Origin of the sequence: Enterobacter hormaechei subsp. hoffmannii (assembly GCF_001729745.1) — a bacterium.
Classification (GTDB): Bacteria; Pseudomonadota; Gammaproteobacteria; order Enterobacterales; family Enterobacteriaceae; genus Enterobacter; species Enterobacter intestinihominis.
In genome coordinates, this window is sequence record NZ_CP017186.1 from 2,867,976 (window position 1) to 2,925,646 (window position 57,671).

46 protein-coding genes and 1 riboswitch (2 of these 47 cut by a window edge) are annotated in these 57,671 nt (G+C 55.5%); of the genes, 20 read left to right on the plus strand and 26 right to left on the minus strand.

Annotation, left to right across the window (positions count from 1 at the left end; translation table 11 throughout):
• The 17 genes from wzxC to BFV65_RS13575 form a co-directional block, all read right to left on the minus strand.
• A protein-coding gene (gene wzxC / locus BFV65_RS13495; protein WP_069596761.1) for a colanic acid undecaprenyl disphosphate flippase WzxC crosses the window boundary here: on the minus strand, positions 1-85 show its beginning. Its footprint begins 1,394 nt before the window's first position; only the first 85 of its 1,479 coding nucleotides appear in the window; it begins with the start codon at positions 83-85; its stop codon lies off the left edge, out of view.
• Between the two features lies 1 nt (position 86).
• Positions 87-1,481: an undecaprenyl-phosphate glucose phosphotransferase gene (gene wcaJ / locus BFV65_RS13500; protein WP_023300544.1), complete on the minus strand. Its 1,395-nt coding sequence runs from the start codon at positions 1,479-1,481 to the stop codon at positions 87-89.
• 95 nt (positions 1,482-1,576) lie between these two features.
• A complete protein-coding gene (gene cpsG, locus BFV65_RS13505; RefSeq protein ID WP_022648631.1) occupies positions 1,577-2,947 on the minus strand; it encodes a colanic acid biosynthesis phosphomannomutase CpsG in 1,371 nt (456 codons plus the stop codon).
• A gap of 108 nt (positions 2,948-3,055) precedes the next feature.
• A complete protein-coding gene (cpsB, locus tag BFV65_RS13510) occupies positions 3,056-4,492 on the minus strand; it encodes a mannose-1-phosphate guanyltransferase (protein ID WP_063137677.1) in 1,437 nt (478 codons plus the stop codon).
• A gap of 3 nt (positions 4,493-4,495) precedes the next feature.
• Entirely contained in the window at positions 4,496-5,719 is a 1,224-nt protein-coding gene (wcaI, locus tag BFV65_RS13515) for a colanic acid biosynthesis fucosyltransferase WcaI (protein ID WP_022648633.1), read from the minus strand.
• Entirely contained in the window at positions 5,716-6,195 is a 480-nt protein-coding gene (locus BFV65_RS13520; RefSeq protein WP_072201098.1) for a GDP-mannose mannosyl hydrolase, read from the minus strand. Before BFV65_RS13520 ends, wcaI begins: the two co-directional genes overlap by 4 nt.
• A gap of 2 nt (positions 6,196-6,197) precedes the next feature.
• Positions 6,198-7,163: a GDP-L-fucose synthase gene (gene fcl, locus BFV65_RS13525; RefSeq protein WP_015572377.1), complete on the minus strand. Its 966-nt coding sequence runs from the start codon at positions 7,161-7,163 to the stop codon at positions 6,198-6,200.
• Between the two features lie 2 nt (positions 7,164-7,165).
• Complete coding sequence (gene gmd, locus BFV65_RS13530; RefSeq protein ID WP_003863514.1) at positions 7,166-8,287, minus strand: GDP-mannose 4,6-dehydratase; 1,122 nt, start codon at positions 8,285-8,287, stop codon at positions 7,166-7,168.
• 24 nt (positions 8,288-8,311) lie between these two features.
• Positions 8,312-8,860: a colanic acid biosynthesis acetyltransferase WcaF gene (gene wcaF / locus BFV65_RS13535; RefSeq protein WP_003863512.1), complete on the minus strand. Its 549-nt coding sequence runs from the start codon at positions 8,858-8,860 to the stop codon at positions 8,312-8,314.
• Positions 8,861-8,876: 16 nt separating this feature from the next.
• Positions 8,877-9,623, minus strand: coding sequence for a colanic acid biosynthesis glycosyltransferase WcaE (gene wcaE / locus BFV65_RS13540; RefSeq protein WP_023300546.1), 747 nt, complete (start codon positions 9,621-9,623; stop codon positions 8,877-8,879).
• A 16-nt stretch (positions 9,624-9,639) separates the two neighbouring features.
• Complete coding sequence (gene wcaD / locus BFV65_RS13545; protein ID WP_022648637.1) at positions 9,640-10,860, minus strand: colanic acid polymerase WcaD; 1,221 nt, start codon at positions 10,858-10,860, stop codon at positions 9,640-9,642.
• The gene (gene wcaC / locus BFV65_RS13550) at positions 10,835-12,052 is read right to left on the minus strand and encodes a colanic acid biosynthesis glycosyltransferase WcaC (RefSeq protein WP_023300547.1); all 1,218 of its coding nucleotides are present in this window, start codon (positions 12,050-12,052) and stop codon (positions 10,835-10,837) included. Before wcaC ends, wcaD begins: the two co-directional genes overlap by 26 nt.
• Positions 12,049-12,540: a colanic acid biosynthesis acetyltransferase WcaB gene (gene wcaB, locus BFV65_RS13555; protein WP_023300548.1), complete on the minus strand. Its 492-nt coding sequence runs from the start codon at positions 12,538-12,540 to the stop codon at positions 12,049-12,051. Before wcaB ends, wcaC begins: the two co-directional genes overlap by 4 nt.
• A complete protein-coding gene (gene wcaA, locus BFV65_RS13560; protein ID WP_006811246.1) occupies positions 12,540-13,382 on the minus strand; it encodes a colanic acid biosynthesis glycosyltransferase WcaA in 843 nt (280 codons plus the stop codon). Before wcaA ends, wcaB begins: the two co-directional genes overlap by 1 nt.
• Before the next feature lie 122 nt (positions 13,383-13,504).
• Positions 13,505-15,667 carry a tyrosine-protein kinase Wzc gene (wzc, locus tag BFV65_RS13565; RefSeq protein ID WP_063147728.1) on the minus strand — a complete coding sequence of 721 codons (2,163 nt, stop codon included), beginning with the start codon at positions 15,665-15,667 and terminating at the stop codon, positions 13,505-13,507.
• Positions 15,668-15,669: 2 nt separating this feature from the next.
• Positions 15,670-16,113 (minus strand): low molecular weight protein-tyrosine-phosphatase Wzb, encoded by a 444-nt coding sequence (wzb, locus tag BFV65_RS13570; protein WP_003862078.1) that lies wholly within the window; start codon positions 16,111-16,113, stop codon positions 15,670-15,672.
• A 6-nt stretch (positions 16,114-16,119) separates the two neighbouring features.
• On the minus strand, positions 16,120-17,256 hold the full coding sequence (locus BFV65_RS13575) for a polysaccharide export protein (protein ID WP_022648641.1): 1,137 nt from the start codon (positions 17,254-17,256) through the stop codon (positions 16,120-16,122).
• Positions 17,257-17,949: 693 nt separating this feature from the next.
• Here BFV65_RS13575 and BFV65_RS13580 point away from each other — a divergent pair.
• Entirely contained in the window at positions 17,950-19,533 is a 1,584-nt protein-coding gene (locus BFV65_RS13580; RefSeq protein WP_015572372.1) for a TerC family protein, read from the plus strand.
• A 90-nt stretch (positions 19,534-19,623) separates the two neighbouring features.
• Here BFV65_RS13580 and asmA read toward each other — a convergent pair whose 3' ends face one another.
• The 3 genes from asmA to udk all read right to left on the minus strand — a co-directional run bounded on the left by asmA (position 19,624) and on the right by udk (position 22,812).
• Positions 19,624-21,474, minus strand: a complete 1,851-nt coding sequence (gene asmA, locus BFV65_RS13585) for an outer membrane assembly protein AsmA (RefSeq protein WP_038416378.1) — start codon at positions 21,472-21,474, stop codon at positions 19,624-19,626.
• Between the two features lie 23 nt (positions 21,475-21,497).
• Positions 21,498-22,079, minus strand: coding sequence for a dCTP deaminase (dcd, locus tag BFV65_RS13590; RefSeq protein WP_006811250.1), 582 nt, complete (start codon positions 22,077-22,079; stop codon positions 21,498-21,500).
• Positions 22,080-22,170: 91 nt separating this feature from the next.
• On the minus strand, positions 22,171-22,812 hold the full coding sequence (gene udk / locus BFV65_RS13595) for a uridine kinase (RefSeq protein WP_000130320.1): 642 nt from the start codon (positions 22,810-22,812) through the stop codon (positions 22,171-22,173).
• Between the two features lie 342 nt (positions 22,813-23,154).
• On the opposite strand from udk, the gene BFV65_RS13600 reads away from it, so the two are divergent.
• A complete protein-coding gene (locus tag BFV65_RS13600) occupies positions 23,155-26,484 on the plus strand; it encodes a diguanylate cyclase (protein WP_069596762.1) in 3,330 nt (1,109 codons plus the stop codon).
• Here BFV65_RS13600 and alkA read toward each other — a convergent pair.
• Entirely contained in the window at positions 26,449-27,321 is an 873-nt protein-coding gene (gene alkA / locus BFV65_RS13605; protein WP_069596763.1) for a DNA-3-methyladenine glycosylase 2, read from the minus strand. The genes BFV65_RS13600 and alkA overlap by 36 nt on opposite strands.
• A gap of 130 nt (positions 27,322-27,451) precedes the next feature.
• Here alkA and yegD point away from each other — a divergent pair, with 130 nt between their 5' ends.
• From yegD to yegS, 11 genes are all read left to right on the plus strand, one after another.
• The gene (gene yegD, locus BFV65_RS13610; RefSeq protein WP_023306578.1) at positions 27,452-28,804 is read left to right on the plus strand and encodes a molecular chaperone; all 1,353 of its coding nucleotides are present in this window, start codon (positions 27,452-27,454) and stop codon (positions 28,802-28,804) included.
• 211 nt (positions 28,805-29,015) lie between these two features.
• On the plus strand, positions 29,016-30,218 hold the full coding sequence (locus BFV65_RS13615; RefSeq protein WP_069596764.1) for an MdtA/MuxA family multidrug efflux RND transporter periplasmic adaptor subunit: 1,203 nt from the start codon (positions 29,016-29,018) through the stop codon (positions 30,216-30,218).
• Positions 30,218-33,340: an MdtB/MuxB family multidrug efflux RND transporter permease subunit gene (locus BFV65_RS13620; RefSeq protein ID WP_023300557.1), complete on the plus strand. Its 3,123-nt coding sequence runs from the start codon at positions 30,218-30,220 to the stop codon at positions 33,338-33,340. Before BFV65_RS13615 ends, BFV65_RS13620 begins: the two co-directional genes overlap by 1 nt.
• Positions 33,341-36,418 (plus strand): multidrug efflux RND transporter permease subunit MdtC, encoded by a 3,078-nt coding sequence (gene mdtC, locus BFV65_RS13625; protein ID WP_069596765.1) that lies wholly within the window; start codon positions 33,341-33,343, stop codon positions 36,416-36,418.
• Positions 36,419-37,834: an MFS transporter gene (gene mdtD, locus BFV65_RS13630; protein WP_069596766.1), complete on the plus strand. Its 1,416-nt coding sequence runs from the start codon at positions 36,419-36,421 to the stop codon at positions 37,832-37,834. It begins immediately after the preceding gene.
• On the plus strand, positions 37,831-39,234 hold the full coding sequence (gene baeS / locus BFV65_RS13635; protein WP_023306582.1) for an envelope stress sensor histidine kinase BaeS: 1,404 nt from the start codon (positions 37,831-37,833) through the stop codon (positions 39,232-39,234). Before mdtD ends, baeS begins: the two co-directional genes overlap by 4 nt.
• Entirely contained in the window at positions 39,231-39,953 is a 723-nt protein-coding gene (gene baeR, locus BFV65_RS13640) for an envelope stress response regulator BaeR (protein ID WP_015572364.1), read from the plus strand. The genes baeS and baeR overlap by 4 nt, the downstream gene beginning before the upstream one ends.
• A 176-nt stretch (positions 39,954-40,129) precedes the next feature.
• Positions 40,130-41,491: a prephenate-dependent tRNA uridine(34) hydroxylase TrhP gene (trhP, locus tag BFV65_RS13645; protein WP_038416385.1), complete on the plus strand. Its 1,362-nt coding sequence runs from the start codon at positions 40,130-40,132 to the stop codon at positions 41,489-41,491.
• 408 nt (positions 41,492-41,899) lie between these two features.
• The gene (locus BFV65_RS23275) at positions 41,900-42,865 is read left to right on the plus strand and encodes an Ssp4 family T6SS effector (RefSeq protein ID WP_023300559.1); all 966 of its coding nucleotides are present in this window, start codon (positions 41,900-41,902) and stop codon (positions 42,863-42,865) included.
• Between the two features lie 7 nt (positions 42,866-42,872).
• Entirely contained in the window at positions 42,873-43,478 is a 606-nt protein-coding gene (locus BFV65_RS13655; RefSeq protein WP_023306583.1) for a hypothetical protein, read from the plus strand.
• Between the two features lie 170 nt (positions 43,479-43,648).
• Positions 43,649-44,548, plus strand: coding sequence for a lipid kinase YegS (gene yegS, locus BFV65_RS13660; RefSeq protein WP_045622991.1), 900 nt, complete (start codon positions 43,649-43,651; stop codon positions 44,546-44,548).
• An 88-nt stretch (positions 44,549-44,636) separates the two neighbouring features.
• On the opposite strand, the gene fbaB is transcribed toward yegS, so the two are convergent.
• Entirely contained in the window at positions 44,637-45,689 is a 1,053-nt protein-coding gene (gene fbaB / locus BFV65_RS13665) for a class I fructose-bisphosphate aldolase (protein WP_022648654.1), read from the minus strand.
• 248 nt (positions 45,690-45,937) lie between these two features.
• On the opposite strand from fbaB, the gene BFV65_RS13670 reads away from it, so the two are divergent.
• From BFV65_RS13670 to BFV65_RS13680, 3 genes are read left to right on the plus strand one after another with little or no spacing between them, the layout of a single operon-like run.
• Positions 45,938-47,215, plus strand: coding sequence for a nucleoside permease (locus BFV65_RS13670; protein WP_022648655.1), 1,278 nt, complete (start codon positions 45,938-45,940; stop codon positions 47,213-47,215).
• Entirely contained in the window at positions 47,212-48,216 is a 1,005-nt protein-coding gene (locus tag BFV65_RS13675) for an ADP-ribosylglycohydrolase family protein (protein ID WP_023300562.1), read from the plus strand. The genes BFV65_RS13670 and BFV65_RS13675 overlap by 4 nt, the downstream gene beginning before the upstream one ends.
• The gene (locus BFV65_RS13680) at positions 48,213-49,166 is read left to right on the plus strand and encodes a PfkB family carbohydrate kinase (protein ID WP_023300563.1); all 954 of its coding nucleotides are present in this window, start codon (positions 48,213-48,215) and stop codon (positions 49,164-49,166) included. The genes BFV65_RS13675 and BFV65_RS13680 overlap by 4 nt, the downstream gene beginning before the upstream one ends.
• Here BFV65_RS13680 and BFV65_RS13685 read toward each other — a convergent pair.
• The 4 genes from BFV65_RS13685 to BFV65_RS23180 all read right to left on the minus strand — a co-directional run bounded on the left by BFV65_RS13685 (position 49,140) and on the right by BFV65_RS23180 (position 52,691).
• Positions 49,140-49,886 (minus strand): GntR family transcriptional regulator, encoded by a 747-nt coding sequence (locus BFV65_RS13685; RefSeq protein WP_022648658.1) that lies wholly within the window; start codon positions 49,884-49,886, stop codon positions 49,140-49,142. The genes BFV65_RS13680 and BFV65_RS13685 overlap by 27 nt on opposite strands.
• A gap of 41 nt (positions 49,887-49,927) precedes the next feature.
• Positions 49,928-50,728 (minus strand): bifunctional hydroxymethylpyrimidine kinase/phosphomethylpyrimidine kinase, encoded by an 801-nt coding sequence (gene thiD / locus BFV65_RS13690; protein WP_023300565.1) that lies wholly within the window; start codon positions 50,726-50,728, stop codon positions 49,928-49,930.
• Positions 50,725-51,495 carry a hydroxyethylthiazole kinase gene (gene thiM / locus BFV65_RS13695; RefSeq protein ID WP_069596767.1) on the minus strand — a complete coding sequence of 257 codons (771 nt, stop codon included), beginning with the start codon at positions 51,493-51,495 and terminating at the stop codon, positions 50,725-50,727. Before thiM ends, thiD begins: the two co-directional genes overlap by 4 nt.
• Before the next feature lie 35 nt (positions 51,496-51,530).
• Positions 51,531-51,627, minus strand: a riboswitch (TPP riboswitch).
• Between the two features lie 323 nt (positions 51,628-51,950).
• On the minus strand, positions 51,951-52,691 hold the full coding sequence (locus BFV65_RS23180) for a hypothetical protein (RefSeq protein WP_157886691.1): 741 nt from the start codon (positions 52,689-52,691) through the stop codon (positions 51,951-51,953).
• Between the two features lie 968 nt (positions 52,692-53,659).
• On the opposite strand from BFV65_RS23180, the gene BFV65_RS23425 reads away from it, so the two are divergent.
• The 4 genes from BFV65_RS23425 to BFV65_RS13715 all read left to right on the plus strand — a co-directional run.
• Positions 53,660-54,922, plus strand: a complete 1,263-nt coding sequence (locus tag BFV65_RS23425) for a YadA C-terminal domain-containing protein (protein WP_113788106.1) — start codon at positions 53,660-53,662, stop codon at positions 54,920-54,922.
• Between the two features lie 206 nt (positions 54,923-55,128).
• Positions 55,129-55,572, plus strand: a complete 444-nt coding sequence (locus tag BFV65_RS13705) for a hypothetical protein (protein ID WP_022648666.1) — start codon at positions 55,129-55,131, stop codon at positions 55,570-55,572.
• Positions 55,573-55,883: 311 nt separating this feature from the next.
• Complete coding sequence (locus BFV65_RS13710) at positions 55,884-57,260, plus strand: diaminobutyrate--2-oxoglutarate transaminase (RefSeq protein ID WP_032623920.1); 1,377 nt, start codon at positions 55,884-55,886, stop codon at positions 57,258-57,260.
• Positions 57,261-57,278: 18 nt separating this feature from the next.
• Positions 57,279-57,671 carry the start of a pyridoxal phosphate-dependent decarboxylase family protein gene (locus tag BFV65_RS13715; protein ID WP_038416407.1) on the plus strand. It continues 1,074 nt past the right edge of the window, so only the first 393 of its 1,467 coding nucleotides appear in the window; its start codon is at positions 57,279-57,281; its stop codon lies off the right edge, out of view.

Below are 57,671 nucleotides of genomic sequence, written 5' to 3' on the forward strand. Positions count from 1 at the left end.
TCTGCACCAGGCCGAGGCCAATGATGACGATGGTGGTCATGGCTGACCATTTTGCGCCGCTGATGGTTTTTTCTCGTAAGCTCATCTTAGTACGCCGCTTTGTTCACGAAGCCTTTGAAAATGGTCAGAAAAACAATCTTGATATCGAACCAGAGGCTCCACTCGCGGATGTACTCCAGGTCGAACTCGATGCGTTTTTCCATTTTTTCCAGCGTGTCGGTCTCGCCGCGCCAGCCGTTAATCTGCGCCCAGCCGGTGATGCCCGGCTTCACCTTATGGCGCAGCATGTAGCCTTCAATCAGGGTGCGATACTGCTCGTTGTGGGCAACAGCGTGAGGACGCGGCCCGACGATGGACATCCCGCCGGTGAACACGTTGATGAACTGCGGCAGCTCATCGAGCGAGGTACGGCGCAGGAAGTTACCCACGCGGGTGACGCGCGGATCGTTCTGCGTCGCCTGGGTCACCACCTTGTCGTTCTCCATCACCTTCATGGAGCGGAATTTCCACACCATGATCGGCTTACCGTCCATGCCGTAGCGGGTCTGACGGAAGATGATCGGCCCTGGAGAGCTGAGCTTCACCGCCAGCGCAATGCAGCACAGCACCGGGGAGATGAGCAGCAGGATCAGGGACGAAAGTACGATATCCTCCACGCGCTTCAGCACGCGGTTAATCCCCGACAGCGGCGTGTCGTACAACGGAACAACCGGTACCCCGTTCACCTCTTCAATACGGGAGTGGAGAATATTGAAGGTAAACACGTCAGGGATGAGGATCACCGAGCAGGTGGTATCGGCCAGCTCGCGCATCAGTGTCTTGATGCGGGATTCATCTTTCATCTGCATGGCGATGTAGACGTTGTGAATTTTGCCGGCTTTCGCGTCTTCTATCAGCTGTTCGTAGCTGCCCGCCCAGTCAGATGGTACGCCGCCGGGCTTCGCGTCGTGATAAACGCCGACCACTTCAAAACCTAACCACGGCTCTTTGCGGAAGCTGTCGAGCAACACCTGTCCCACCGGCAGGTCGCCCGCCACGGCAACAAAGCGACGGTTATACCCACGGTTGCGCAGCCAGCCCGCGCCAAAGCGGATCAGCGAGCGGCAGACCACCATGCCAACGCTGGTTAACAGATACCAGCAGAGATAGGTCACAAGCCGATTATCAAAATCATGGCTGAACGCCACCAGGCCTGCGCTGAAAATCAGGCTTAAGGTCCAGTTCTGGAGCAGCAGCATCAGTTCGGTGGTCATTTTGACGCCACGCCATGAACGATAGAAATCGGTCATGCCGCCGATCATCTGAAACACCACCAGCGCAATCAACGCCATCAGCAAGTGCATGTATAAGAACGGCTGCCCGCTGACCCAACACACCGCCCACAGTCCGCCGACCATGATGGTGATATCAGAAAAACGCTGCACCATAGAGATTAACGATGCATTCGTTCTCGCTCGCTCGCGCTTTTTTAGATTTGTCATCGTTGTTCCTTTAGTTCTAAACCTTTCCCCTCGCCCCTCACCCCGGCCCTCTCCCCAAAGGGGAGAGGGTTAGGGTGAGGGGTAAGGTTTTCTTTTTACTGATTCAACAGCGCCAGAATGTCCTTCGTTCGGGCTTCCATCAGCGCGGTATCGGCGCGGGACTCAACGTTCAGGCGCACCACCGGCTCAGTGTTGGAAGAGCGCAGGTTGAAGCGCCACTGCGGGAACGCCATGCTGATACCGTCGGTACGGTCAATCTCCAGCGCATGAATGGCAAAGTGCTGTTCGACGCGGGCGATGGCCTCGGCTGGCTGTGCCAGTTTGCTGTTGATCTCCCCGCTCGCCGGGAACGCCGCCATGCGGTCGCGCACCAGTTCGCCCAGGCTCTGTCCTTTCAGGCACAGCAGCTCAGTCACCAGCAGCCACGGGATCATCCCGCTGTCGCAGTAGGCAAAATCACGGAAATAGTGGTGGGCGCTCATCTCGCCGCCGTAGATGGCGTCTTCCTCGCGCATACGCTCTTTGATAAACGCGTGGCCGGTTTTGGACATCACCGGCTCGCCGCCCGCGGCCTTCACCACGTCGACGGTGTTCCAGGAGAGGCGCGGATCATGAATGATCTTCGCCCCCGGGTTTTTCTCAAGGAACGCTTCCGCCAGCAGACCGACAATGTAATAGCCTTCGATAAACTGCCCTTTCTCGTCGAACAGGAAGCAGCGGTCGAAATCGCCGTCAAAGGCAATACCCATATCGGCGCCGTGCTCAATCACCGCGTTGCGGGTGTCGTCGCGGCACTCCGGCAGCAGCGGGTTAGGAATACCGTTCGGGAAGTTGCCGTCTGGCGTGTTGTGCACTTTGACGAAGGTCACCGGCACGTTCAGCGCCTTAAAGCGGGCTTCAAGTGCATCGACAACCGGGCCTGCCGCGCCGTTGCCGGAGTTAATCACCAGCTTCAGCGGTTTGAGGTTCGCCACGTTGATGTAGCCCAGCAGGTGGTCGATGTACTCTTTTTGCAGGTTGATCTGCTTATAGCTGCCGCGCTTCGCTTCGTTCACCGGCGGGAAGTCGTTGGCCTCGGCCAGACGCTGCACATCGCGCAGACCGGTGTCGCCGCTGATAGGACGCGCGCCCTTGCGCACCAGCTTCATGCCGTTGTAGTCCATCGGGTTATGGCTGGCCGTCACTTCGATACCGCCGTCCACGCCCAGGTGGAAGGTGGCAAAATAGATCTCTTCGGTACCGGAAAGGCCAATGTCCAGCACGTCGACGCCCGCGTCCTGTAGCCCTTTCGCCAGCGCCAGCTTCAGGGATTCGCTGGTGAGACGCACGTCGCCACCCAGCACGATAGTTTGTGGTTTCAGGTATTCGCCGTACGCGCGGCCGATGCGCCACGCAATGTCTTCGTTCAGCTCTTCGCCCAGCTTGCCGCGAATATCGTAGGCTTTAAAACAGGTTAATTTTTCCATGATGACCCCTTTTTCAGGCAACAGTTGGCCCGCCCGTTAACAGGCTTAATTGTTTTTTATTCATTCGTAGGCCGGATAAGCGAAGCGCCTTCCGGCGTTAAGACGGCGCTACACCCGCCCGTAGCGGTCCTGGAAGCGCACGATATCGTCCTCTTCCAGATACGAACCGGAACGCACCTCAATTAAGTCGAGTGGAATTTTCCCCGGGTTTTCCAGGCAGTGCGTGGCACCCAGCGGAATATAAATGGACTCGTTTTCACCGAGCAGCTTCACTTCACCGTTGATGGTCACTTTGGCGGTTCCCGCCACCACTACCCAGTGTTCGGCGCGGTGATGGTGCATCTGCACCGACAGCCCTTCACCCGGCTTCACGGTGATGCGTTTCACCTGATAGCGCTCGCCAGCGTCGATGGAGTCATATTTGCCCCACGGGCGGTAGACTTCACGGTGAATATGGTGTTCGTGGCGGCCATCGGCCTTGATCTTCTCCACCACTTTTTTAACGTCCTGCACGGCATTACGGTCGGCAATCAGCACCGCGTCTTTGGTCTGCACGACCACCAGATCTTTCACCCCTACCGTGGTGACAAGGCCAGATTCGGCGTAGACGTAGCTGTTTTCCGTTTTGTGGCTGATCACATCACCGTGATGGACGTTACCCTCCGGGGTATGCGCGCTAATCTCCCACAGTGACGACCAGGAGCCAACGTCGCTCCAGCCCGCATCCATCGGCACCACTACCGCATCTGCCGTACGTTCCATCACCGCATAGTCAATGGACTCTTCCGGACAGGCGAGGAAGGCTTCTTCGTCCACGCGGATAAAATCGAGATCCGGATCCACCACCGCCATCGCTTTTTCGCAGGCATGTAAGATATCCGGGCGATATTTTTCCAGCTCTTCCAGATAGCGACCGGCGCGGAACAGGAACATACCGCTGTTCCAGTAGTATTCACCGCTGGCCACGTAGGCCTGGGCGGTTTCCAGATTCGGTTTTTCGACAAACTGCGCCACGTCAAAGGCCACGCTGTCGCCTTCACCAGGCGTAACGCTGCCGCGGCGAATGTAGCCATAGCCGGTTTCCGGGAGATCCGGCACGATGCCGAAGGTCACCAGCTTGCCGTTCTCAGCGTAAGGAATCGCCGCGCGAACCGCGTCGCGGAAGGCGTCTTCCTGCTGAATAACGTGGTCAGCCGCCAGCACCAGCATCAGCGGGTCGCAGTCCGGGCTGCTGCGTTTTGCCGCCAGCGCCGCAAGAGCAATAGCAGGCGCGGTGTTGCGTCCGGCAGGCTCCAGAATGATATTTTCGGTCAGTTTATTCAGCTGGCGCAGCTGCTCGGCAACGATAAAGCGGTGCTGCTCGTTACAGATCACCACCGGGCTTTCACACTCCACGCCGTGCAGACGGTTAACCGTCGTTTGCAGCATGGTGAGGTCCCCCTTCAGGCACAGAAATTGTTTTGGATAAAGCACGCGGGACAGTGGCCACAACCGGCTCCCGGATCCACCCGCCATTACGACCGGATACAAAGTGGTTTGACTCATGATTTATCCCCGTATATCTGCAATAAATTGGCTCAGCACGTTCTCTTTCTCGAGCGTGCGTTCGGCATATTCACGTGCCACCGTGTTCTCTTTTGGCATGGCGAGTGCCTGCTCAATTCCGGTCACCAGCGCAGGAACCGATTCTGGCTCTACGCAAACGGCAATGCCCGGGTAGCTGTTGCACAGCTGGCCTAATTCTGTTGCGGCTTCTGCCGTAATCACCGCATTTCCGCCCACTGCCAGAATGTTGGTCAGCTTAGACGGCAGCACCGCATCCGCCGCGCCGCGTTTTTGCACCACCAGATGGCAATCTGCCATTTTCAGCAGCGCGGGCAGCGCGTCATAAGACTGAAGCGGGAAGAAGCGGATGTTGGTCAGTCCGCGCTCGCTGGCCATTTTTTCCAGCCGCGCTTTACCCCCGCCCTGCCCGACTATCACGAACATCCACGGGTGTTCGCTCAGCTGAAGCGCGGCGTCAATCACGCTCTCCAGCCCCTGTTTTTCGCCGATGTTGCCTGAGTAAAGAATGATTTTTTGATCTTCAGGCAAACCGAGCTGCGCGCGTAACGCCTGCGCATCCTGGTCTGTCACATCGCGGAAACGCGCCACTTCGGACCAGTTCGGAAAGAAGATCACCTTCTCCGCCGGGACACCCTTCTCCTGCGCCTTGTTCATCATCGAGCGCGAGATGGTCGAGACGTAATCCACGTTGTGCAGGCCGCTGCGCTCAAAGGCGCTGGCGAGCTTCGCCACCTTGCCGCCCTTGCCTTTCCCGGCCATCCCCAGTCCGAGCATGGCGTCCACTTCATAATCCTGAATGTGCAGCAGGGTGCGCGCGCCGGAGAGTTTGCCCAACAGGCGCATGCCTGGCGTGCAGAACAGGGTCGGCACCACGCCGATGATGCGATCCGGCTTCCAGCGACGTTGCGCCATCAGCGGGAAGAAACTGCTCAGGGCAAAGCTGCCCAGATGAATTAAACGTTTCAGCGTCGAGGGCTGTTTCGGCACGTAGAGCGGGCAGCGCCAGACGGTCGCAGCCCCCTCTTCGCGGCGGTAGCGCCAGCTGGAATAGCGTTCGCCTACCTTCCACTCCGGGTAATACGGCGGGGCAGTAATCACCCGCACGTCATGTCCCTGGCTCGCCATCCACTCGACCATCTCGCCGGTGTATTTCCCGATACCGGTAAGCTCCGGCGAGTAGTTAATTCCGTAGACGAGGATTTTCATAGGCCTGGCACCTCGGCCTGACGTTCCGCAAGGAAGTACGCCCGACTGTTGTCATGGACGTTGTCGCTTGCCAGCAGCGCCTCTGGCGTTAACCAGCGGTAATCGTCATGCTGAGAATCAGGCAGACGCAGGTCTGCCTCACTCACCTTCAGGCGGAACCCCAGCACGACATAGTGCGTGGTGAACCCGGTGCCCGAAAAGTTATCGTCATAGAAGTGCTGCCAGACCCCGTAAAACTGGCCCGCTGCCATCGGCAGTTGCAGGCCCAGTTCCGCCAGAGTGAGACGCTCAAACGCATCGCTTAGCGTCTCATCCTTCTGCACGCGCCCGCCGGGCACGAACCAGAAGCCCTGTGCAGGACGATTGGTTCGTTTCCCCAGCAAGAACTCGCCGCGTTCGTTCTCCACGATCAAATCAATTGAGATGAGCGGAGTGGAACGCACCACCGTGGCAAAATCTTCCTGACTTAAAAACATCATTACCCCCGGAAGCGGTGCTGGTTTTCCAGGAACCACTGGTAGGTGCTGGCCAGCCCCTGCTCCAGTGAGACCTCGTGATACCAGCCCAGCTGATGCAGACGGGTCACGTCCAGCAGCTTGCGCGGCGTGCCGTCCGGTTTGGTGGCATCAAACACCACGCGTCCTTTGTAGCCCACCACCTGCGCGATGGTCTGCGCCAGCTCACGAATGGTGCAGTCCACGCCGGTCCCGACGTTAATGTGCGACAGCATCGGCTCGGTGTTTTCCTGCCACACCTCGCGATCCAGCTCCATGACGTGAATGCTGGCTGCCGCCATATCGTCCACGTGCAGGAACTCGCGCATTGGCGTGCCGCTGCCCCACACCACCACGTCCGGGGCGTTTTCGGCAGTCGCCTCGTGGAAACGACGCAGCAGCGCCGGGATCACGTGCGAATTGCTCGGGTGGAAGTTGTCGTGCGGTCCGTAGAGGTTGGTCGGCATTACCGAGCGATAGTCGCGGTTATACTGACGGTTGTACGATTCACACAGCTTGATCCCGGCAATTTTGGCAATCGCGTACGGCTCGTTGGTGGCTTCCAGCGTGCCCTGCAACAGTTCGCTCTCGGCGATCGGCTGTTTCGCCATTTTTGGGTAGATACAGGATGAACCGAGGAACAGCAGCTTGTTCACGTTGTGCAGATGCGCCGCGTGAATGATGTTGCTCTCAATCATCATGTTCTCGTAGATGAAATCCGCCGGGTAGGTGTTGTTAGCGACAATGCCGCCCACCTTCGCCGCCGCCAGATACACCTGGTCGATACGTTCGCTGGCGAAGAAGTCCTGCACCGCTTTGCTGTCAAGCAAGTTCAGCTCGTCGCGGGTGCGAACAATCACCTCAACGTCGCCCCGCTGTTCAAGCTGGCGGACAATCGCGGAACCCACCATTCCGCGATGACCGGCGACAAAAATACGTTGTTTTGTCATTCTCAGGACTCCAGCGCGATGGCAACCTCGTAGCCATGGGACTTGAGCAGGGAGTGTTTTTTCGCTGCTTCAAGATCTTTGGCCACCATCTCGGATACCATTTCTTGCAGGGTGGTTTCTGGTTTCCAGCCCAGCTTCTCGTGCGCTTTGGTTGGGTCGCCCAGCAGGGTTTCCACTTCAGCAGGACGGAAGTAACGCGGATCCACCTGAACAATCACGTCGCCTGGCTTCACGCCCGGTGCGTCGTGGCCGGTCACGGAAACAACGATACCCTTCTCTTCCACGCCGGTGCCTTCGAAGCGCAGCTTGATGCCCAGCTGTGCCGCAGCCATCTCAACGAACTGACGTACGGAGTACTGCACGCCGGTCGCGATCACGAAGTCTTCTGGCTGTTCCTGCTGCAGCATCATCCACTGCATTTTCACGTAGTCTTTCGCATGGCCCCAGTCACGCAGGGAGTCCATGTTGCCGAGGTGCAGGCAGGATTCCAGACCCTGAGCGATGTTGGCGATAGCGCGGGTGATTTTACGGGTCACGAAGGTTTCGCCACGACGTGGGGATTCGTGGTTGAACAGAATGCCGTTACAGGCGTACATGCCGTAGGATTCACGGTAGTTCACAGTGATCCAGTAAGCGTACAGTTTCGCTACCGCGTACGGAGAACGTGGGTAGAACGGCGTAGTCTCTTTCTGTGGAATTTCCTGCACCAGGCCGTACAGCTCAGAGGTAGATGCCTGATAGAAACGGGTTTTCTTCTCAAGACCCAGGAAGCGAATCGCTTCCAGCAGACGCAGGGTACCCATGGCGTCCACGTCAGCGGTGTATTCCGGGGATTCGAAGGAGACCGCAACGTGGCTCATCGCGCCCAGGTTGTAGACTTCATCCGGCTGTACTTCCTGCAGGATGCGGGTCAGGTTGGAGGTATCGGTCAGGTCGCCGTAGTGCAGGTGGAATTTCGGGTTCGCCGCGTGAGGATCCTGATAAATATGATCGACACGTTCGGTGTTAAATGAAGACGCACGACGTTTAATACCGTGTACTTCATACCCTTTTTCCAGCAGTAACTCTGCCAGGTAAGAACCATCCTGCCCGGTAACGCCGGTGATGAGAGCGACTTTAGACATGTTTATATTCCTCTACTTATGAATTTAATCAGTTTCAACGCGTTCGCGTATCACCACTGCGGGGTTGCCACGGCAAATTTTATTTGCCGGTAGCGATTTAAAAACGCTGCTGCGGGCACCGACTACCGTGCCATCGCCAACAGAAACACCGGGTGCAACAAAGACGTCTGTTGCCAGCCAGCATTTTTCACCGATCACAACAGGCGAAGCGGTAATATCAAAATGCGGGCTCATAAAATCGTGACTGCCGGTGCACAAATAACACTTCTGTGAAACCACCGAATTTGCGCCAATCGTAATCTCGCCAAGGGTATATAACACCGCGTCATCCCCTACCCAAGCGTAATCCCCAAGCGTTAATTTCCAGGGATAAGTAATTTTCACCGAAGGACGAATGACTACGTTTTTTCCTATTTTTGCGCCAAACAGACGCAGTAAAAATGCGCGCCAGCGGTACAGTATTTGCGGCGACCAGGCAAATAACGTTGCCTGTACAGCCCACCACAGTTGAACTTTAATACCGCTCCCGCCCCGAAAACCTTTCGGCACGGAGAATCCATTTAATTCCTGCATTACGTTTCCTTATATCTCAGGCTTTGTTATATAAGGCTTTCGCTTTACCCGTCGTTTTCAGACGTAAGAAATAAGATAATTCCGCCCAGAACCCCGGCACGCGTAATATTTTACGCTGCACGTTTTTGGCATCCTGGCACAATTCCAGATTATTCGAGGTTGACACGCCGCCCATTGAAAATTCGGATACCAGTCCTTTAATTCGACGGAACGGGTAGCCAGATTTGTACAGGCTGGCGGCCAGGGCATAATCTGATGACACTTTATATTGCAAATCGTAAGGCTGCTTTTTTAGGCCACTCATCGGGAAGAAAATAGCCTGATGGCTTGCCGGCAGGCTGTGGTAGATATACCAGCCTGGTTTCGCGCCGCGCAGCACTTTTTTCCCCTCGCCGAAATCAAGCAGCGCATCACCGATAAACATGGCATCTTCTTTCTGGCGCGCCAGCTGGCGTGCAAACAGCGCCACATCTTCATGGAACACGTCGCCGGAATTGAGGAAGATGGCGTAGCGCCCCTGCGCCATGTTGATGCCTTTATTCATGGCATCGTAAATGCCTTTATCTTTCTCGCTGATGTAACGTAAGTTGAACTCACCGTTAAGTTTTTCCAGGAACTCCGCCGTGCCGTCGTTCGAGCCGCCATCGACCACGATCCACTCAAAAGTGAGGCTCGGATCGCGCGCCAGGTTGCGCAGCGAGCGCCAGGTTTTTACCACCCCTTCGTGGTTACGAAAGGCGACAGTAATGACGCTAAGAAACATAAATCACCTCATTTCGTCATACGCTCGTAATATTCAGCGCTTTGCGCAAAATAAACGGACATACAATTAAGAATGCATATTCCGGGCTAAATATTGACCCGGTAAAAAACAACGACACCGGTGTGAACAGATAAAGTTGCACGCGAAAGTTCTGGTTATCACCAAACGCGTTAATCATCATTTTGAAAACTTTAAACAGATACCACAGTGTCAACAGTACGGCGAACCAGGAAAAATAGATAATTAACAGATACAGACCATTGTCTATGGTTTTACCGACATCCGCACCGTTAAAGATTCCGAATGATGCAACATATTCGTAAAGTGAGCCGAATCTTACTACGCCATCAATATGGGTTAAGGAATAACCCACCATCACCAGTGGACCAATGATGCGATAATAGGACGACGAACCTTCCGTTCCCAAATCACCCAGACGTTCAGAAATGTACGGGAAGGCGAATATTACGCCCACTAAAAATACCGTCAGAGAAATGATCGCCAGCGGCAGTTTTTTCTTAATCGCCTCTTTGTTCAGGTACTGGAACGCCCACTCCAGCAGGTAAAACAGAATAAACGTCATTACCCCTGAGAACGACCCTGACAGAACGATTCCTGCAAGAATCATAGCATCGGTCTTGGGGGTTTTGATACCGAACTGTTTGATGCTGAGCCAAATTGAGATTAATGCCAGAGCAAAAAACGCCGGTTCAAAATAGAGCGCAGTGGTACGCTTGCCACCAAACTTAATGAAGTTCAGTACATAGCTGTTACTGTATATAAGATATTTCGAAATTATTTCCATCAGGCTACTGCCGCCTGTGAGAATAATTTGCGCCATCTCCAATGCCGCAAGCATAACAATCAGCCCGACGACAATATAAAAGAACCTGAGGATTTTCCTATAATTGTGCGGAGAGATAGTTTTAAAACGAATACTCCACACCATGCCAATAATGATAACGATATAAACAAACAGCATGGTGGAGGTGACATATTTGCTGGCGTCCAGCGACTGACCAAAGATGTAGTTAAACGCCGTCAGACCAAACCCGATCCCCAGCGCAATCATCAGCTTTTTGAGGTTAAGCTTGTCAACGTATAGCAACAGCAGAACCGGCAGGAAGGTGACGATGGTGATTGGGAAGCTTTCACCGAGCTGGGCAATCTTGACGTTGACCAGCAGGTAGATCAGCGGCAGCAGCAGATAACTACAGATTCTGATAGAACGAGACATACTCCTCCAGCATCTGTTGTCCACTGTACGCTTTGCGGCTGCGGTTGCGGAACGATTCCAGGTCCGTGCCAAAAACAGCCTGCGCGATATCGGCCTTCGACAGCTGCACCAGCGGCAGCACCTCGTTCTCACTGAAGGTTTTACCGCCCGATTTCTCCAGCACTTCGCGCGCCGCGTCGCTGTGGGTGGCAATCACCGGCACGCCAATGGAGAGCGCTTCGCACAGGATCAGCGGGTAGTTGTCCACGCGGGAGCTGAACACCAGCGCGTCCATACCGTTGAGCGCGCTCATCAGTTTGCGCTTGTCGGTTTCAAACCCGTGATTCACCACGTTAGCGCCTTCGAACGGCGAGAATTTGCCGAAGGTATGCAGCTCAATTTTGTCGCCGAGCGCCATCATGTCGCGCACCAGCTGTTGGTTGGTTTTGCCGTCGTAGCGCAGGTCATGGGCGACGACCGCAATTTTCGGCTTGCCGGTGGTAATGGCTACGGGCGTCAGTTCGGCCAGGATCTCTTCCGTCGCCACATCAATACCGTTGTTGATAATCTGGCAGCGCCCTGCTCCGTACAGGCTATTAAAAGCATCTGCCACGTGCTGGCTTGGAGAGATAAAGGTGCAGCCGAGCGAGAGCATGTCGCGGAACAGCTGACGCTTGCCCTCAACCAGCTGATGCGCGCGATCGACCTTCACCGGCGGATAGTTGCTGAGCGTAGGGCATTTCTGGCAGTTATCTTTCCAGCCTTCGCAGCCGTCGGTAAAGGCGCAGCGTCCGGTCACGCTCCAGTGGTCGTGTAGCGTCCAGACGAAACGGGTGTCCGGCTTGTGCGCCTTCACTTTGCCACAAAACGCTACCACCTCTTCCAGATTCAGCCAGTAGCTGTGTAGCACGTGGAAGTGCAGCACAACCGGCCCGCGGGTGCGGGTGACGGTGCGGTAGAGATTATTCAGGTTGCCGAACAGGTCGCGGTTAAACAGGCGGAACAGCGCAATATTGGCGATGGAGGTCAGACGTGGCGTCTGCTTCAACACCTGCGGATAGTTATCATGGCTGACGCTTTTCTTGCCGCCCTTGCCGTAACCGTAAACAAAGCGCGACTGTAATCCTTTTTGCAGCGCGCGCTGGTGCAGATCCAGCGCTACGCCTGCCGCCCCGCCCTCTGCGAGGCGTACGTTAAATTGCAGAATGTTCATTTAATCACCTTCACGCGGGCTTTCTCGCCCACCACCAGCGCATTGTCCGGAATGCTGTCCAGCACCACGCTGCCTGCGCCAACCGTCACGTTATTGCCCACGGTAATCTCCCCGATCATCACCACGTTGGCGCCCAACTCGACGTTATTGCCAATCACCGGGCAGGCCAGGCTGTCTGGCCCACGGTTGCCGATTGTCACCCCGTGGCGAATGGTGAAATCATCACCCGCGACGACGAACTTGTTGATGACGACCGCATAGCCGTGATGAATGGTAAAGCGGCGGCCAATGGTGGCAGCGGCCTGAATTTCATAGCCAAAAAAGCATTCGGTGATGATGCGGTACAGCACCAGCACCGGCGCGGCCCAGATGTTGTTCAGCACATTTTTTTTGCGCCACACCGAGCAAAAGTGCGCAATACGGTAGGCCAGAACCATGCAGCACGGGCGCAGGCTCCAGCTGTTAGCGCGGCAATCTTCCAGAAACATTATTTCCCCCGAAGCCCGTCAGCCAGACGCTTGCCGTTACGCACCGACAGCAGCGTCAGCAGCGTGCGCCAGTTCATGCGCTTATTGCGGATCTGATAGAGGGTAAAGAGCTGATACTTCCGACTGGCACGGTCAAACTTGTCCTTGTGCTTGCGGTAAAAATGGAAGTAGCCCGAGAATTTTTTCGGTGACGAGGTGATCTGCATCTCCCCGTGGTTGATGTGCAGGATCTGCGTGGCCTCTTCCACCTTCCACGGCTCGCCGTACTCCACCACCATCCGCAGGAAAATGTCGTAATCCTGTGCGGCCTTCAGCTCGGTATCGAACAGACACTCCTTAAAGCGCCAGGCCCAGGTAAACACCTGGTTGCCGATAATGTTGCGCTTGTAGAACAGGCGGCGGGAATACGGTGATTTCGGATACAGCGGCAGGCTGGCCGGCTGCGAATAGACCTCGCCCTGACAGACATAGTCGTTGGCATACAGAAACGCGTGGGTCACCAGCTGCGCTTTGTGCGACAGGAAGATCGACAGACGGTTTGGCGTCCATTCGTCATCATCGTCGATACCGGTCAGATACTGCCCTTTCGCCTGCATAATCGCCTGATTGCGCACCGCGCACGCCCCGGAGTTGATGGCGTTGTGCGTGTACACCACGCGCGGGTCGTTCAGGTCTTCGACAAACTTTTGTAGCTGTTCGTAAGAGGAGGAACAGTCATCCACGATAATCAGTTCCCAGTTATCGTAATCCTGACGCAGGACCGATTTAATCGCGCGGATCGCCAGCTGCTGACGATTCCATGTCGGCATATAGATAGAAATCAAAGGGCGTTGTGTGCTCATGTATTCCTCCTGCCCCTCACCCCGGCCCTCTCCCCGGAGGGGAGAGGGTGAAAGACCGCACCAGGCAGTCCCCTCTCCCCTCAGGGGAGAGGGTTAGGGTGAGGGGTGTGGGGTGTGTTTTGTTATTTAGAGTCAGACTTGTATTCGTACTCGTAGTAGCCGTAATCCTGATAACCCGTCGCACGGCGGAAGATGGAGTTCAGAATGACCCCTTTCACCTCAATACCGTTCTGCTCAAAGCGGCTCAGGCTGGTTTCCACTTCCTTCAGGGTGTTCACCGCATAGCGTGCAACCATCAGCGTGGTGCCCGCATGACGCCCTACCACGGCGGCGTCGGTGACCGCCAGAATTGGTGGGGTATCGATCAGCACCAGGTCATAGTTTTTGCTTGCCCACTCGATCAGCTGCGTGAAGCGCTCGCTCATCAGCAGTTCAGACGGGTTCGGCGGTACCTGGCCACGCGGGATCAGGTCAAATTTCGGAATCGAGGTCGGCTTGGCGCTCTCGCTGATCTCCCCTTTACCCAGCAGGATTTCCGACAGGCCGTTAACGTTGTTGGTGCCCAGCAGCTCATGGGTGTAGCCCTTACGCATGTCGCAGTCGATCAGCAGCACGCGCTTGTTGGTCTGGCTCACCACCGCCGCCAGGTTGGCACAGACGAAGGTCTTACCAATTGACGGGCTGACACCGGTCATCATCAGGACGTTGTTTTTGGCCTGCATCATGGCGAAGTGGAGGCTGGTACGCAGGCTACGCACCGCTTCAATCGCCAGGTCGGTCGGGTTACCCACGGCCAGCAGCTGGCTCTGTTTGTAACGCTTGACGCCCTTAACGGTTTTGACGCTGTCACGGGACTTCTGCCACTCCGAAAGCGGGATGCTGGCGTACACGCTGATCCCGTTCTCTTCCAGCACCTGCGGGCTTTCGATACCGCGGTTGAACAGCGAGCGCAGCAGCACGCCGACGATAGAGAGCATCAGGCCGAGAATAATGCTGCCGAGGATAATCAGCGCTTTCTTCGGCTTCAGCACGCCCGGCTGGGTAATCGCCGGGTCAACGATACGCACGTCGCCCACGGTGCTGGCTTCGGTGATTTTCAGCTCCTGCTGCTTGTTCAGCAGTTGCATGTAAACCTGCTGGCCGGATTCCACATCACGCGTCAGGCGTACGATTTCCTGCTGCGTCTTCGGCATCGCGGTCACGCGGTCATTCAGCTTCGCCTTCTCTTCTTCCAGGGTACGACGTTTCTCGAGCAGCGTGCGGTACGCCGGGTGACGTTTGGTATAGAGCTTGGAAATTTCCGCCTCTTTAAAGGTCAGCTCGTTTAGCTGCGCATCAATATTGACCATGGAGTCGAGAACCGATTTCGCCTCCAGCGGCAGGTCGACGGAGTCTTTATCCTGACGGTATGCGTTCAGCTTGTTCTCGGCGTCATCCAGACGGGCGCGCACCTCCGGCAACTGTTTACTGAGGAACGCGAGGCTTTTAGCGGCTTCCGCTGACTTGCGCTCAACGTTCTGCTCAAGGTAGTTACGGGTGATGCTGTTCAGGATGTCGCGGATTTGATCCTTGTCTTCACCTGTGAAGGTCATGCTCAGGACGCCGGTGTCCTTGCCGTTTTCGGTGACGGTCAGGTTGTTTTGCAGATTGTTGATCATTCCGAGCGTCGAGAATTTGGTGACCGTAAACTCACCGCCCTCGTGCGCCTGGATGGCACCAACCCTGATGCTCACGCCCTCTTTGGTCAGCATCTGCCCCACTTCGCCGCGCGCGCTGAAGCCTGCGTCGCTGGTCAGCTGATACTGTTTTGGTCCCAGCACGGTCAGGGTAAAGGTTTGGTCCCCTGCCCCTTTTGGAATCACGAAGTCGGTCACTTTTACCGTATCGTTACTGCGCCCCATCAGGCGATCCCAGCCTGCGCCAAACACCGGGAAGGTGTTTTTGGTGACCGCGATATCCAGCCCCAGATCGTGAACCGTTTTGCCCAATACCAGGCGCGACTGGATCAGCTGAATTTCAGCCTCCGATGCCGGCGGCTTGTTGGCCAGCGCAGAGCCGATATCCTGAACCAGCGAGTTTCCGGTATTTTGTTCGATCTGCACCAGCGCGTCGGCGCTGTAAATAGGCGTCGCGAACAGCGTATAAACGATCGCCGCCACGGCAAAGATGGCGGTTATACCCAGCACCCACCATTTCGCTTCAATAACGGTCCCGACCAGGCGACCGATATCGATTTCATCACTGCCCGACGTCGGGGCGGCAGAAGGTCTTGTTTTTTCTGTCATTGTTATCCCTGCTGAGCTTTCAGTGCCTGCGCCCACTGGCGGGCAGACTGGTCTAGTAAGGTGTATACCGCCTCAAAGGCCTCGCGGCTCTTGCGATACGGATCGGGAATTTCGCGCTCACCATCCCAGTGACCAAACAGCATCACCTTGCCGCGCATCTCCGGTGCGATATCGCACAGCGCGTGAATGTGGCGTTTTTCCATCGCGAGGATCAGGTCATATTCCCGGCACATTCGGCCAGAGACCTGACGGGCAACGTGCCCGTCGAGTGAGAGGTTATGCTCAAGGGCGACGCTTGCGGCACGTTCGTCGGCACCTTTTCCGACCAGCGCGCCCAGCCCTGCGGAGTCGACCGTTAACGCAGGCTGGTAATTTTTCAACAGCCTTTCAGCCGTGGGGGAACGGCAAATGTTCCCCACACATACCACCAGAATTTTGTTAAACATCGCGGCTTACCAGGTATGAATGTCGCTCGCCGTATCCGTCATGTAGCGAACGCCACTGATGGTAGGCAGCAACTGGTTGATCAGACGGTTCCAGCGGGCAACCGGCGCGGTGGTGACATAGACCACATCGTATGGCTGGAGACGGAACGACGTTGCCATGACCAGCGACGTCGCGTCGGACATGTCCAGCTGGTAGATGTTGGCAATCTTGCCTTTCGCGTTTTCGCCTTTGATTGGACGGATCACAAAGATACCGCTGGCGTTGGAGGCGGTCAGATCGATACCTTCCGCGTTGCCCAGCGCTTCGGTCAGGGTCATACCGCTGAAGTCCATCTTGAGGGTGCTCTGTTTCTTCACTTCACCCATCACGAACACTTTCAGATCGTCGTTGCGCGGCACGTAAAGAATATCGCCCGGATAGAGGAGACGGTTCTGGGTCAGGTCACCGTTTTGCATCAGCGCCTGAAGCGAAATGCGCTGCTCTTTGCCGTTGTGGGTCAGCACCACGTTGCGCCAGTCAGCACCGTCGGTTAAGCCGCCTGCGGCATTGATCGCATCAAGCACGGTGAGCGGGACGTTGGTGATAGCCTGCTGGCCGGATTTGTTGACCTGGCCTGAGATATAGGCTTTCTGGGATCGGAACGCGGCGATATTAACGTCCACCTGCGGGTCAGCAATGTACTGCGCCAGGCGGCCGGTAATATCACTACGGATCTCAGCAAGCGTTTTTCCCGCGACGTGCACTTTGCCAATGTAGGGATAGAACATGGTGCCATCGGACTGTACCCAGTTACCGGTGTCGCTTGAGCTACGGTACTGGCCCGCAGGCGTGGTCAGCTCCGGGTGATCCCAGACGGTCACGTTAATGACGTCACCCGGACCCACGCGATACTGGTAAGAGGCAATTTCCTGGTCCAGAGACATATTTGGCTGAGCAACATTCGGACGTGGGCGTAATTGTTCTACCAGACGTGGGGTTAATGGGTAAACATTCACCATTTTGTCGAGATCAAAATCAGCATCCTGCTGTTTAATCACATCCTTGCCCATTGTTGACATATTGCTGCCGGGAAAGACCGTGCAACCACTCATCAAGGTCACAGACACCAATAATGGCATCAATTTCATTTTGGATTTCATCATTGATTATTTATCACTTTGGCAGAGTAATTATCCTGTGCAATTAAAATAAGCGCGGGGCGTGGTGACAATCAGAATGCAGTTAATCATTTAGCAATATAACTGGCATCAGTCCTAAAAAAAGCTTATTCATCCATTGGCTATTGACAGAATAATTGAGGCTGATTCACACGCTTTCAGGCACGCTACCGCCCTTGGCTTTCAGTTACCAATCCACTGACTAAACAATGCGTTATGGTTAGACACCCTCTTGGATCAGGCCTTTTGAGAAATATATCCGCCACCTTAAACGGGTGATTGATAATGTATAACCTTCACCAAAGACTGAAACAAAAATAGCAACAAGGAGATTTAACATTTGATGCTGGAAGAATTGTTGCAGCTAACCTAATAGCAGGCAAGGAGACAACCGTCCTAATATTCGTTTTTAAGATTAATATTAAGAGCAAAGTTTTGAGGTTTTCGGATTTTCTTTATATTGACAAAATAGAGCGCCAGACCATTTATTGCGATATATCCTAAATATCGTCTTTTGTAATTAAATCTTCGCATTTAACTTATTTACACCGCCCCGCAAATGGGTTTTACCTGAGTGTAGCATTAAGAGAAATCTCACCCCGGCATTGCAATTTCCGTCTGCTTTATCCATGATCGAAGTGTGACATTAGTCATATAACAGAAGGTATTGCATTTACTATGGAATGGATTGCCGATCCATCAATCTGGGCCGGGCTGGTGACGCTGGTCGTCATCGAATTAGTGCTCGGCATTGATAACCTGGTGTTTATCGCCATCCTTGCCGATAAATTACCCCCTTCACAACGCGACCGCGCCCGCGTGACGGGTCTTCTGCTCGCCATGGTGATGCGTCTGCTGTTACTGGCCTCAATCTCCTGGCTGGTCACGCTCACCAAACCCTTATTCAGCGTGCAGGGTCTGAGCTTTAGCGCCCGCGACCTGATCATGCTTTTCGGCGGATTGTTCCTGCTGTTCAAAGCCACGGTTGAGCTTAATGAGCGGCTGGAAGGAAAAGACAGTGAAAACCCCACCCAGCGGCGCGGCGCTAAATTCTGGCCGGTGGTCGCGCAGATAGTGGTGCTGGATGCCGTCTTTTCTCTCGACTCCGTGATTACTGCCGTCGGGATGGTTGACCATCTGGCGGTGATGATGGCCGCCGTGATCATTGCCATCACCCTGATGGTGCTCGCCAGTAAAGCCCTGACGCGCTTCGTGAACAGTCACCCGACTATCGTCATTCTCTGTCTGAGCTTCCTGCTGATGATTGGCTTTAGCCTGGTGGCGGATGGTTTTGGCTTCCATATCCCGAAAGGATATCTGTACGCAGCCATTGGTTTCTCGGTGCTTATTGAGTTTCTTAACCAGCTGGCCATTTTCAACCGCCGCCGTTTTCTTTCCGCGAACCAGACATTACGACAGCGCACCGCAGATACGGTGATGCGCCTGCTGAGCGGCAAAAAAGAGGATGCCGAGCTGGATGCTGAATCCGCTGCGATGCTAGCCGACCACAGCGACGGGCAGATCTTCAACCCGCAGGAACGCCGGATGATAGAGCGCGTGCTTAACCTCAACCAGCGCTCGGTCAGCAGTATCATGACCTCCCGCCACGACATTGAGCATATTGACCTGACGGCACCGGAAGAGCAGATCCGTGCCCTACTGGATAAAAACCAGCACACCCGCGTGGTGGTGACCGGCGGAGAAGAGGAAGAAGAGCTGCTGGGCGTGGTACACGTGATTGACCTGCTGCAACAGCAGCTTCACGGTGAGCCGCTCAACCTGCGCGCGCTGGTGCGCCAGCCGCTGGTCTTCCCGGAAGCGCTGCCGCTGCTCTCCGCGCTGGAGCAGTTCCGCAACGCGCGTACCCACTTCGCGTTTGTCGTTGATGAGTTTGGTTCTGTGGAAGGGCTGGTGACGCTCAGCGACGTGATGGAAACCATCGCCGGTAATCTGCCTAATGAGGTGGATGAGATCGATGCGCGTCACGATATTCAGAAAAACGCCGACGGCAGCTGGACCGCCAACGGCCACATGCCGCTTGAAGATCTGGTGCAGTTCGTTCCGCTTCCGCTGGACGAGAAGCGCGAATACCACACCATCGCCGGTTTGCTGATGGAATATCTGCAACGTATTCCGCAGCCGGGCGAAGAGGTCCAGGTGGGGGATTACATGATCAAAACCTTGCAGGTAGAGAGCCATCGCGTGCAGAAGGTGCAGCTGATACCGCTGCGCGGTGAGGATGAGATGGATTTTGAGGTGTAAAAAAGCCGGGTGGCGCTTCGCTTACCCGGCCTACGGTGTCTGGCTTTTGTAGGCCGGGTAAGGCGAAGCCGCCACCCGGCACAACAGGCATCAGAGCTTATCGAGCAACTTTTTCACGTCCTTACCAGACTGAGACTCTTTATTGCGGTCCGCCCAGTCATTCAGCCGACGTTTCGCTTCATCCTGAAGGTGCTTACGCAGGATCTGATCGACCTGCAAACTGTAATTCAGTTCCTGCCATTTTCCGTACACGCGCAGCGGTATCGGCGTCTCTTTCAGGAACTCGACAAGCTGACCTTCCCCTTCCCAGCCGGCCTTCACGCGGACGTTGAAGCGGGTGTCAACCGTCTCTTTCACCAGATCCAGCGCGCCGTTTCCGGTCAGCGCCAGCAGGGACGAGATTCCTTGCATCTCGTCGAGCGAGAGCTGACCGTTGTCGAGGGCAAGCTCGCTGGTAAAGCTGTCGAGACGGGTTGCGCTATCGTAGTTTTCATTCGCCTTCACGCTGCTGCTGCGCTCTACCGCCTGCTGCACCAGTTGCTGGAAGTTCAGCCCTTCCATGCGCGAATCTTTTAGCTCAACGTGCGCCTGCCCCTTCCAGCTACGACGGAAGGCGTCCGCATCAATCTTCGTGCCGGAGAAATCCCCGGCCAGCGACAGCTGCCCCGTGAGGGAAATCGGGTAATTAAAGGCTTTCAGGATGGTGCCAATCTCAACGTTTTCCAGACGCGGCTGGAACGCGGCGCTGGCAACGTCTTTACGTACGTCCAGCGTGCCCGGCAGGGAGAGATTTCCTGCCCCCATTTTTCCGCTGAGCTCAGAGATGACCAGCAGGCCGTTGTGGTTGAACATCTGGCTGTTGACGTCAGTAAAATCAATCCCACGCCAGCGCACGCTGTTCGCTTTCAGCAGAATGTCGGCGGTAAATCCGCGCAGACCATTGTAGTCAGGCAGATCGAGACTGGAGGAGATCACCGGACGCGACTGCGTGACCTGGCTTTGCCCTACCTGCGCGACACCCTCATCGGTCGCATTCACCGTTTGGGCCGCGAGCAGGTTCTCAAGGTTCAGCTTGTCGAATTGCAGATCCAACACCCACTTGGGTTTCTCATCAAGCGTGACGCTCGCCTGCCCCTTCAGGGAACTGTCGTTGGCCTGGAGGTTGAGCGCGTTCAGTTCGAGCTGTTTGCGCTCTTCGTGCCACACCGCCTGCATCGTGCCCTGGCCGGCGATCCCCTTCGCGGGTAAATCCGCGCCGGTCAGCTGCCAGTTGACCTGCTGAACGTCCGCCGTCAGCTGGTGCGGGTAGTCAGAGGCGTTCACGTTCGCATTCATCGACAGGTTGAGATCGCGCTGGTTACGGTTGATCCGCCCGGAGAACTCCATGGTCGCGTGATGGTTGGCGTCCTGCTCCATCTTGAGGTTGATATTGCGGACGGTGATCTGTTCGTCATCCTCATGCTGGAAAACCAGCACGCTGTCAGCGACTTTCAGATTACCAATATCGAAAGACCAGCCGGTGTCAGACGGAACGTCAGGCAAAGTATTTTCACGCGGTGCGACCGGAGCATTCGCCTGACGAACGGCTTCGGTTTGTGGCGTAAGCTGAATCACCGCCCCTTTCAGCATCACCTGTTCAACCTGGAGCTGATGGGATAAGAGCGGGATGAGCGCGACATCAAGACGCATGTTATCCGCCGTAACAAGCGGCTGCGCGGCGCCCGGCGCGGTGAGCGACATACGTCCGGAGAGAATGCTGAGCTGCGGCCAGACGTGCCAGCGCAGCGGCCCGTCCAGCTTGAGTTCATACCCGCTGCGCGCTTCAACCTGCCGCACCATGTAGGCCCGGAAGTCATTCGGGTTAACCAGCAGCACCAACGCTGAAAGGCCAGCCACCAGCACCACCAGCAAAATCATCAGCGTTGTCAGAACTCTTCTCATGGCTTCCTCAGTGAACTCACAGATCAGTCTTTATCGATACGGCTGGCAACCGCACCCTGCTGGTCGCGATATTTTGCGTCCTGACGGCGGTTATAAGGACGGTCTGCCGGGCCGGTCAGCGGTTCGAAGCTCAACGCACCGATCATCATTCCCGGGCGAAGCGCCAGCGGCAGTTTACCGGCGTTAAAGAACTCCAGCACGATACGGCCAGACCAGCCCGGATCGATACGGTGCGCGGTGACGTGCACCATCAGGCCCAGACGCGCCAGAGAAGAGCGTCCGTCAAGCCAGCCGACCAGATCCGCAGGCAGCGTGACCGATTCAAAGGTCACCGCCAGCGCCAGTTCGCCAGGATGGAGATAAAACGCCTCTCCTTCTTCGATGACGATTTCGTCACTCATGACGCGATCCAGCGCCGCACTGACTTCGTCTTTCGGCCCGCTGAGGTCGATAAACGGTGCCGTGTGGCCGCTGAAGGTGCGGAACTTATTCCCCAGACGTACATCGACGGTCACGCCGTTAATACGCTCAACCGGCGGACGCGGGGTGATAGACAGGCGGCCTTCATCCAGCCAGGCTTCTATATCGCGGTCACAAAGACGCATGGCACTTTCTCCTTTCGTGCATCGCGCCCTGAATCCTTACGGCGTCAGGGCAAAACCAGGTTATCTCTGAACGGTACACAATTCACACGGCTTATTCAAAAAACTGACTGATTTTCGCTTTTAAGATATCAATGGCAATACGGTTTTTACCGCCGCGAGGCACAATAATATCGGCGTATTGTTTAGAAGGCTCAATAAATTGCAGGAACATCGGGCGAACGGTTTTCTGATACTGCGCCATCACGGAGTCCATGGAGCGACCGCGTTCGTTAACGTCGCGTTTAATACGCCGCATCAGGCAGATATCCAGCGGGGTATCGACGAAAATCGAGAAGTTCATTGATTCGCGCAGACGGGCGTCGGTGAGCAGCAAAATCCCTTCAAGGATAATCACCTTCTTGGGCTCAATGCGGATCGTTTCCTGGGTGCGGGTATGTTCCACGTAACTGTAGACGGGCAGCTCAATCGCCTCGCCGCGCTTCAGCGCTTCCAGATGCTGGAACAGCAGACTGTGATCCATCGCACTGGGGTGGTCGTAGTTGGTTTTTACGCGCTCTTCCATCGAAAGATGGGATTGATCTTTGTAATAGCTATCTTCGGGAATAACACCGATATGCTCATCACCCACTTGTTCACGCAGTTCGCGATAAAGCGTACTGGCAATAAGACTTTTACCTGAAGCCGATGCGCCGGCGATGCCTATGATGACGCACTGATGAGACTTATCAGTCATAAATTTAGCGACCTGATTAACCTGGATGTAAGGAAGGACGACGCCGGAGCGTCAAACGCGGCAATTATAGGGATTTCGGGGGCGTGATACCAGTCGAATGCGCAGGTTATGCGAGGCGGGCTGAAAAGCGCCGTTTCACGCCTTTAGCGAAATTTTTACGCACGGATTTTCACCATTTCATCCCCCTTCTTCGCAGAGTAACTATTTTATAAGTCTATGAAGTCAAAATCTGAGCACTCAGCATATGAATTGTAAAATGTTTGTACTAGCATAAACCAAATTAATGATTTCACGCGTCCGGAGCTGGCTCCTGACAACACGGCGTCCCTGGATAGAGCGGTAATGAATAAACAATACCAGCGGGTTTTGGTTACTACCCCACATCCTTTACTGCGGCTTGTCTGTCTGGGTCTGGTCACGTTCATCTTCACCTTATTTTCCCTTGAGCTGACTCGCTTCGGTTCGCTGCTGGCGCCATTGTGGTTCCCGACCTCCATTATGATGGTGGCGTTTTACCGCCATGCGGGAAAAATGTGGCCCGGCATCGCCCTCGCCTGCTCCTTTGGCAATATTTTTGCCTCGTGGATGCTCTTTTCATGGGAATCAATCAACTTAACCTACACGGCAATCAATATTATTGAGGCCTGTGTTGGTGCGGTGTTGCTGCGTAAGCTGCTCCCCTGGTATAACCCGCTGCAAAACCTCAACGACTGGATACGCCTTGCCCTCGGCAGCGCCCTGGTGCCGCCGCTGGTGGGCGGCATTCTGGTTCATTTTCTGGTGCCAGGCGCGGAGCCGCTGCGTAATTTTCTGTTTTGGGTACTTTCAGAAGCCATTGGCGCGCTGGCGCTTGTACCGTTAGGTCTGCTGTTTAAACCGCATTACCTGCTGCGCCACCGCAACCCGAGACTGCTGCTGGAAACGCTGGTGACCCTGGTCGTTACGCTGGTTCTTAGCTGGACGGCAATCACCTGGCTGCCGTGGCCGTTCACCTGCATCATCGTTTTGCTGATGTGGAGCGCGGTACGCCTGCCGCGAATGGAAGCATTCCTGATTTTTTTATTCACCATCATGATGGTGTCCTTGATGATGGCGCGAAACCCGCCCTCCATGACACCTTCAAACATGATGGTGACCTTCAACGCGCCATGGCTTCCCTTCCTGATGATGCTGCTCCCCGCCAACATTATGACGATGGTGATGTATGCCTTCCGGGCCGAGCGTAAACATATTACGGAAAGCGAAGAACGTTTTCGTAATGCGATGGAATATTCCGCCATTGGTATGGCGCTGGTGGGCATTGAGGGCCAGTGGCTTCAGGCCAACAAGGCGCTGTGCAATTTCCTCGGTTACAGTCAGTCTGAGCTTCAGTCGCTCACGTTCCAGCAGTTAACCTGGCCGGAAGATTTAAATACCGACCTGGAGCAGTTGCAACAGCTGATTAACGGGGAGATCAACAGCTACAGCCTCGAAAAACGCTACTACACCCGCAGCGGCGAGGTGGTGTGGGCGCTGCTGGCCGTTTCCGTTGTGCGCCATGCCGACGGTACGCCGCTCTACTTTATTGCCCAGATTGAAGACATCAACGACCTGAAACAGACCGAGTGGGTGAATAAGCGTCTGATGGAGCGTATCACCCTCGCGAACGAAGCCGGCGGCATCGGGATCTGGGAGTGGGATCTCGAGCCGGACGTGATCAGCTGGGATAAACGGATGTTTGAGCTGTACGAGATCCCCCCGCACATTAAACCTACCTGGCAGCTCTGGCATGCGGCCATGGTGCCTGAAGATCGTCCGCACGCCGAACAGGTACTGCGTGAGTCACTCCAGGCCAGGGTGCCTTTCAAGCTGGAATTTCGCATTCGCGTCAAGGATGGCATTCGCCACATTCGTTCGCTGGCGAACCGGGTGCTGAACAAACAGGGCGAAGTGGAGCGGCTGTTAGGGATCAACATGGATATGACCGAGGTGAAGCAGCTGAACGAGGCGCTGTTCCAGGAAAAAGAGCGCCTGCATATCACCCTCGACTCCATCGGCGAAGCGGTGCTGTGCACCGATATCGACATGAACATCACCTTTATGAACCCGGTCGCCGAGAAGATGAGCGGCTGGTCGCAAAGCGAAGCGCTGGGTCAGCCCGTTCTGAAGGTGCTGCACATTACCTTCGGCGAGAACGGCCCGTTAATGGAAAACATCCACAGCGGCGATATGTCCCGTACCGATATCGAACAGGATGTGGTGCTTAACTGCCGGAATGGCGGCAGTTTCGACATTCATTACAGCATTACCCCGCTCAGCACCCTGGAGGGGCACGCTATCGGCTCGGTGCTGGTGATTCAGGATGTCACCGAGTCGCGCAAAATGCTGCGCCAGTTGAGCTACAGCGCTTCCCATGACGCCCTTACCCACCTGGCGAACCGCGTCAGTTTTGAAAACCATCTTAAGCGCCTGTTGCAGACGGTACAGGAGACCCATCAGCGTCACGCGCTGGTCTTTATCGATCTTGACCGTTTTAAGGCGGTGAACGATACCGCAGGCCACGCGGCGGGCGACGCGCTCCTGCGCGAACTCTCTTCGCTGATGCTGACCATGCTGCGCTCCAGCGACGTGCTGGCGCGTCTGGGCGGCGACGAGTTTGGCCTGCTGCTGCCGGACTGCAACGTCGAAAGCGCACGCTATATTGCGGGCCGGTTGATCGACGCCATCAACAACTATCATTTTTCCTGGGAAGGACGCCTGCACCGCATCGGCGCCAGCGCGGGGATCACATTGATTGACGACGCTAATCATCAGACAGCGGAAGTGATGTCACAGGCCGATATCGCCTGTTACGCCTCGAAAAACAGCGGGCGCGGTGTGGTCACCGTCTATGAACCCCAGCAGGAGCGGATCCACAGCACGCGCAGCATGATGTCGCTGGATGAGCAGTGGCACATGATCAAAGATAATCATCTGCTGATGATCGCCCGCAGCGTCGCCTCACCGCGCATTCCCGAGAGCAGTAGCTTCTGGCTGATTTCCCTGCGGTTGTGGACCAGCCAGGGGGAAGTGCTGGAAGAGCATGCCTTCCGCGCCGGGCTGGCGGAGCCGGAGCTGCTGCACGCCCTTGACCGACGTATATTCAGCGAATTTTTCCGTACCTATGCCGCACAGGTGGCGGCCAAAGGGATGGGCGTCGCGCTGCCGCTCTCAGAAGCGGGTTTAGCCAGCGTCACGCTGGTGGATGAGCTGCTCGACCTGATCACCAGAGGTCCGCTGCCGGCGCGGCTGCTGCATCTGGCGATCGCCGTTGATGTGCTGAGCAATACGGATGAAAACGTGCCGCAGGGTCTGCAAAAGCTTCGTCAGGCTGGCTGTCGCGTGGTGCTGACCCGGGTTGGACGCGATATGAACGTCTTCAGCCAGCTCAGCGCCAACACCGCTGATTATCTGCTGCTGGATGCAGACGTGGTGACCAACGTCCACGGCAATCTGATGGATGAGATGATGGTGACCATCATTCAGGGCCACGCCCAGCGTCTGGGCATAAAAACCATTGCCGGGCCATGCCATCAGTCGATCATGATGAATACACTGTCGGGCATCGGCATTGACTTTATTTACGGCGACACTATCGGGGAAGCGCAGCCGCTCGATCTACTGCTGAATACCAGCTATTTCGCCATCAACTGACGGCGACCAGCCGTTGGTGTACCAGATATGTAACAGCGCATACGAGCGCCACGGCTGCCAGCGCTCGGCATAGCGACGGATCTGCGCGGGCGTCATACCGGCAAAGCGCTGTTTAATGAGATAATCATCCGGCAGGAAAACATCCTTCGCCTGCCAGCCGCGCAAGGCCAGATAATTAGCGGTCCAGCGCCCGATGCCGGGGCGCTGCTGTAGCGCCTTCATCCCGGCCTCGACGTTCGCAGGCGGGAACAGCGGGAATTCACCGTCCACCACCGACTGCGCCAGATGAATCAACGACTCCGCACGCTTGAGCGGCATCCCAAGGGCTTTCAACGCCAGCGGATCCACCGCGGCCAGTACCTCTGGCGGAGGAAAACAGAGGTAGCCCGGCGCGTCCTGGATGGGTTCACCGCACAGCGCCACCACTCTTGACGCCAGTTTTGCCGCCATCGCCACGCTCACCAGTTGCCCGAGAATGGCGCGCACGCCCTGCTCGTAGGCATCCATCGCGCCCGGCAAACGTAACCCCGGCCGCGCCGCGCCGAGATCGCCCAGGGTCTGCGCAATTCTTAGCGGGTCGCAATCAAGATCGAACAGGCGGGCAATGCGGTCCAGGCAAATATCCGCCACCGGGATCAGGCCAGGGCTGAGCGACACCGCCAGCGTATGGGTTGCGCTGTCTGGCGTAACCCGTAAAACGCCCTGGTGCCCCGCATAGCCAAAACTGCGTTCGTAGTAATCCTCCGTAACGGTCTCAACCCCTGTGACCGCACGCGCGGCAAGAAAGCCAAACATCCACTGCCAGTCGTAGGGCGGTTGCCAGTTCAGGGTGTACATCGTCTCTCCTTTTGTATTTACCTCAGCATAAACCGAAAGATCGCGTTGCGCCTTGCTTTCATATTCCTGTTGTCGCCTGGCAGACATTTCGCTAAAGTCTCGCCCCTTCTCACCGGCATGGGGATTTATTGTGTTTATTGGATTCGACTACGGCACCGCAAACTGCTCGGTTGCGATAATGCAAAACGGACAACCGCAGCTCCTGAAAATGGAAAACGGCAGTACGCTGTTGCCGTCAATGCTCTGTGCGCCCACGCGTGAAGCGGTGAGCGAGTGGCTGTTCCGCCATCATCAGGTTCCGGCCACGGCGGCGGAAACCCAGGCGCTGCTGCGCCGTGCGGTCAGCTTTAACCGCGAGGAAGATATCGACGTTACCCCTTCCAGCGTGCAGTTCGGCCTCTCTTCCCTCGGGCAGTACATTGAAGACCCGGAAGAGGTCTACTTCGTTAAATCGCCGAAATCCTTCCTCGGCGCCAGCGGCCTGAAGCCACAGCAGGTGGCGATGTTTGAAGATCTGGTCTGCGCGATGATGCTGCACATCCGCAATCAGGCGCAATCCCAGGTGCCGGATGCCATCACCCAGGCGGTGATTGGCCGTCCGATCAACTTCCAGGGGCTGGGCGGCGACGAAGCCAACCAGCAGGCGCAGGGGATCCTTGAGCGTGCAGCGCACCGGGCTGGCTTCCGTGACGTGGTGTTCCAGTATGAGCCGGTTGCGGCGGGACTGGATTTTGAAGCCACGCTGACGGAAGAGAAACGGGTGCTGGTGGTGGACATCGGCGGTGGTACGACGGACTGTTCATTACTGCTGATGGGTCCGCAGTGGCATCATCGTCGCGATCGTGAAAACAGCCTGCTGGGACACAGCGGCTGCCGCGTGGGCGGTAACGATCTGGATATCGCCCTGGCATTCAAGAGCCTGATGCCGCTGCTCGGCATGGGCGGTCAAACCGAGAAAGGCATCGCCCTGCCGATCCTGCCATGGTGGAATGCGATTGCCATCAACGACGTCCCTGCCCAGAGTGATTTTTACAGCACCGCGAATGGGCGTTTCCTTAACGATCTGGTGCGTGATGCGCAGGATGCAGAGAAGGTCGCGCTGCTGTATAAGGTGTGGCGTCAGCGTCTGAGCTACCGGGTGGTGCGCACCGCCGAAGAGAGCAAAATCGCCCTTTCCGATCGTCCTGAGCATGCGGTTACGCTACCGTTTATCAGGGACGATCTGGCTACGGCTATCACCCAGGAAGGGCTGGAAATGGCGCTGGCTCAGCCGCTACAGCGTATTCTGGAGCAGGTGCAGCTGGCGCTTGAGAATGGCAAAGAGAAACCGGACGTGATTTACCTGACCGGCGGTAGCGCCCGTTCACCGCTGATCAAGAAAGCGCTGGCGGAACAGCTGCCGGGGATCCCGATTGCCGGCGGCGATGACTTTGGCTCCGTTACGGCAGGACTGGCCCGCTGGGCGCAGGTGGTGTTTAGCTAATGGGGTTGTGCCGGGTGGCGGCTTCGCCTTACCCGGCCTACGGTTCGAGGATCTTGTAGGCCGGGTAAGGCGAAGCCGCCACCCGGCGAAACAACGCACCACACTCAGACCATTCCTGACAGTCTTCCATATTTCCTCCATTTTTCCGCTGTGTTACCTGACTAAACTAGTATCATTCCCCGAAAGTGTTTCAGGACGAGAACGTATAACGATGAAAGGCAGTAACAAATCCCGCTGGGCAATCGCCGTTGGTCTGATTGTGGTGGTCCTGGCCGCCGCCTGGTACTGGCACAACCAGTCCGCGAACTCCACGGCACCTGCTGGCGCCAATAGCCCCTCACAACGTCCAACGGGCGGCGGGCGCCACGGTATGCGCGGCGCGGCGCTGGCACCGGTACAGGCGGCAACGGCGGTGAATAAAGCGGTGCCTCGTTATCTCTCCGGGCTGGGAACCATTACCGCCGCCAACACCGTGACGGTACGTAGCCGCGTAGACGGTCAGCTGATGGCCATCCACTTCCAGGAAGGCCAGCAGGTGAAAGCCGGCGATCTGCTGGCGGAAATCGACCCAAGCCAGTTTAAGGTGGCCCTGGCGCAGGCGCAGGGGCAGCTCGCGAAAGACAAAGCCACCCTCGCCAATGCCCGCCGCGATTTAGCCCGCTATCAGCAGCTGGTAAAAACCAACCTCGTGTCGCGCCAGGAGCTGGATACCCAGCAGTCTCTGGTCAGTGAATCTCAGGGCACCATCAAGGCCGACGAAGCCGCGGTCGCCAGCGCCCAGCTCCAGCTCGACTGGAGCCGGATCACCGCGCCGATTGACGGCCGCGTGGGCCTGAAACAGGTTGATATCGGCAACCAAATCTCCAGCGGCGACACCACGGGCATCGTGGTGATCACCCAGACGCACCCTATCGATCTCGTCTTTACCCTGCCGGAAAGCGACATTGCGACGGTGGTACAGGCGCAGAAGGCCGGAAAAGCGCTGGTGGTTGAAGCCTGGGATCGCACCAACAAGCAGAAGCTGAGCGAAGGTTTGCTACTTAGCCTGGATAACCAGATCGATACCACCACCGGCACCATCAAGCTTAAAGCACGCTTCAACAATCAGGACGATGCCCTGTTCCCGAATCAGTTCGTCAATGCGCGAATGCTGGTCGCGACCGAAGAAAACGCCGTGGTTATCCCGACGGCGGCCCTGCAAATGGGCAGTGAAGGCAACTTTGTCTGGGTGCTGAACAGCGAAAACAAGGTCAGCAAACATCTGGTGAAAACCGGGATCCAGGACAGTCAGACGGTGGTGATCAGTGCCGGGCTGTCCGCTGGCGACCGCGTCGTGACCGACGGTATTGACCGTCTGACCGAAGGGGCGCAGGTCGAGGTGGTGGAAGCGCAGAATACAGGAGCAAAAGCCTGATGCAGGTGATGCCGCCGAGCTCTACAGGTGGGCCATCACGCCTGTTTATCTTACGTCCGGTTGCGACGACCCTGTTGATGGTGGCGATCCTGCTGGCCGGGATCATTGGCTACCGTTTTCTGCCCGTGTCGGCGCTGCCGGAAGTGGACTACCCGACCATTCAGGTTGTCACCCTCTATCCGGGCGCCAGTCCGGATGTGGTGACGTCCGCCATCACCGCCCCGCTGGAGCGTCAGTTTGGCCAGATGTCTGGCCTGAAGCAGATGTCCTCCCAGAGCTCCGGCGGCGCCTCGGTCGTCACGCTTCAGTTCCAGCTCACGCTGTCGCTGGACGTCGCCGAGCAGGAGGTGCAGGCCGCGATTAACGCCGCCACTAACCTGCTGCCGTCTGACCTGCCGAATCCACCGGTTTACAGCAAGGTCAACCCGGCGGATCCACCGATCATGACGCTTGCCGTCACCTCCTCCGCCATGCCGATGACGCAGGTGGAAGACATGGTTGAAACCCGCGTGGCGCAGAAGATTTCGCAGGTGACCGGCGTGGGACTGGTGACGCTGGCGGGCGGTCAACGCCCCGCTGTGCGCGTTAAGCTCAATGCCCAGGCTATTGCCGCGCTGGGGTTAACCAGCGAAACCATTCGCACCGCCATCAGCAGCGCCAACGTTAACTCAGCGAAGGGCTCGCTCGACGGCCCAACCCGAGCGGTTACGCTCTCCGCCAACGACCAGATGCAGTCCGCCGATGAATACCGCCAGCTGATTGTGGCCTATCAAAACGGCGCGCCGATCCGCCTCGGCGACGTGGCAACCGTCGAACAAGGCGCGGAAAACAGCTGGCTCGGGGCGTGGGCCAATAAGCAGCAGGCGATTGTCATGAACGTTCAGCGCCAGCCGGGCGCGAACATTATTGATACCGCCGACAGCATTCGCACCATGCTGCCGCAGCTGGTGGAAAGCCTGCCAAAATCGGTGAGCGTGAAAGTGCTTTCTGACCGCACCACGAATATTCGCGCCTCGGTGTCAGACACCCAGTTCGAGCTGATGCTGGCGATTGCGCTGGTGGTGATGATCATCTACCTGTTCCTGCGCAACGTTCCGGCAACCATCATTCCCGCCGTCGCCGTGCCGCTCTCGCTGGTCGGGACGTTTGCGGTGATGGTGTTCCTCGACTTTTCGATTAATAACCTGACGCTGATGGCGCTCACCATCGCCACCGGGTTCGTGGTGGACGATGCCATCGTGGTCATCGAGAACATCTCGCGCTATATCGAAAAAGGTGAAAAGCCCTTAGCCGCCGCGCTGAAGGGCGCAGGAGAAATTGGCTTTACCATCATCTCGCTCACCTTCTCGCTGATTGCGGTGCTGATCCCGCTGCTGTTTATGGGCGATATCGTCGGGCGGCTGTTCCGCGAGTTTGCCGTGACGCTGGCGGTCGCCATTCTGATCTCTGCCGTGGTGTCGCTGACGCTGACGCCGATGATGTGCGCCCGCATGCTGAGCCACGAATCTTTGCGCAAGCAAAACCGCTTCTCGCGCGCCTCCGAGCGGATGTTCGAGCGCATTATCGCCGCCTACGGCCGCGTGCTGGCGAAAGTCCTGAATCATCCCTGGGCGACGCTCGGCGTGGCGCTCGGCACCCTGGCGCTCAGCGTGATGCTGTGGATTTTCATTCCGAAAGGCTTCTTCCCGATTCAGGACAACGGCATTATTCAGGGCACGCTTCAGGCGCCGCAGACGGTCTCCTTCGCCAACATGGCGCAGCGCCAGCAGCAGGTGTCTGAGATCATCATGAAAGATCCGGCGGTGGAAAGCCTGACTGCCTACGTGGGCGTGGACGGCACCAACCCGTCGCTCAACAGCGCGCGCCTGCAAATTAACCTTAAACCGCTCGATGACCGCGACGATCGCGTCAACGCGGTAATTGAGCGACTGCAAAGCGCGGTTGCGCGCGTGCCGGGCATTGAGCTGTATCTGCAACCGATCCAGGATTTAACCATTGATACGCAGGTGAGCCGCACGCAGTACCAGTTTACGCTCCAGGCCACCTCGCTTGATGCACTCAGCACCTGGGTGCCGCAGCTGGTGGATAAGCTGAAAGCACTGCCGCAGGTTTCTGACGTCAGCAGCGACTGGCAGGATAAAGGGCTGGCGGCGTACGTGAACGTCAACCGCGACACCGCCAGCCGTCTGGGCATTACCATGTCCGACGTGGATAACGCCCTGTATAACGCCTTTGGTCAGCGACTGATCTCCACCATTTACACCCAGGCCAACCAGTATCGCGTGGTGCTGGAACATAACACCGAGAACACGCCCGGGCTTGCCGCGCTGGACTCGATACGCCTGACCAGCAAAGACGGCGGGATTGTGCCGCTCAGCGCCATTGCCAGCGTGGAAGAGCGCCACACCCCGCTGTCGATTAACCATCTCGATCAGTTCCCGTCCACCACCATTTCGTTCAACGTGCCGGATGGGTATTCGCTGGGCGAAGCGGTGGAGGCCATTCTGGGCGCGGAGAAAGAACTCAGCTTCCCGTCCGATATTCAGACCCAGTTCCAGGGCAGTACGCTGGCGTTCCAGGCCGCGCTGGGCAGCACCGTCTGGCTGATTGTCGCGGCGGTGGTGGCGATGTATATCGTGCTTGGCGTGCTGTATGAGAGTTTCATCCACCCGATCACCATCCTCTCCACCCTGCCGACGGCGGGCGTGGGGGCGCTGCTGGCGCTGATGCTGGCGGGGAGCGAACTGGACGTGATTGCGATAATTGGCATCATCCTGCTTATCGGCATCGTGAAGAAAAACGCCATCATGATGATCGACTTTGCGTTGGCCGCCGAGCGCGAGCAGGGTATGGCGCCGCGCGAGGCCATTTACCAGGCCTGTCTGCTGCGTTTTCGCCCGATCCTGATGACCACCCTCGCCGCCCTGTTGGGCGCCCTGCCGCTGATGCTAAGCACCGGCGTGGGGGCCGAACTGCGCCGTCCGCTGGGCATCGGCATGGTCGGCGGTCTGCTCGTGAGCCAGGTGCTGACGCTGTTTACCACGCCGGTTATCTACCTGCTGTTTGACCGTTTGGCCCTGTGGACAAAAAGCCGCTTCCCGAAACGTGAAGAGGAGGCGTAAGTGAAGTTTTTCGCCCTCTTCATTTACCGTCCTGTGGCGACGATTTTACTCTCCGTCGCTATCACCCTGTGCGGCGTGCTCGGCTTCCGGCTGCTGCCGGTGGCCCCGCTACCGCAGGTCGATTTCCCGGTGATCATGGTCAGCGCCTCGCTGCCGGGCGCATCGCCGGAAACCATGGCCTCATCGGTGGCGACGCCGCTTGAGCGATCGCTTGGGCGGATTGCCGGGGTTAACGAGATGACCTCCAGCAGTTCGCTGGGCAGCACGCGCATCATTCTGGAATTTAACTTCGACCGGGATATCAACGGTGCGGCGCGCGACGTGCAGGCCGCGATTAACGCCGCCCAAAGCCTGCTGCCGAGCGGCATGCCGAGCCGTCCAACCTACCGCAAGGCCAACCCGTCCGATGCGCCGATCATGATCCTGACGCTTACGTCAGAGACCTACTCCCAGGGCGAGCTGTACGATTTTGCCTCCACCCAGCTGGCGCAAACCATCGCCCAGATTGACGGCGTGGGTGACGTGGATGTCGGCGGCAGCTCCTTGCCCGCCGTGCGCGTGGGGCTGAATCCGCAGGCGCTGTTTAATCAGGGCGTGTCGCTGGACGACGTGCGATCCGCCATCAGCAACGCCAACGTGCGTAAGCCGCAGGGCGCGATTGAGGACAGCAGCCACCGCTGGCAAATCCAGACCAACGACGAGCTGAAAACCGCCGCCGAGTATCAGCCGTTGATTATTCACTACAACAACGGCGCGGCGGTGCGCCTGAGCGACGTCGCCAGCGTCACCGATTCGGTGCAGGACGTGCGTAACGCCGGGATGACCAATGCCAAACCGGCGATTTTGCTGATGATCCGCAAGCTGCCGGAAGCCAACATCATTCAGACGGTGAACAGCATCCGCGCGCGGCTGCCGGAGCTTCAGGAAACCATTCCGGCGGCCATCGATCTCCAGATTGCGCAGGACCGCTCCCCCACCATCCGCGCCTCGCTTGAAGAGGTAGAGCAAACGCTGATCATCTCCGTCGCGCTGGTAATTCTGGTGGTGTTCCTGTTCCTGCGCTCGGGGCGCGCCACGCTGATCCCGGCGGTAGCGGTCCCGGTATCGCTGATAGGCACCTTTGCCGCCATGTACCTGTGCGGGTTTAGCCTTAACAACCTGTCGCTGATGGCGCTGACGATTGCCACCGGGTTTGTGGTGGATGATGCCATCGTGGTGCTGGAAAATATCTCGCGTCATCTGGAAGCGGGCATGAAGCCGCTCCAGGCGGCGCTTCAGGGGACGCGCGAAGTGGGCTTCACGGTCCTGTCCATGAGCCTGTCGCTGGTGGCGGTATTCCTGCCGCTGCTGCTGATGGGCGGCCTGCCGGGGCGACTGCTGCGCGAATTTGCCGTCACGCTCTCCGTCGCCATTGGTATCTCACTGGTGATTTCGCTGACGCTGACGCCGATGATGTGCGGCTGGATGCTAAAGCGCAGCCAAACGCACTCGCAGCCGCGCAGGAAAGGCTTTGGCCGCGTCCTGATGGCGATGCAGTCCGGCTACGGCAAATCGCTGAAATGGGTGCTGAACCACACGCGCATTGTCGGGCTGGTGCTGATCAGCACCATCGTCCTCAACGTCTGGATGTATATCACCATCCCGAAAACCTTCTTCCCGGAGCAGGATACCGGCGTGCTGATGGGCGGTATTCAGGCGGACCAGAGCATTTCGTTCCAGGCGATGCGCGGCAAGCTTCAGGACTTTATGAAAATCATCCGGGAAGATCCGGCCGTAGACAACGTTACCGGCTTTACCGGCGGCTCGCGCGTTAACAGCGGGATGATGTTTATTACCCTTAAGCCGCGCGGTGAACGTCACGAAACGGCGCAGCAGATCATTGACCGCTTGCGGGTGAAGCTCGCCAAAGAGCCGGGGGCGAACCTGTTTTTGATGGCCGTTCAGGATATCCGCGTCGGCGGACGACAGGCTAACGCCAGCTATCAGTACACCCTGCTCTCGGATGACTTAGCCGCCCTGCGCGAGTGGGAGCCGAAGATCCGTAAAGCGCTGGCCGCGCTGCCGCAGCTGGCGGACGTGAACTCCGACAGCCAGAACAACGGCGCGGAGATGGCGCTCACCTACGATCGTGAAACTATGGCCCGCCTGGGCATTAACGTGGAGGCGGCCAACAGCCTGCTTAACAACGCCTTCGGGCAGCGTGAAGTCTCCACCATCTATCAGCCGATGAACCAGTACAAGGTGGTAATGGAAGTTGATCCGCGCTACACCCAGGACATCAGCGCGCTGGACAAGATGTTTGTGATCAATGATGACGGCAAGGCGATCCCGCTGTCGTACTTCGCCAGCTGGCAGCCGTCGAACGCGCCGCTGTCGGTGAACCACCAGGGGCTTTCCGCCGCCTCGACCGTGTCGTTTAACCTGCCAACCGGCTCGTCGCTGTCTGAGGCCAGCGATGCCATTAACCGCGCCATGACCCAGCTTGGGGTGCCCTCCTCCGTGCGCGGCAGCTTTGCCGGTACGGCGCAGGTGTTCCAGGACACCATGAACTCGCAGGTCATTTTGATCCTGGCGGCCATTGCCACGGTGTACATCGTGCTGGGCGTGCTGTACGAAAGCTACGTGCATCCGTTGACCATTCTCTCCACGCTTCCCTCTGCGGGCGTGGGGGCGCTGCTGGCGCTGGAGCTGTTCGGTGCTCCATTCAGCCTCATCGCGCTCATTGGGATCATGCTATTAATAGGTATTGTGAAGAAAAACGCGATAATGATGGTCGACTTTGCCCTGGACGCCCAGCGCAACGGCAATCTGACGCCGGACGAGGCGATATTCCAGGCCTGTCTGCTGCGTTTTCGCCCGATCATGATGACTACGCTGGCCGCGCTGTTCGGCGCACTGCCGCTGGTCATATCCGGCGGTGACGGCTCTGAACTGCGCCAGCCGCTGGGGATCACGATCGTTGGCGGCCTGGTGATGAGCCAGTTGCTGACGCTCTACACCACGCCGGTAGTCTATCTGTTCTTTGACCGCCTGCGGCTGCGTTTTTCGCGAAAAAAGAGAACCACGGTGACCGAGTAAATGACCGACCTACCCAGTAACGTTCGCTGGCAGTTGTGGATCGTCGCGTTCGGCTTCTTTATGCAGTCGCTGGACACGACCATCGTGAACACAGCCCTCCCCTCAATGGCGAAAAGCCTGGGGGAGAGCCCGCTGCACATGCATATGGTGATTGTCGCCTACGTGCTGACGGTCGCCGTGATGCTGCCCGCCAGCGGCTGGCTGGCGGATAAAGTCGGCGTACGGAACATCTTTTTCACCGCCATTGTGCTGTTTACCACCGGCTCGCTGTTTTGCGCCCAGGCCAATACCCTCGACCAACTGGTGATGGCGCGCGTGCTACAGGGCGTCGGCGGCGCGATGATGGTGCCCGTCGGGCGGTTAACGGTGATGAAAATTGTTCCGCGCGCGCAGTATATGGCGGCTATGACCTTCGTCACCCTGCCCGGTCAGGTCGGCCCGCTGCTGGGCCCGGCGCTGGGCGGTATTCTGGTGGAGTATGCCTCCTGGCACTGGATCTTTCTGATCAACCTGCCGGTCGGTATTATCGGCGCGATTGCCACCCTGACGCTGATGCCGAACTATAAAATGCAGACCCGGCGCTTTGATTTCTTTGGCTTCATCCTGCTGGCAGCTGGCATGGCGACGCTCACCCTGGCGCTCGACGGGCAAAAAGGGCTGGGGATCTCCTCCCTGTCGCTCGCCCTGCTGGTAGCGCTGGGTGTCACCGCCATTCTCTGGTATCTGTGGCATGCCAGAGGCAACGCTTACGCGCTGTTTAGCCTGAACCTGTTCAAGAATCCCACCTACCGTCTTGGTCTGTTCGGCAGCTTTGCCGGACGCATCGGCAGCGGCATGTTGCCGTTTATGACGCCGGTATTTTTACAGATTGGGATGGGCTTCTCGCCGTTCCATGCCGGGCTGATGATGATCCCGATGGTGCTCGGCAGCATGGGGATGAAGCGTATTGTGGTGCAGGTGGTAAACCGCTTTGGCTATCGCCGGGTGCTGGTGGCCGCCACGCTCGGGCTGGCGCTGGTTAGTCTGCTGTTTATGGCCGTGGCGCTGCTGGGCTGGTACTACATCCTGCCGCTGGTGCTGTTCTGCCAGGGGATCATCAACTCCATGCGCTTCTCGTCGATGAACACCCTGACGCTGAAAGATCTGCCGGACGAACTGGCGAGCAGTGGTAACAGCCTGCTGTCGATGATTATGCAGCTCTCCATGAGCGTGGGGGTCACGGTCGCCGGATTGCTGCTCGGCATGTACGGTCAGCACCATCTCAGCGCCGACACCCCCGTCGCGCATCAGGTCTTTTTATACACTTACCTCAGCATGGCGGTAATTATCGCCCTGCCCGCTTTTATCTTTGCCAGAGTACCGAATGACACGACCAAAAACGTTGTGATCCGACGCGGCAAAAGGAGTGCACCATGAAATTCTGGCGTCCGGGGATCACCGGTAAGCTTTTTGTGGCGATTTTCGCCACCTGTATCGTCCTGCTGATTACCATGCACTGGGCGGTGCGGGTCAGCTTTGAGCGCGGCTTTATTGACTACATCAAGCACGGTAACGAACAGCGCTTACAGGGCTTAAGCGACGCGCTGGGGGAACAGTATAGCCTGCACGGTAACTGGCGTTTTCTGCGCAATAACGATCGTTTTATATTTCAAATTCTGCGCTCGCTGGAGCACGATAATGACGACGACCGCCCGGGTCCGGGCATGCCGCCGCACGGCTGGCGCACCCAGTTCTGGGTGATCGATCAGGAGATGCACGTGCTCGTTGGCCCGCGCTCGCCGGTACCGCCGGACGGTACAAAGCGCGCCATTACCTCGAACGGCGCCACGGTGGGCTGGGTTATTGCCTCGCCGGTCGAGCGGCTGACGCGCAACACCGACATCAACTTTGACCGCCAGCAGCGCCAGACCAGTTGGCTGATTGTCGCGCTTTCTACCCTGCTTGCGGCGCTCGCCACCTTCCCGCTGGCGCGCGGCCTGCTGGCGCCGGTTAAACGCCTGGTGGAAGGCACGCATAAGCTGGCGGCGGGTGATTTCTCGACCCGCGTGGACACCCGCAGTCAGGATGAACTGGGCAAGCTGGCGCAGGACTTCAACCAGCTCGCCAGCACGCTGGAGAAAAACCAGCAGATGCGCCGCGACTTTATGGCCGACATTTCGCACGAGCTGCGCACCCCACTGGCGGTGCTGCGCGGCGAGCTGGAGGCGATTCAGGACGGCTTGCGGCAGTTCACCCCCGAATCCGTGGCCTCGCTACAGGCGGAAGTCGGCACGCTGACCAAGCTGGTGGACGATCTGCATCAGCTTTCCATGTCCGATGAAGGCGCCCTGGCCTACCAGAAAGCCCCAATCGACGTGATCAATATCCTTGAAGTCGTGACCGGCGCGTTCCGCGAACGCTTCGCCAGCCGTGACCTGAAAATCAACCTCTCGCTGCCTGACAGCGCGGTGGTATTCGGTGACAGAGATCGCCTGATGCAGCTGTTCAATAATCTGCTGGAGAACAGCCTCCGCTACACCGACGGCGGCGGCGGGTTGCATATCTCCGGCAAGCAGGAAAACGGGCGCTTTGCCCTGACCTTTGCGGACTCCGCCCCTGGCGTGAAGGATGCGCAGCTGGAAAAACTGTTCGAGCGCTTCTATCGCACCGAAGGTTCGCGTAACCGCGCCAGCGGGGGCTCCGGCCTTGGGCTGGCGATTTGCGTAAACATTGTGGAGGCGCATGGTGGCACCATCCGCGCCGCCCATTCGCCTTTTGGCGGGGTTAGCATTACAGTAGAGTTACCTCTGGAACGGGATTTATCGAGGGAAGCATGACCGAGTTACCGATTGACGACAACACACCGCGTATTTTGATCGTGGAAGACGAGCCTAAACTTGGGCAACTGCTGATCGACTATTTGCGCGCTGCGAGCTATGCGCCAACGCTTATCAGCCACGGCGACCAGGTGCTGCCCTACGTGCGCCAGACGCCGCCGGATCTGATCCTGCTGGATCTGATGCTGCCGGGTACTGACGGCCTGACCCTGTGCCGGGAAATTCGTCGTTTCTCCGATGTGCCCATCGTGATGGTGACGGCCAAAATTGAAGAGATCGACCGTCTGCTGGGGCTCGAAATCGGCGCCGACGATTACATCTGCAAGCCTTACAGCCCGCGGGAGGTGGTCGCTCGCGTGAAAACCATCCTCCGCCGCTGCAAGCCGCAGCGTGAATTGCAGGTGCTGGATGCACAAAGCCCGCTGATCGTCGACGAAAGCCGCTTCCAGGCGAGCTGGCGCAGCAAACTATTGGATCTCACCCCCGCGGAGTTCCGCCTGCTGAAAACCCTCTCCCACGAGCCGGGAAAAGTGTTTTCCCGCGAACAGCTGCTCAACCATCTGTATGACGATTACCGCGTGGTGACCGACCGCACCATCGACAGCCACATCAAAAACCTGCGCCGCAAGCTGGAGGCGCTGGACGCCGACCAGTCGTTTATTCGCGCGGTGTACGGCGTGGGGTATCGCTGGGAAGCGGATGCGTGCAGGATTGCCTGACAACATTCTCCCCTCACCCTGCCCTCTCCCCAGGGGGGAGAGGGTTAGGGTGAGGGGTCCGGGCTTTACCTCCCCGCCCCGCAGCGCTACAATGCCCGCCCTTAAAGTGGGGGATCTCCCCTTACCGCTGCACCTGGTGCACGCGGATCTGACCTGTCATCAGAACGAGAACAAACATGTTTAAACCGGAACTCCTTTCCCCGGCGGGAACGCTGCAAAATATGCGTTACGCTTTCGCCTATGGCGCCGACGCCGTCTACGCGGGCCAGCCGCGCTATTCGCTGCGCGTGCGTAACAACGAATTCAACCACGAGAATCTTCAGCTCGGCATCAATGAAGCGCATGCCCTGGGCAAAAAATTCTACGTGGTGGTGAACATCGCGCCGCACAACGCCAAGCTGAAAACATTCATTCGTGACCTGAAGCCGGTCGTGGAGATGGGGCCGGACGCACTGATCATGTCGGACCCGGGTTTAATCATGCTGGTTCGGGAGAACTTCCCTGATATGGACATTCACCTCTCGGTGCAGGCTAACGCCGTCAACTGGGCAACGGTGAAATTCTGGAAACAGATGGGGCTGACCCGCGTCATTCTGTCTCGCGAGCTGTCTCTCGAAGAGATCGAAGAGATCCGCACCCAGGTGCCGGATATGGAGATCGAAATCTTCGTTCACGGCGCGCTGTGCATGGCCTACTCCGGCCGCTGCCTGCTCTCTGGCTACATCAACAAGCGTGACCCGAACCAGGGCACCTGCACCAACGCCTGCCGCTGGGAATATAACGTTCAGGAAGGCAAAGAGGATGACATCGGTAACATCGTGCATAAACACGAGCCGATCCCGGTCACCAACGTTGAGCCAACGCTGGGTATCGGCGCGCCTACCGACAGCGTGTTTATGATCGAAGAAGCCAAACGTCCGGGTGAATACATGACCGCCTTTGAAGACGAGCACGGCACCTACATCATGAACTCGAAAGATCTGCGCGCCATCGCACACGTCGAGCGTTTAACCCAGATGGGCGTACACTCCCTGAAAATCGAAGGCCGCACCAAGTCCTACTACTACTGCGCTCGTACCGCGCAGGTGTATCGCAAAGCCATCGACGATGCCGCCGCCGGTAAACCGTTCGACACCAGCCTGCTGGAAACGCTGGAAGGTCTGGCGCATCGCGGCTATACCGAAGGTTTCCTGCGTCGACATACCCACGACGACTACCAGAACTACGAGCATGGCTATTCGATTTCCGAACGCCAGCAGTTTGTAGGCGACTTCACCGGCGAGCGTAAAGGCCCGCTGGCCGCCGTCGCCGTAAAAAACAAATTCACTAAAGGCGACAGCCTGGAGCTGATGACACCGCAGGGCAACATGAACTTCCGCCTGGAGCATCTGGAAAACAAAAAAGGTGAGGCGATTGAGGTCGCACCTGGCGATGGCCATGTGGTCTGGCTGCCGGTTCCTGAAGAAGTAGAGCTGGAGTTTGCGCTGCTGATGCGCAATTTTGAAGGTGAAAATACCCGAAATCCGCACGGCAAATAGTCAATCAACGGGATTTTTTCACGCTGGGATAATTCTTAGAATCGGATCACATACCGCTTCGTTCAATACGGGTATTATCCCCCCGCTGAAAAACATAACCCATAAATGCTAGCTGTACCAGGAACCACCTCCTTAGCCTGCGTAATCTCCCTTACGCGGGCTTATTTTTTTGTTAACTCCTGAAATTTTTCCCCCTGATAAATATGGCGTTGCATTGACCCGGGAAAGGTTTGTGTCAGCATTAGGCGTATCATCTAAGCAAGTCGAACGAACAAAGGATCCTAATCACATTTTTAATGGATTTGAGAGGGATGAACACTATTCGGAACATTCCTAATTTTAAGTGTTAACAGGACCTTTACTCTTGATTTATTAACAATCAACGTTTCACACGGACGGAGAGATGAAGTGACATTCACAGGACAACTTTCAAAGGATCTTCCAGATTACGAACTCGCACGCAGTCTTGGTCTTGCCTCTGGCGGCGATATAAATTTCACAGCACTTGCAGGTCAACTGGACTGCAGCAGAAATTTTAGCCAGGCCGGGATTATCTACTCAGACGGTACACGTCAGTGGCTAGTACGGCCATCAAGAAGGATTGCGACACCAAACGAAAGCTCGGTTAGTCATGTAGTCATAACCAAAGTAAATGCCTCACAAGTTAACCCCGTTCACGCAACAACGGCTACGATTCAGTCCCCTTCCCTGGCGACTGAAATTGGTTCAACGGCAATTTCCTGCGGAGCCGCAATTCTTACTGTTGTACTTGCGGCAGGGGCCGGTATGGCTATACCTCTCACTGCAGGGTCTTCCGGTGCTATAGCCGCTGTGATTTTAGCCGGTGGTGTAGCAACTGGAATTCAATGTGCAAATGGGCTTGGCCGACTATCGTTGATTGCTATGAATCACGATGACTACGTTGCGTGGATGGACTCCCAGGAGTGGTATACAGCAACCAACACAGCCCTGGATGCGATTTCTCTTGCCGGGGCTGCTGCGGGTTTAAAAAGCGCTGCATTAACATATCGCCTTCTTAACCGTTCATCGTCTGAGAGTTTGCTCTCCTTATTACAAAAAATGAGCCGGGCCGACCGTACGCGATTAACAGAGGAGATTATTCGTATCCGCAATCCCGGCATCTCGAATTCAGGTGTAAAAGCAGCAATGAAGGCAGGCGTGTATCCCAAACGTTATCCGTCAGAAGCGTTGCAGTTGCTCTTACAGCGTGAGTTGCTGAATACCATTTCAAATTCTTCTGCCTTCGTTGGAAGTGCCATCTCAGGAAATATCAGAAATCCACAGAATGTTGCACAAACGGGTAAATACATTTTTGGTTTAATTCAGTCTTTTTCATTTACAGGAAGTTATTGACCCGTCCATGATGAAATACATTAAAGATAGCCTTGCATTAAGTGCTTTGGTTAAAAGTAAAATGGCGACCGATGATCCCAACCAGCTTGAAACATTAAAAGAACAGTTAAAAGATCGGTTCGGCGTTCCTGTGGGCGTCCATATGACAGGAATTCCTTTGGCAGTGAGCACGTTACTGGCTATTTTTTGCTACGCCATGCTGCAAGTATCCCTCTGGTTGTTGCTGTTTCGCTGGCTCGGCTTACCCGAATTTAAGGTTATGATGGGAGTATTCATTGCAGCGATTGTGTATTGTCTGGTAGTGATGAGCACGATGTTTCTGACTACACGAGGTTCTTTACCTGGATATAAACTGCATATTTTCGTCATTACGCTGACAGGCATAATGAGCATCATTTATTTCATCTGGACGGGGATTTCGCTTTTATTCGGCCCTGTTGAGAACTACACACCGCAAATAACCTCTTTGCTGGGGCTGGGATGTTTCTTTCTGAACATTATGTGGATGAATTCATCGATTTTTTACCGCTCCATTGCGCTAACGCTACATAATCGGGTCTGGCGTAAGCAGCTCAAAATCGAGGCAAGGCCAATGTCACACCTCAAACGTTGACCACAATAGTCAATTGAGCGGCAGTAGTATGCATTGTAAGCGCTACGGGGTTCTTTAGTCGATTTCAAAGCCCTTACGCGGGCTTATTTTTTGCCTTTCATCCTGTTCTTACCCGCTTTTTCCCTCTCTGGGATACACTCTTTCTATAGCTAAAAAAGGGAGCAACCCGGATGGCAACCTATCCAGACAGTTTATTAATTCTTAACGGCAAGAGTGCAGGCAACGATCTGCTGCGCCAGGCGATTACCGAATTGCGTGAAGACGGAGCATGCATACACGTGCGAGTAACGTTTGAAAAAGGCGATGCGGCGCGCTACATCGACGAGGGCATCAGGTTAGGTGTTCAGACCATCATTTCCGGCGGCGGCGACGGAACGATCAACGAGATCGCCGGTGCGCTCATTGACCTCAACGACGCAGCTCGCCCGGCGATGGGGATTTTACCGCTCGGTACCGCCAACGATTTTGCCACCAGCGCCGGTATACCTGAGGATTTAGGCAAAGCACTGCAACTGGCTATCCTCGGGAAAGCGACCGCCGTCGATATTGCGCAGGTGAATGAAAGAACCTGCTTTATCAATATGGCGACCGGCGGGTTCGGCACCCGCATTACCAGCGAAACGCCGGAAAAACTGAAGGCCGCGCTGGGCGGCGTTTCGTATCTCATCCATGGTCTGATGCGCATGGACACGCTCAGGCCCGACAGCTGTGAGATCCAAGGTGAAAACTTCCACTGGCAGGGCGACGCGCTGGTGATTGGTATCGGCAACGGGCGTCAGGCAGGCGGCGGACAGCAGCTTTGCCCGGAAGCGCTGATCAACGACGGTCAATTACAGCTGCGTATTTTTACCGGCGACGGGCTGCTGCCTGCGCTGTTTACGACACTGACGCAGCCAGAGGAGAGCCCCAATATCATCGACGGCACATCCGCGTGGTTTGAGGTGATCGCCCCACACGGCATGACCTTTAATCTCGACGGAGAGCCGCTCAGCGGCGAGCGATTCCGCATTGAGGTGTTGCCCGGGGCGTTGCAGTGCCGATTGCCGCCGGACTGTCAGCTTTTGCGCTGATGTGTTGCCGGGTGGCGGCCCTCTTCCCGTATGCACTGAACAGTCCCCTCTCCCCGTTGGGGAGAGGGTTAGGGTGAGGGGAAAAGACTTAAGCGATCGTGACCTTACTGTCCAGATAGACGTCCTGAACCGCGTTGATCAGCTTCACGCCGTCGGCCATAGATTTTTTGAACGCCTTACGGCCGAGGATCAGCCCCATGCCGCCCGCGCGTTTGTTAATCACCGCCGTGCGCACCGCATCGGTCAGATCGGTTTCACCGCCTGCCGCACCGCCGGAGTTAATCAGCCCGGCGCGGCCCATATAGCAGTTTGCCAGCTGGTAGCGCACCAGATCGATCGGGTTGTCGCTAGTCAGCTTGCTGTAGACGCGGTCGTCGGTATAGCCAAAGTTCACCGCTTTATAGCCGCCGTTATTCTCGGCCATTTTCTGCTTCACGATGTCCGCGCCGATGGTCGCCGCAAGGTGGTTTGCCTGACCGGTCAGATCCGCAGACACGTGGTAATCCACACCGTCTTTTTTGAACGAGCCGTTACGCAGATAGGCCCACAGCACGGTTACCATGCCCAGCTCGTGGGCGCGCTCGAACGCCGCGGAGATCTCTTCTATCTGACGACGCGACTGTTCAGAACCGAAATAGATGGTTGCCCCGACCGCCACCGCACCCATATTGAACGCCTGCTCGACGCTGGCGTAGAGCGTCTGGTCGTATTCGGTTGGGTAGCTCAGGGTTTCGTTGTGGTTCAGCTTAACGAGGAACGGAATGCGGTGGGCATAGCGACGCGACACGGAGGCCAGCACGCCATAGGTGGAGGCCACGCAGTTACAGCCTGCCTCAATTGCCAGCTCGACGATATTTTTCGGATCAAAATAGAGCGGGTTCGCGGCAAACGATGCCCCCGCAGAGTGTTCAACGCCCTGGTCAACGGGCAGAATAGAGAGGTACCCGGTTCCGCCCAGGCGGCCGGTATTATAAAGCGTCTGCATGTTTCGCAGTACGGCAGGAGGACGGTTGTTGTCGACCATGACGCGGTCTACGTAATCATGGCCAGGCAGATAAAGCTGGTCGGCTGGAATGGTCATACAACGATGCTGTAAAAGGCTGTCGGCGTCTTTGCCAAGCAGCTGCGCAATATCAGTCATAGTGATGCTCCCGTATGTCCGACATGATGTCGGAGCGTGTGATCCAAGCCCACGTTTTTGCAGGCAGACTAAGCCTGGTACCGACTTAACCTATTTTCCACCATTTGCAACTTTTTTAAGCGCAATCTGCTGGCTCGTTTCATGTACAACATTTTTGTTACACTGATCAAACAATCGCCTTAAAGGTATTTAAAAGGTATTATCACATGGTATGTTACATGCGTACCTCTGACATGCAGGATTAAAAAATGAAAACGAAAGTCCAACTGTCATTCATGATGTTTGTTGAATGGTTTATCTGGGGCGCGTGGTTTGTGCCGCTGTGGCTGTGGCTGAGCAAGAGCGGGTTTACCGCCGGGGAAATTGGCTGGTCCTATGCCTGTACCGCTATTGCCGCGATCCTCTCTCCTATCCTGGTCGGCTCGCTGACCGACCGTTTCTTCGCCGCCCAGAAAGTGCTGGCCGTGCTGATGTTCGCTGGCGCGATTCTGATGTATTTCGCAGCACAGCAAACCCAGTTCAGCACCTTCTTCCCGCTGTTACTGGCCTACTCCCTGACCTATATGCCGACCATCGCGCTGACGAACAGCATCGCTTTTGCGAACGTCGATGACGTGGAGGCTGATTTCCCGCGCATCCGCGTGATGGGCACCATCGGCTGGATTGCATCCGGCCTGGCGTGCGGCTTCCTGCCGCAGATGATGGGCTATAGCGACATCTCTGACACCAATATCCCGCTGCTGATGACCGCTGCCAGCTCCCTTCTGCTCGGCGTCTTCGCACTTTTCCTGCCGAATACCCCGCCGAAGAGCACCGGCAAGCTGGATATCAAAGTGATGCTGGGGCTGGATGCGCTGATCCTGCTGCGCGATAAAAACTTCCTGGTGTTCTTCTTCTGCTCATTCCTGTTCGCCATGCCGCTGGCTTTCTACTACATCTTTGCCAACGGCTATCTCACCGAAGTGGGGATGAAAAACGCCACCGGCTGGATGACCCTCGGCCAGTTCTCTGAAATCTTCTTCATGCTCGCTCTGCCGTTCTTTACCAAACGCTTTGGTATTAAGAAGGTCTTGCTGCTGGGCCTGATCACCGCCGCCATTCGCTACGGCTTCTTTGTTTACGGCGGTGCCGAACAATACTTCACCTACGCCCTGCTGTTCCTCGGCATTCTGCTGCACGGCGTAAGCTATGACTTCTATTACGTCACCGCGTACATCTACGTGGATAAAAAAGCGCCCGTGCATATGCGCAACGCGGCGCAGGGCTTGATCACGCTGTGCTGTCAGGGCTTTGGTAGCCTGCTGGGTTACCGTCTCGGCGGCGTGATGATGGAAAAAATGTTCGCCTATAAAGAGCCGGTGAATGGGCTGACCTTCAACTGGGCCGGAATGTGGACGTTTGGTGCAATCATGATTGTAGTGATTGCCGTGCTGTTTATGCTGTTTTTCCGCGAATCGGATAAAGAGATCACCGCAATTGAGGTGGTTGATGGCGATACCGCGCTGACACGAGGGGAAGTTAAATGAAACAAGACCGTATTCTCGGTGCTCTTTACGGGCAGGCGTTAGGGGATGCGATGGGGATGCCGTCTGAACTGTGGCCGCGCAAGCGGGTGAAAGCGCACTTCGGCTGGATCGACCGTTTCTTACCCGGCCCGGCTGAGAATAATGCCGCCTGCTACTTTAATCAGGCCGAATTTACGGATGATACGTCGATGGCGCTGTGCCTGGCCGACGCGATTATCGAATGCGACGGGGAAATTAATCCTGACGTAATCGGTAAGCATATTCTGGACTGGGCGCTGGATTTTGACGCGTTCAATAAGAATGTGCTCGGCCCGACCTCCAAAATTGCCCTGAACGCCATCCGTGACGGCAAGCCGGTGAGCGAGCTGGAAAATAACGGCGTCACCAACGGGGCGGCGATGCGCGCCTCCCCGCTGGGATGCCTGCTACCGGCCACGCGTCTGGCACATTTTGTTGAACAGGTTGCGTTAGCCTCCAGCCCGACCCATAAATCGGATCTCGCCATCGCCGGTGCGGTGGTGATCGCGTGGGCGGTTTCACGCGCTATCGACGGCGAGCGCTGGCAGAACATCGCCGATGCCCTGCCGGGTATTGCCCGTGCGGCGCAGGAGGCGAACACGACCACTTTCAGCGCATCGCTTTCCGCTCGTATTGAGCTGGCCCTGAAAACCGTGCGCGAAGCCAACGGTACGGAGTCCGCCAGCGAGCAGATCTATCAGCTTATTGGCGCGGGCACGAGCACACTGGAGTCCGTACCGGCGGCGATTGCGATGGTCGAACTTGCGGGCACCGATCCGAACCGCTGCGCGGTGTTATGCGCTAACCTGGGCGGTGATACGGACACTATCGGCGCGATGGCAACGGCCATCTGTGGCGCGCTGCACGGTGTACAGGCCATTGATCCGGCGCTTAAAAGCGAACTTGATGCCGTAAACCAGCTTGATTTCGGACGCTACTGCGAAAAACTGCTGCACTTCCGGGAGCAAAGGGAGGGCGTATGAGTGCTTTTGCCCGCCGTCTCGAAACCCTTCACGCTACGCGCCCCGTAACGGTGCTCGGCGCGGCGGTCATCGACGTGATTGCCGACGCCTACGCCCTGCCCTGGCGCGGGTGTGATATCGAGCTGAAGCAACAGGGAGTGAATATTGGCGGCTGCGCGCTGAATATCGCCATCGCCCTCAAGCGGCTCGGCATTGCAGCGCAAAACGCGCTTCCCGTTGGCCACGGCGTGTGGGCCGATATTATCCGTAATGCCATGGCGAAGCAGGATCTGCACAGCGCCGTGGAAGCGGAAACGGGCGATAACGGCTGGTGCCTGGCGCTGGTGGAGCCTGACGGTGAACGGACCTTCATGTCGTTTAGCGGCGTGGAGAATCAGTGGCAGCAACGCTGGCTGGACGGGTTAAGCGTGCCGGAGAAAAGCCTGGTCTATTTGTCCGGCTACCAGCTGGCGTCGCCCAGCGGCGAGCTGCTGACGGCCTGGGTGGAACGTCTTCAGGATGTGACGCTCTTTATCGATTTCGGTCCGCGCATCGCGGATATTCCCGACCCGCTGATGGCGCGGATTATGGCCCGTAAACCGGTTGTCTCGCTCAATCGGCAGGAGGCGGAACTTGCCGCCGAATGGCTTGGCGTGAACGTGGAACAGCTCGGCACTCAGTGGCAGCAACGGTTTGGCGCTGCGCTAATCGTACGCCATGATAAAGACGGGGCGGTCTGGTACGACGGTGACGCTTCCGGACACGTTCCGGCGTTTCCTGCTACCGTCGTCGATACCATCGGCGCCGGTGACAGCCATGCGGGAGGTACCCTTGCCGGGCTGGCTGCGGGATGGTCACTGCCAGAGTCGGTGCAGCTTGGCAATGCCGTGGCCGCCTGGGTAGTCAGCCATCGCGGTGGAGACTGCGCCCCCACGCGCGAGGCCCTACTCCTCGCACACAAAGACGTATAGGTCGCTGCGGCAGTAGCTGATGCTGTACTCAATTGGCCGCTGCTGTTGATCGAGCGCGACTTGCTTGATCACCAGCACCGGTATCTTATCGTCCATCTTGATATGCGCCTGAAACTCGCTGTCCGGCATCCGGGCGCTGACGCGGGAACGGGTGCGCTGCGGAAAGATATTCTGGCTGCGGAAGTAATCATAAAGCGAGACGCCAATGTCGTCCGGGTTGGGAATTAATCCAACCGGTACCCAGGACTCCTCTATCGATACCGCATCGTCATCCACGTAACGGATGCGCTTAAGCAAAAACACATCGCTTTCCGGCGCAAGGGAAAGATGGCGGGCGATCTCTTCCGGGCACTTCACGATGCGTTTATTGACCCACAGGGTGTTGGGCGTTTTGCCACGCAGCACCACCTGCTGAGAAAAGCCGCGCGCCTCTTTCAGCGAATATTCAAAGATATTGTTGATTTGCGTCCCGTATCCACGCGCGCGGGTGACGACGCCAGCCTCTTCCAGCGCCTGCATGGCTTTACGCACCGTAATACGCGACACTCCGGCCAGCTGGCTCAGATCGCGCTCGCCAGGCAAAATATTACCGTGCGCGAGCACACCGCTGCGCACCGCGTTCTTAACCGTTTCGGCAAATTTCAGATACAGCGGCGTGTTGTCCGGTGCGGCAATTCGTTCCTTGAGTTGAGCAATTAACCGGGTATGCGCTTGTTCCATCTCTGTTTTTCTCTGGCATGAGTTTCATGCCAGTATACGGCTTACCACCATGCATGAAAATGGTGAACCGGACCAATACCGTGACCCACTTCCAGAGAATCGGCTTTTGCCAGCGCGCCCGAGAGCCAGACCTTCGCCTCCTGCACCGTATCCGCCCATGTGGCGTGACGAGGACGCAGCGCCGCCAGCGCCGCCGAGAGCGTACAGCCCGTGCCGTGGGTGTTTTTGGTCTGGACGCGTGGCGCGGTGAAACGTTGCGTGCCATCGTGGGTGAAAAGCCAGTCCGGGCTTTCTGCATCATCAAGATGGCCGCCTTTCATCAGCACCGCGCGACACCCCATCGCCAGCAGCGCATTCCCCTGCTCTTTCATCTCACGTTCGTTTTGCGCGTGTGGCGCATCCAGCAGCGCGGCGGCTTCAGGCAGATTTGGCGTGATCAGCGCAACCTGCGGCAGCAGCTTTTTACGCAGGGTGTCGACAGCCGAGGCGGAGAGCAGCGGATCGCCGCTTTTGGCCAGCATCACGGTATCAAGCACCACGTTTTTTATCTGGTAGTGTTTGAGACGTTCAGCGACCGCTTCAACAATGTCCGCCTCTGCCAGCATGCCGATCTTGGTGGTGTCGATACGTACGTCGCTGAATACCGAATCCAGCTGCGCGGCGACAAAATCCGGGTCAATGCGATACACCGACTGTACGCCGCGCGTGTTTTGCGCAACCAGCGCGGTGATAACCGAGCACCCGTATGCGCCGAGCGCAGAGAAAGTTTTCAGGTCTGCCTGGATCCCCGCTCCGCCGCTGGGATCGGTTCCCGCAATAGTCAGGGCATTAATGCGCGTCATACCTGTTCCTCCAGCGCGTAAAGCGCGTCCAGAAACGCGGAGACAAAGCTGCCGGGACCCCGGCTTTGAGTCAGGGCAACTGACCCTGCGCGCTTCATAAAGCCGCAGGCTGCCGTCGCGTTATCAAGCCTGTCGCCAGGCAGCGAGCAGCAGGCGGCGACGACCGCCGAGAGCGCACAGCCAGTTCCTACCACGCGGGTCATCAGCGGGTCGCCCCCCGCGACCGTACGGGTTCGCTGGCCGTCGGTGATGTGATCCACTTCCCCTGTGACGACTACAACGGCGTGGGTCTGGCGGGCAAGCACCTGCGCAGCGGTCAACGCGCTCGCTGCCGTATCGGTGGAATCGACCCCACGTCCGCCCGCACTCATTCCGGCAAGGGCGAGGATTTCGGAGGCGTTGCCACGAATGGCCGCAGGTTTAAGGGATAATATTTGCTGGCAAAAACGGGTGCGGAACGCCAGCGCGCCAACCGCGACGGGGTCCAGAACCCAGGGTGTGCCCGCGGCTACCGCGCTCTCAATAGCCCGACGCATCGACTGGGCGCGCGGCGCGGTGAGCGTGCCAACGTTGACGAGCAGGGCATCGGCAAGCGCGGCAAACTGTTCCGCTTCCTCGGCTTCGATCACCATTGCCGGGGAAGCACCGAGCGCGAGCAGAACGTTGGCGGTGAAGGTCTGCACGACATCGTTGGTCATACAGTGCGTGAGCGGGGAACGGGTTCGGAATTGATGTAAAACGTGTGAGTCGAGCAGGTCAGGCTGCATGGTTTCGCTCCTGCCGTGCGGAAAGAAGCGATGACCGGGTAGGCATCTGACTTCCCTACGCTGGCATTATCCAGATCAGGTGGTACGGGTATTTCTCAAATGTTCAAGCGAACACTACCCCGAGTCAAATTACTTAGAAAACAATCATTTACACACAAACAATTTGTAAGTGTTTAGTGTAACCGGGGCCGTAGGCAGGGTGCAAGATTTTTCGAATTATCACAATATTTATCACAGCAGTTATCACACCTGGAATAGCTAAATCACATAATGAAGCACCTGAAATGTGTTAACCCGCTTGTATATCGCTTAATGATGTTGAGCGTAGGAAAGTAGGCCGCAAAGTTAAAGCATTTGCGACCGTCGAAAGCTAAAGCTTTCTCCATTGCTTCTTCACGTAAGGCAGGAGCGAACACAAAAGACTAAGAGCACCGATAAGGAAAGGCAGAAAGGAATCAATGAGAGCGACGATAGGAAGCATCAGCAATGTTTTCATAAGAGGTAATGAAACGACACGTATCAATACTATAGAGTTTATTACCTGGAACTTTTGTATCTTTATCGAGGCAAATTTTATTATGCGGATCTAACCAATCTTCATACCCTTCAAGTGTTTTGATGTCGTTAGCAAAATTAGCAAAACAACACCAACGAGGGGCAACACTACAACCTTTATAGCTAGGGAAATCTAAGTGATACTTTTCACTATAACAACGTGTAAGCATATGTACCCATAAACTATAGATTCTTGTAAGTTTTCCATTTATCGTAGTTGGTACACCCACCCCTATAAAACCAACCTCACAAACCGAGATTACATAGGGATCTTTTACTTGTCCTGATTTTAAATTTCTTGCTCTAACCTTTGTAATGAAACCTGTATTATCAAATTTGATAGTTACGCTATCTTTGTTTGTATAATCAATGACAGTACAAAACCCACAATTGTTAGTAATGAATACATCACCAATAGTGATAGATGATTTTGGCATAATATTTACTTCCTTGTTTATCAGGCGGTATAAACAAAAACCTCCTAAATGATTAGATGATTCCCCGCCTGGAGATCTTCCTTTCATATTAGGAAGTTTCGTTATTTTATCACTAACGTGATCACAAACATGTTTTGAGAAGCTTAATTCTCGAATAAAAAAAGTTGGCAAATATTCTAATAATAAACACCAACTTAAAAACAATCAGACATTCCGGTTGTCAATAATTGTTTTTTGTCCCTGAAATTACTTATCCATCCATACATAAATAACAGGGAGCTTCGTAAGCGCTTACGATTACTTTGTATAAATATATATGGATGATTAAATAATTTCGCAAGCTGGACGCAAGCTTAACATTCCGATAAGAGGGAAAGCCACAAGAAGGTAAAAGGGCATAAGAGAACGATAAGGGAAATAACTAACTCTCTTATATAAATTTATTGTCTTTTGCTTTTCTCTATCGGTGTTTTTGAATTTAATGTTTTGATTTTACTTACAACCAAATCTATGATTTGTGTTGTTATTAGAAGGATTAGAAAGTAGATTAATAACTTTCTTTAATTGCTTACCTATACGAATAAAACTTGTTTTATTCGAGTAAGTCAAAATCAAAAACATATTTACAAAGAGTAATAAGTAACTCCTGAAGTATTTATGAATTTGTAAGATTTGCTTACTTTCATTCATTGCTCTCCTGTGTGAATATTCTCTTTTAATATTTAATTATAGCAACACTTGAAAAGGTCTTGGTGCCAGATTTTGTTACTTTTTTTACATTTTATTAAAAAATAGCACTTTTTGTTAAAAATCTTATATTAACCCGTCTTTCCTCATTCATAATGCTTACTTTCAGCTTCAATTAAAGTTAATTTCATATGAAAGTTATGAATTATGATTCAAAGTATACATTTAAAAAATCCATTGAATGAACTTGAAATATAATTTCATTTATAAACATCAACTTATACATCTAAAAACACAGCGTCTATACAACCCCTTGTTTTGTAATGCTTAAATGCCTTTAATATCACATCCAACCATTTAAGCTATATGTGCTAACTGTGATTTAGATCAACATTTCCAAACGTAAACTATTTATAGTTCAGCACCGTTACCACTTAATTAAATTAATGCGAGCCTTTCAAATGAAATGTATTAACAAATCAGTAATGGTTATTACTGTTTTTGGCATCCTGTTATCTAGTGTTGCTAAAGCTGCTACACCCGCTAGTGATGTAGTTCTTTCCAGTGGTCAGGATCTGGAAACAGCACATAGTAATTTGCACGGTCAAGTTGATGGTCTATCGAATGATATTGCTGATGTGTATTTTAACAAAATCCCTGCAATCAATCAGGTAAATAGTCAACAAGATACAGCTATTAATGCTGCTTCCTCTGCTGCTTCTACTGCACAAGATACGGCGGATCAGGCTAAAACATTAGCTGATAAAAACGCTTCCCATATTACGGCTTCTGATACTGTTGTAATTGAGCAAGGTAAACGCCTTACCACTGTTGAAGGTAATCAGGCTAGTGATCACGTTGAAATCCTGCGTAATGCACAAACAGCAAATAGTGCATTAACTACTGCAACAGCTAATACTTCTGCTATTGATAACGTCAACAGTGACTTACAAGGGGCTAAACAGCTTCTTGCTGATAAAGCACAGATTGCGCAAGATACAGCTAATCAAGCCGATACAAACGCTAACACTGCTCTTATCATGGCTGGTAATAACTCTACCCGCCTTACAGCATTAGAAAACGCTCCTAAGCCGACTAACGGCGTAGATGGTAAAGATGGTGTTGATGGTAAAAACGGGATCGATGGTAAAGATGGTGCTACAGGTGCGCAAGGTTTAAAAGGTGATACAGGCGCACAAGGAATAGCTGGGAAAGATGGTGCTCCAGGTGTTAAGGGTGAGAAAGGAGATAAAGGAGATTCCATCAAAGGTGATAAGGGCGACACTGGCGCTAAAGGTGATAAAGGGGATGCAGGTAAAGCTGGCTCTAACGGAATCACAACTACCATCACTAAGAAAGAAGTTGATACTAAAACTATCAATCTGGTTAAGTCACTCAATACCCAAACTACAGCACAAGCTAAAGATCTGAAAGCTGCTCAACAAGTGTTCGCACAAGCGCAAGTTAACACTAACTCTCAATTCAAGAGCCTGAAAGATGAAGTTGATAGCAATAAGAAAGAAGCCCGTTCAGGTGCTGCTAGCGCTGTAGCTATCGCCTCTATGCCTCAAGTAGAGAAAGATCAGGCTGTCATGTTCTCTGCTGGTGTAGGTAGCTTTAAAGACGAGCAAGCTGTTAGTGTGGGTGCATCCTTCCACGTTGGTAGCAACACCATCGTTAAAGCTGGCGTAAGCGATTCTACAAATAATGATCTTGCTATGGGCGCAGGCATCGGGATTGGCTTTTAAGAAAAACACGTAACTCGACTACATTCATAATAGAGGAAGCTTTTCAGGGCGACAGTACTTCGCTGATGGAAAGTATGATGATGGCCAATAACATGCTCAAACACATTTTTATTTCAGCTACCCTGTATCTATTGCTTATTTCGGTCGGGGTCTGGATCGGCATTATGTACGTTTCTTATTATTTGTGTCGTTTTTAAGGTGATAAAATGAAAAAATCAATGATGCTAGTGTTAAGCGCTGCCGTACTTGCTGGGTGTATTTCGCCTGCACACGCCATTAGCGCACACTATCGTGCTCAGTTAGAGCGCTCGGGATGCACGCAAATTAGCGCTGGCGATGGATCTTGCGATATCAGCAAAACCAAAGCGGAAAACGCGGCACAACACGAACCAACGGCATCCGTACACGATCCCCTTCGCGAAGCCTCGTTCTCGTCGGATACGGTTAACGCTACCCTTTCTAACGGCTTTTTTAGCGCTACCGTGAACGGCAAAAAAGCCAGCGTTAAACGTCTGAATGCGAATTTCTATGAGATCCATGGTAACGGTTTTGTGATATCGATAAGCCTGGATGAAAACGGTATTACGGACGCGTCATGGAATAAAACAAAGGGACGTGAACACGGCGTTTTACGCGTTACCCAAAAATAAACAGTCTAAGGAGGCTCTCCGCCTCCTTTTAGCCTGCCAGGCGCACAATTTGCCACACTCTTTCATCTGATTTTACAATGCTGACAATCCATATATAAATCACTGTTTTTATTGGGAATAAACTGCATTTTTTTGCCGGAAAATGAGGTTATCCCCTCCCCTGTGCCCTGTGTCACAAAACAGTAAACAAATTAACCATTGAGCCCAGTGACAAAAGGCTCTATATTGGCGGCGTTTTTTTCAGGCCCCATCTGTTTTTTAACTTTTTATTCAATCGTTGCTCATAACGAAGCGGCGGTTGTAGGAGTGATATGATGACGGATAAAGTCCGTATTGACACCGTAGATGCCCACAAAAGCAACGAAACCTATCTGGCCCGTCAGGCCGAGTTTGAATCTAACGTCAGGAGTTATCCGCGCAAACTGCCTTTAGCGATCACGAAAGCAGAAGGCGTGTGGATCACCGATGCAGATAATAAAGAATACCTTGACTGTTTAGCAGGCGCAGGCACCCTCGCGCTTGGCCACAATCATCCTGATGTGCTGAAAAGCATCCAAAATGTCATTACCAGCGGCTTGCCGTTACATACACTGGATCTGACTACGCCGTTGAAAGACGCGTTTTCAGAATACCTCCTCTCTCTGTTGCCTGGTCAGGGCAAAGAGTACTGCCTGCAATTCACTGGCCCGTCCGGGGCTGACGCCGTTGAAGCGGCGCTGAAGCTGGCGAAAAAAGTAACCGGTCGCAGCGGTATCATCAGTTTCTCTGGTGGTTACCACGGTATGACCCACGGTGCACTGTCCGTCACCGGTAACCTGTCTCCGAAAGAAGCGGTTGACGGTATGATGCCAGAAGTCCAGTTCATGCCTTACCCACACGAGTACCGCTGCCCACTGGGTATCGGTGGTGAAGCGGGCGTGAAGGCGCTGACCTACTACTTCGATAACCTGATCAACGACGTTGAAAGCGGCGTGCGTAAACCTGCCGCGGTGATCCTGGAAGCTGTTCAGGGCGAAGGCGGCGTGAACCCGGCTCCGGCTGAGTGGTTGCAGCGCATCCGTAAAGTGACTCAGGAACACGGCATTCTGCTGATCCTCGACGAAGTTCAGGCTGGCTTTGCCCGTACCGGTAAATTCTTTGCCTTCGAACACGCAGGCATTGAGCCTGACATCATCGTGATGTCCAAAGCAGTTGGCGGCGGTCTGCCACTGGCTGTGCTCGGTATCAAGAAGCAGTTCGATGCGTGGGCGCCTGGTCACCACACCGGTACCTTCCGCGGCAACCAGCTGGCGATGGCAACCGGTCTGACGACGCTGAAGATCCTGAAAGACCAGAATATCGCGGGCAAAGTGGCCGCACAGGGCGAATGGCTGAAAGGCCAGCTGAAAGAGATGGCGAAACGCTATCCGGTTATCGGCCACGTTCGCGGTCTGGGCATGATGATCGGTATTGAAATCGTTAAGCCACATGAAGCCGCCGACCACATGGGTTGCTTCCCGGGCGATGGCGAGCTGTCTGCACTGATCCAGAAGAAGTGCTTCGAAGCAGGCCTGATTCTGGAGCGTGGCGGCCGTAACGGTATCGTTCTGCGTCTGCTGCCGTCACTGCTGATCAGCGATGACGAGCTGAAAGTCTTCCTGGATAAATTCGAGCAGGCACTGCTTGCTGCGGGCGTTCGCCCGGCGTAACCGGAGTTGTTGATTACGATGTCTGATTCAAACCCAATTTTGTTCTCCTCTGCCCAGAGCATTGAAGCTTACCAGCAGGCGATTGAACAAAGCACTCAGGCTGTGATGCAGTGGCTGAAACAACCTGAGATGTACCAGGGCAAAACGGTCGCGGAGCTGCGCGACCGTATTAAGCTGGATTTCAACCCGAAAGGGCTGGGCAACGAAGCGGCGATTGAACGCGCCGTGGAGTTCTTCCTGAAAGACAGTTTGTCCGTTCATCACCCGCAGTGCGTGGCGCACCTGCACTGTCCAAGCCTGGTGGTTAGCCAGGCGGCGGAAGTGCTGATTAACGCCACCAACCAGAGTATGGACTCCTGGGATCAAAGCCCGTCCGCAACCATTATTGAGATCAAGCTGATCGAATGGCTG

Excerpts from the sequence above, each read along its gene's own strand:
- wcaJ (WP_023300544.1), bottom strand. The coding sequence starts at position 1,481 with ATGACAAATCTAAAAAAGCGCGAGCGAGCGAGAACGAATGCATCGTTA.
- cpsG (WP_022648631.1), bottom strand. The coding sequence starts at position 2,947 with ATGGAAAAATTAACCTGTTTTAAAGCCTACGATATTCGCGGCAAGCTG.
- cpsB (WP_063137677.1), bottom strand. The coding sequence starts at position 4,492 with ATGAGTCAAACCACTTTGTATCCGGTCGTAATGGCGGGTGGATCCGGG.
- wcaI (WP_022648633.1), bottom strand. The coding sequence starts at position 5,719 with ATGAAAATCCTCGTCTACGGAATTAACTACTCGCCGGAGCTTACCGGT.
- BFV65_RS13520 (WP_072201098.1), bottom strand. The coding sequence starts at position 6,195 with ATGTTTTTAAGTCAGGAAGATTTTGCCACGGTGGTGCGTTCCACTCCG.
- fcl (WP_015572377.1), bottom strand. The coding sequence starts at position 7,163 with ATGACAAAACAACGTATTTTTGTCGCCGGTCATCGCGGAATGGTGGGT.
- gmd (WP_003863514.1), bottom strand. The coding sequence starts at position 8,287 with ATGTCTAAAGTCGCTCTCATCACCGGCGTTACCGGGCAGGATGGTTCT.
- wcaF (WP_003863512.1), bottom strand. The coding sequence starts at position 8,860 with ATGCAGGAATTAAATGGATTCTCCGTGCCGAAAGGTTTTCGGGGCGGG.
- wcaE (WP_023300546.1), bottom strand. The coding sequence starts at position 9,623 with ATGTTTCTTAGCGTCATTACTGTCGCCTTTCGTAACCACGAAGGGGTG.
- wcaD (WP_022648637.1), bottom strand. The coding sequence starts at position 10,860 with ATGTCTCGTTCTATCAGAATCTGTAGTTATCTGCTGCTGCCGCTGATC.
- wcaC (WP_023300547.1), bottom strand. The coding sequence starts at position 12,052 with ATGAACATTCTGCAATTTAACGTACGCCTCGCAGAGGGCGGGGCGGCA.
- wcaB (WP_023300548.1), bottom strand. The coding sequence starts at position 12,540 with ATGTTTCTGGAAGATTGCCGCGCTAACAGCTGGAGCCTGCGCCCGTGC.
- wcaA (WP_006811246.1), bottom strand. The coding sequence starts at position 13,382 with ATGAGCACACAACGCCCTTTGATTTCTATCTATATGCCGACATGGAAT.
- wzc (WP_063147728.1), bottom strand. The coding sequence starts at position 15,667 with ATGACAGAAAAAACAAGACCTTCTGCCGCCCCGACGTCGGGCAGTGAT.
- wzb (WP_003862078.1), bottom strand. The coding sequence starts at position 16,113 with ATGTTTAACAAAATTCTGGTGGTATGTGTGGGGAACATTTGCCGTTCC.
- BFV65_RS13575 (WP_022648641.1), bottom strand. The coding sequence starts at position 17,256 with ATGATGAAATCCAAAATGAAATTGATGCCATTATTGGTGTCTGTGACC.
- BFV65_RS13580 (WP_015572372.1), top strand. The coding sequence starts at position 17,950 with ATGGAATGGATTGCCGATCCATCAATCTGGGCCGGGCTGGTGACGCTG.
- asmA (WP_038416378.1), bottom strand. The coding sequence starts at position 21,474 with ATGAGAAGAGTTCTGACAACGCTGATGATTTTGCTGGTGGTGCTGGTG.
- dcd (WP_006811250.1), bottom strand. The coding sequence starts at position 22,079 with ATGCGTCTTTGTGACCGCGATATAGAAGCCTGGCTGGATGAAGGCCGC.
- udk (WP_000130320.1), bottom strand. The coding sequence starts at position 22,812 with ATGACTGATAAGTCTCATCAGTGCGTCATCATAGGCATCGCCGGCGCA.
- BFV65_RS13600 (WP_069596762.1), top strand. The coding sequence starts at position 23,155 with ATGAATAAACAATACCAGCGGGTTTTGGTTACTACCCCACATCCTTTA.
- alkA (WP_069596763.1), bottom strand. The coding sequence starts at position 27,321 with ATGTACACCCTGAACTGGCAACCGCCCTACGACTGGCAGTGGATGTTT.
- BFV65_RS13615 (WP_069596764.1), top strand. The coding sequence starts at position 29,016 with ATGAAAGGCAGTAACAAATCCCGCTGGGCAATCGCCGTTGGTCTGATT.
- BFV65_RS13620 (WP_023300557.1), top strand. The coding sequence starts at position 30,218 with ATGCAGGTGATGCCGCCGAGCTCTACAGGTGGGCCATCACGCCTGTTT.
- mdtD (WP_069596766.1), top strand. The coding sequence starts at position 36,419 with ATGACCGACCTACCCAGTAACGTTCGCTGGCAGTTGTGGATCGTCGCG.
- baeS (WP_023306582.1), top strand. The coding sequence starts at position 37,831 with ATGAAATTCTGGCGTCCGGGGATCACCGGTAAGCTTTTTGTGGCGATT.
- baeR (WP_015572364.1), top strand. The coding sequence starts at position 39,231 with ATGACCGAGTTACCGATTGACGACAACACACCGCGTATTTTGATCGTG.
- trhP (WP_038416385.1), top strand. The coding sequence starts at position 40,130 with ATGTTTAAACCGGAACTCCTTTCCCCGGCGGGAACGCTGCAAAATATG.
- BFV65_RS13655 (WP_023306583.1), top strand. The coding sequence starts at position 42,873 with ATGATGAAATACATTAAAGATAGCCTTGCATTAAGTGCTTTGGTTAAA.
- yegS (WP_045622991.1), top strand. The coding sequence starts at position 43,649 with ATGGCAACCTATCCAGACAGTTTATTAATTCTTAACGGCAAGAGTGCA.
- fbaB (WP_022648654.1), bottom strand. The coding sequence starts at position 45,689 with ATGACTGATATTGCGCAGCTGCTTGGCAAAGACGCCGACAGCCTTTTA.
- BFV65_RS13670 (WP_022648655.1), top strand. The coding sequence starts at position 45,938 with ATGAAAACGAAAGTCCAACTGTCATTCATGATGTTTGTTGAATGGTTT.
- BFV65_RS13675 (WP_023300562.1), top strand. The coding sequence starts at position 47,212 with ATGAAACAAGACCGTATTCTCGGTGCTCTTTACGGGCAGGCGTTAGGG.
- BFV65_RS13680 (WP_023300563.1), top strand. The coding sequence starts at position 48,213 with ATGAGTGCTTTTGCCCGCCGTCTCGAAACCCTTCACGCTACGCGCCCC.
- BFV65_RS13685 (WP_022648658.1), bottom strand. The coding sequence starts at position 49,886 with ATGGAACAAGCGCATACCCGGTTAATTGCTCAACTCAAGGAACGAATT.
- thiD (WP_023300565.1), bottom strand. The coding sequence starts at position 50,728 with ATGACGCGCATTAATGCCCTGACTATTGCGGGAACCGATCCCAGCGGC.
- thiM (WP_069596767.1), bottom strand. The coding sequence starts at position 51,495 with ATGCAGCCTGACCTGCTCGACTCACACGTTTTACATCAATTCCGAACC.
- BFV65_RS23425 (WP_113788106.1), top strand. The coding sequence starts at position 53,660 with ATGGTTATTACTGTTTTTGGCATCCTGTTATCTAGTGTTGCTAAAGCT.
- BFV65_RS13705 (WP_022648666.1), top strand. The coding sequence starts at position 55,129 with ATGAAAAAATCAATGATGCTAGTGTTAAGCGCTGCCGTACTTGCTGGG.
- BFV65_RS13710 (WP_032623920.1), top strand. The coding sequence starts at position 55,884 with ATGATGACGGATAAAGTCCGTATTGACACCGTAGATGCCCACAAAAGC.